Consider the following 56040-nt stretch of genomic DNA (forward strand, 5'->3'; position numbering starts at 1 on the left):
GGCCTTCTACGGCAACCCGCGCACGGTCTCGGCCACGCTCGAGTACCGCTTCTAAGCCTTCGCGCCACCAACCAGGACAGCGCGCCGCCTTCCGCAGGGGCGGCGGCGCGCCCCGCTTCCCTTCCATCGCGGAAGACCCGAACAGGATTTCCCCAGCGTGCTTAACTTCACTCCAATCAGTTTCCAGAGCAGCGACGGGCTGGCGTTGTATGCACGCGATTACGCCGCCCAGGCCGACGAAACGCGCCCGCTGGCCCCGCTGCCGGCGCATTTGCCCGTGATTTGCCTGCACGGCCTGACCCGCAACTCGGCCGACTTCGACGAGCTGGCGCCGGCCATCGCGCGCATGGGCCGGCGCGTGATCGCACCCGACGTGCGCGGCCGCGGCCACTCGGCGCGCGACGCCAATCCCGACAACTACAACCCGAACGTCTACGCCGCCGACGTCGCCAAGCTGCTGCACGACCTGGGCATCGCGCGCGCCGTGTTCGTGGGCACCTCGATGGGCGGCCTGATCACCATGACGCTGGCCATGCGCCATCTCGACCTCATCGCCGGCGCCGTCCTGAACGACGTCGGTCCCGTGCTCTCGACCCGCGGCCTGGCGCGCATCGCCGGCTACGCGGGCCGCTGCAATACGCTCTCCTCCTGGCAGGACGCGGCCGGCTACCTGAAGGACATCAACGCCTGCGCCTTTCCCGACAGTCCCGACGAGGAATGGGACAAGTGGGCGCGGCGCGCCTTCGAGCCCGACGCCGCCGGCAAGCTGGCCCTGCGCTACGATCCGAATATTGCGCTGGCATTGCAAGCAGGTAAACTGCGGCCGTCGTCGCTGGCATCGCGCATGGCCTTCCGGCGCCTGGCGCACCGCCGCCCCACCCTGCTGGTCAGGGGTGCGCTGTCGGACCTGGTGGAACCGGACCAGGTCGCGTGGATGCGGCGCGCCGCGCCCACCATGGAATACACCGAAGTGCCGAACGTCGGCCATGCGCCGATGCTCACCGAACCGGAAGCGCTGGGCGCGATCCGCCAGTTCCTGTCGCGGCTTCCTTAAAACAGAATCAGAATCACTGGAGACACCATGAATGACCTGATCAAACCCCTCATCAAGCCCATCGGCGCAGCCTTGCTGGCCGCCTTCGCCGCCAGCGCCGCGCCGCTCGCGCTGGCCGCCGGCCCCGACCTGAAGATCGCCCTCATCGCCGGCAAGACCGGCCCGCTCGAAGCCTATGCCAAGGAGACCGAGACCGGCTTCATGATGGGCCTGGAATACCTCACCGGCGGCAAGATGGAAATCAACGGGCGCAAGCTGAAGGTCATCGTCAAGGACGACCAGAGCAAGCCGGACCTGGGCCGCACCCTGCTGGCCGAAGCCTATGGCGACGACAAGGCCGACATCGCGGTGGGCACCACCTCCTCCGGTTCGGCGATCGCGATGCTGCCGGTGGCCAAGGAATACAAGAAGGTCCTGATCATCGAGCCGGCCGTGGCCGACGCCATCACCGGCGAGAAGTGGAACAAGTACATCTTCCGCACCGCGCGCAGTTCCATGCAGGATGCGCTCGCGGCAGCGAGCACATTGAAGGGCGGCAGCGTCGCCTTCCTGGCCCAGGACTACGCCTTCGGGCGCGACGCCATCAAGGCCGGCAAGGAAGCGCTCAGCGCCACCGGCAGCAAGGCCAGGGTCGTGCACGAGGAATACGCGCCGGCCACCACCACCGACTTCACCGCTTCGACCCAGCGCCTGTTCGACGCTCTGAAGGACAAGCCGCAGCCGCGCGTGCTGGGCATCGTCTGGGCCGGCCCGAACCCGATGAACAAGATCGCCGACATGAAGCCCGAGCGCTACGGCATCGCGCTGGCCCCGGGCGGCAACATCCTGCCGGTGATGAAGACCTGGAAGAACTACGCCGGCACCGAAGGCACGATCTATTACTACTACGCCTTCCCGAAGAACAAGATGAACGACTGGCTGGTCGCCGAGCACCAGAAGCGTTTCAAGGCCCCGCCCGACATGTTCACCGCCGGCGGTTTCGCCGCCGCCAGCGCCGTCTTCAACGCGCTGTCGAAGGTCCCGGATGGGAACAGTGAAAAACTGGTCGCGGCGATGGAAGGCATGCGCTTCGACACCCCGAAAGGCCAGATGAGCTTCCGCAAGGAAGACCACCAGGCGATCCAGTCGATGTACCACTTCCGCATCAAGAAGGACCAGGCGAACGAGTGGGACCTGCTGGAACTCGTGCGCGAGATCCCGGCCAGCGAGATGCCGCTGCCGGTCAAGAACAAGCGCTGACATGGCGGCCACCAACGCACAGCAGCCGTCGCTGTCGACCCGCGACCTGACGATCCGCTTCGGCGGCCACGTCGCGGTCGACGCGGTGACGGCGGACTTCTTCCCGGGGACCCTGACGGTGATCGTCGGCCCCAACGGGGCCGGCAAGACCACCTACTTCAACCTGGTCTCGGGCCAGCTCCCGGCCACTTCCGGCCAGGTGCTGTTGGGCGGCCAGGACATCACCCGCCATGGCGCCGCGCGCCGCACCCGCCTGGGGATCGGGCGCGCCTTCCAGCTCACCAACCTGTTCCCCAACCTGACGGTGATGGAGAACGTGCGCCTGGCGGTGCAGAGCCGCGCCGGCCTGGGCCTGAACATGTTCTCGGTCTGGTTCGGCCACAAGGAGCTGATCGAGCGCGCCGAGCATTACCTGGAGCGCGTGGCGATGTCGTCCAGGCGCGAGGCCCGCGTCGGCGCCCTGTCGCACGGCGACCAGCGCAAGCTGGAAGTGGCGATCCTGCTGGCGCTGGAGCCGTCGATCCTGATGTTCGACGAGCCGACCGCCGGCATGAGCGTGGACGAGGTGCCGGTCGTGCTCGACCTGATCCAGTCCGTCAAGCGCGACGCCAGCAAGACCGTGCTGCTGGTCGAGCACAAGATGGACGTGGTGCGCCAGCTGGCCGACCGCATCATCGTGCTGCACAACGGCACCCTGGTCGCGGACGGCATGCCCGCCGAAGTGATGCAATCGAAGATCGTACAGGAAGCCTATCTTGGAACACCCGAAACCGAACCCGCAGCCGCCATCGCCTGACCAGGCCGGCGCGCCGCTGCTCACGCTCTCCGGCGTGCACACCCACATCGGCCAGTACCACATCCTGCAGGGCGTCGACCTGGTCGTGCCGCGCGGCGGGCTGGCGGTGCTGCTCGGCCGTAACGGCGCCGGCAAGACCACCACCCTGCGCACCATCATGGGCCTGTGGAAGGCCAGCGCCGGCGCGATCGTCTTCGACGGCCGCGACATCACGAAGCTGGCCACGCCCGACATCGCGCGCCTGGGCATCGCCTACGTCCCCGAGAGCATGGCCGTGTTCTCGGACCTGACGGTGCGCGAAAACCTGCACCTGGCGGCGCGCAGCGGCCCGATGGACGGGGCCCGGCTCGACTGGATCTTCGGCTTCTTCCCGGCCCTGAAGAAATTCTGGAACTACCCGGCCGGGAACCTCTCGGGCGGCCAGAAGCAGATGGTGGCGATCGCCCGCGCCATCGTCGAGCCGAGGAAGCTGCTGCTGGTGGACGAGCCGACCAAGGGCCTGGCCCCGGCCATCGTGCAGAGTTTGATCGCGGCCTTCCGCGAGCTGAAGGACACCGACACCACCATCCTGCTGGTCGAGCAGAACTTCAATTTCGTGCGCTCGCTCGGCGACACCGTGAGCGTGATGGACGACGGCCGCGTGGCCCATGCCGGCGGCATGGCCGCGCTGGCCAACGACGACGAGCTGCAGCAGCGCCTCCTGGGCCTGTCGCTCGCCTCCCACCAATAGGAGCCACACGATGAGTGCTACCCTTCCCCGCGCCGCCGCCCTGCCCAAGGCGGACGCGCCGCTGCCCAAGGCGGACACGCCGCTGCCGGCGGCGCCGCGTGACATCGCGCCGCTGCTGCTGGTGCCCGCCATCGCCCTGCTGGTGCTGCCGCTGGTCGGCAGCTTCCCGACCTGGGTCACCCTGACCGTCGCCGGCCTCGCGATGGGCATGATGATCTTCATCATGGCCAGCGGCCTGACCCTGGTGTTCGGCCTGATGAACGTGCTGAACTTCGGCCACGGCGCCTTCGTGTCGGTGGGCGCGTTCGCCGCCACCATGGTGCTGCTGCCGATGCGCGGCTGGCTCGAGATGGATTCGCTGCTGGTCAACCTGGGCGTGCTGGGCCTGGCGGTCACGGTCGCGATGCTGGTCACGGCCCTGCTGGGCTGGGCCTTCGAGCGCGTGATCATCATGCCGGTCTATGGCCAGCACCTGAAGCAGATCCTGATCACCATGGGCGGCATGATCGTCGCCGAACAGCTGATCAACGTGATCTGGGGCGCCGAGACCATCGCCCTGCCCTTGCCGACCAGCCTGCGCGGCGCCATCTTCCTGGGCGACGCCGCCATCGAGAAATACCGCCTGGTGGCGGTGATCGTCGGCCTGGTGGTGTTCGTGGGCATGTTCCTGACCCTGAACCGGACCAAGATCGGCCTGCTGATCCGCGCCGGCGTCGAGAACGGCGAGATGGTCGAGAGCCTGGGCTACCGCATCCGCCGCCTGTTCGTCGGCGTGTTCGCGGCCGGTTCGGCGCTGGCCGGCCTGGGCGGCGTGATGTGGGGCCTGTACAAGGAGACCCTGTCGGCCGCGATGGGCGGCGAGATCATGATCATGATCTTCATCGTCATCATCATCGGCGGGCTGGGCTCGGTCGGCGGCTGCTTCATCGGCGCCCTGCTGATGGCCCTGGTGGCCAACTATGCCGGCTTCCTGGCCCCGAAGATCGCGCTGGTCTCGAACATCATCCTGATGATCGCGATCCTGCTGTGGCGCCCGGCCGGGCTGTATTCGAAGATGCGAGGCTGACATGGCGATGAATCCCATGACCCGGCTTCTTTCCGGCGACCTGCCGCGCAGCCGCATCCTGTCCGCGGTGCTGATCCTGATCCTGCTGGGACTGGCCTTCGCGCCCTTCCTGACCAGCGGCGCGCGGCCGCTCAACATGGCGGCGACCATCTGCGTCTACATCGTGCTGGTCGCCTCCTACGACCTGCTGCTGGGTTACACCGGCATCGTGTCGTTCGCCCACACCATGTTCTACGGGATCGGCGCCTACGGCATCGGCCTGGCGCTGGCCTCGGTGGATGAGCCGACCTGGGGCGTGGCGATGAAGGGCCTGGGCCTGGCGCTGCTGCTGGCGCTCGCCCTGGCCTTCATCGTCGGCCTGTTCGCCCTGCGCGTGCGCGCCATCTTCTACGCCATGATCACGCTGGCCGTCGCCTCGTCCTTCGCCGTGCTGGCCTCGCAGCTGTCGGACTTCACCGGCGGCGAGGACGGCAAGACCTTCAGCGTGCCGGAAGTGCTCACGCCCGGCTTCACGCTGGTCGAGAACGAGGTGTTCGGACGCGCCATCGACGGCAAGCTGCTGACCTACTACCTGGTGTTCTTCGGCTGCCTGCTGCTGTTCCTGTTCCTGCTGCGCCTGGTGAACTCGCCCTTCGGGCGGGTGCTGCAGGCGATCCGCGAGAACGAGTTCCGCGCCGAGGCGCTGGGCTACCGCACCGTGGTCTACCGCATCTGGGCCAACTGCCTGGCGGCCCTGGTGGCGGCCCTGGCGGGCGCGCTGATGGCCCTGTGGCTGCGCTACGTCGGCCCCAAGACCTCGCTCGGCTTCGAGGTCATGACCGACATCCTGCTGATCGTCGTGATCGGCGGCATGGGCACGATGTACGGCGCGGTGGTCGGCGCGGCGCTGTTCATCCTCGCGCAGAACTACCTGAAGGAACTGATGGCGCATGCGTCGGCCGCCCTGGAAAGCGTGCCGCTGCTGGCGGCCGCCCTGCATCCGGACCGCTGGATGCTGTGGCTGGGCGTGTTGTTCGTGCTGTCGATTTATTTCTTCCCGATCGGGATCGTGGGCAAGCTGCGCGTGCGTAGCTGGCTGGCGGCGCGCTGATCGTTTTCCTCCTGGCGCGGGCGTCCCTCGTCCGCGCCTGTCACTTCTCCCGTTGTTGCCTTCGTAGGGTGGACACCTGTGTCCACGCGGTCTCACCCTTCGCACATCACAACAGCTCCAACGTTGGTGGCGTCCGAATATTCCGGTGGTCCGCGTGAGCACCATCCCGCGTGGGCACAAGTGCCCACCCTACGCAAAGCCGACTTCCATCCAGCGGCTCACGAGCACGCCCCACCGTGCGCACCACGCCGCAGCCCAATAGCCGCTGAGTTCGTACGCACTTGAATAGAGATCAAAGTAGGCCATCGTTCAGCTCATATGATGAACTCAACCATGGCCTCGTGTCAGCCAGCGCGAGTGGAACAGCCATCTTTTCTGGCTCCGCATGAAAGCACAATCCCATGAAACTACTCAAGTCGTACACCGCGGCCGGCGCGCTTGCGCTGGCGGTGCTCGCGCCAGGGGCCGCCGGCGCCGCGGGCATCGCGGTGCTGGACGAAGGCTTCGACGACCTCGCCTCGCTGCCGGGCTGGACGCTCGTGAACAACAGCGTGCCGGCGGGCAGCACCTGGTTCCAGGGCAATGCCGACGTCTTCGGCGCCCAGTCCGGCGCCGCCAACGCCTACGCCGCCGCCAGCTTCATGGGCGCCACGAACGGCCAGGGCACGGTCGACAACTGGCTGATCACCCCGCTCCTGTCCCTCAGCGGCCTGACCAACTTGTCCTTCTACACCGCCCATGAGGCCATGCCGGGCTCCGCCGACTTGCTCGAAGTGCGCTGGGCGCCGGGCAGCGGCAGCGGCACCGGCGGCTTCACTACCCTGCTGACCAGCTTCGGCGGCGCCGGCTACCCGACCGACTGGACCCGATGGAGCGCCGGCCTGGACCTCCAGGGCGAGGGCCGTTTCGCCTTCCGTTACGTGGGCAATGCGGGCGCGCTGAACTACATCGGGCTCGACACGGTCCGCGTCGTCACGGCGGTGCCGGAACCGTCGCTCTACATGATGCTGGCCCTGGGCCTGGGCGCGCTGAGCTTCATGCGCCGCAAGACACTGAACTGACGCTTCCGGAGACCACCATGTCACCCAACAAACTCTTCGCGGCGCTCCCCTCGCCGCCATCTGCGCCCTCATGCCGCGTCACGGCGCCGCCCAGGAACAGCAACAGGGCATGGTCGTCGTGCGCGACGCGCAGACCGGCCAGCTGCGCGCTCCCACGCCCGCCGAAGCCCGCGCGCTCGCGCCGAAAGCGACGGGCGCGATGACGGCGCAGGGCAAGCCTTCCATGGTCACCCACGCCAGCGGCGCACGCCAGGTGCACCTGGGCGTGCGCGGCCTCGTGTATTCGGTCGTCACCCGCGACGCCGGCGGCAAGCTGGCCGACCAGTGCGTGCACGGCGCGGATGCCGCCGACCAGGCCGTCCACCGGCACGGCGAGCAAGTCCAACACGGACACGACAAGGAGGGTCGCCATGAAAACAAATAAATGCGCAGGCAAGCTCGCGCTGCGCGTCGCCGCGGCCCTCGCATTGTCCGGCGCCGCCTTCGCCGGCCAGGCCGCCACCATCACCATCGTCAACCAGAACGCGCCCGGCATCGGCTTCAACGACCCGGCCCCGGCCACGCCGGTGGGCGGCAATCCCGGCACCACGCTCGGCGCCCAACGTCTGTACGCCTTCCAGCACGCCGCCAACATCTGGGCGTCCACCCTCACCAGCAGCGTGCCGATCCGCATCGGCGCCTCCTTCGTGCCGCTGTCGTGCACCGCGAACAGCGCCGTGCTCGGCTCGGCGGGGGCGAACGAGATCTGGTCCGACTTCACCAACGCGCCGCGCCCGAACACCTGGTACCCCAGCGCGCTGGCCAGCAAGCTGGCCGGCGCCGACGTCGCCACGCCGGGCGAGCCGCACATCATTTCGCGCTTCAACTCGCGCCTCGGCCTGTTCCCCGACTGCATGCCGGGCTCGGGCTTCTACCTGGGCGTCGACAACAATGCGAACGGCCAGATCGACCTGGTCACCGTGCTGTTGCACGAAATGGCCCACGGCCTGGGCTTCCAGACCTTCACCGACGACGAGACCGGCGCCCAGATCAACGGCATCCCGTCGATCTGGGACCACTTCCTGGTCGACAACCGCACCGAGCGCCCCTGGGTCGGCATGAGCGAGACCGAACGCGTCGCCTCGGCGATCAGCGGCGACGGCCTGTCCTGGAACGGCCCGAACGTCACGGCCGCGGTGCCGCAGCTGCTCGATCCGCGCTCGCGCTTGACGGTCAGCGGCAGCGCCGCCGGCAACGCGGCCGGCGACTATGCCGTCGGCGACGCCTCCTTCGGCCCGCCGCTCGGCGCCAACGCGGTCAGCGGACAGCTCATGCCGGTGGTCGAGCAGGCCGACGGCACCGGACTGGCCTGCAACCCGCTCGACGAGCTGAACGCGCTCGCCGTGCGCGGCAATATCGCCCTGGTCTCGCGCGGCAGCTGCGACTTCGTTTCCAAGGCGCGCAACGTGCAGGCCGCGGGGGCGATCGGCATGATCGTTGCCGACAACGCACCGGGCGAGCCGAGCGGCATGAGCGGCGACGATCCCGCCATCACGATCCCATCGGTGCGCATCACCCAGGAAGCCGGCGTCACCCTGCGCGCCGCGCTGCAGACCAGGTCGCGCACCCGTTCCGGCGTGGTCGCATCGCTCGGCATCGATCCGAACCGCCTGTCCGGCACCGATCCGCAACGGCGCATCCTGATGTACACGCCGACCACCAACGCGCCGGGCTCCTCGGTCTCGCACTACACGACCGATGCCAAGCCGAACCGGCTGATGGAGCCGTCGATCAACGCCGACCTGTCGCACAGCGTCAGCCTGCCGAACGACCTCACCTACCCGCTGCTGCAGGATATCGGCTGGTAGGTGCAGGCCGGCGCGTGCGCCAGGAGCTTAAAAAAAGGCCGGCACCCCGAGGGCGCCGGCCTTTGTTCCTTCGTGCACGAGGAATTACTGCTGTTCCTGCGCAGCCTTGTAGGCGGCAACGCCGTTCACGATTTCTTCCTTCGCTTCTTCCGGACCGGCCCAACCCTCGACCTTGACCCACTTGCCCTTTTCCAGGTCCTTGTAGTGCTCGAAGAAGTGCTGGATCTGCTGCAGGCGCAGGTCCTGCAGGTCTTCCGGCTTTTGCCAGTGGCTGTAGATCGGCAGGATCTTGTCGACCGGGACCGCCAGCACCTTGGCATCGCCACCGCCCTCGTCGCTCATCTTCAGCACGCCGATCGCGCGGCAACGCACGACCACGCCCGGGATCAGCGGGAACGGGGTGATCACCAGCACGTCGCACGGATCGCCGTCGGCAGCCAGGGTCTGCGGCACATAGCCGTAGTTGCACGGATAGTGCATCGCGGTGCCCATGAAGCGGTCAACGAAGATCGCGCCGGTGTCCTTGTCCACTTCGTACTTGATCGGATCGGCGTTCATCGGGATTTCGATGATGACGTTGAAGTCGTTCGGCACATCGCGGCCGGCTGGAACGTTGTTCAGGCTCATGGGTTATTCCTTGGTTGCTGAAGATTCAATAAAGGGAAGCATTATATCGAATAGGCATCAGCTTGTGCGACGCAGCAGGGGCATGTGGTGCGGCAATTGTGCAGCCGGCAGGCCGTCCGGATGACTATGCGGGAACGCGTTCGAGTACCGCTCGTTCCACGCGGACATAACTGAGTCCGAGAATTGGCGCAAGGGAATACATCGACCGGCGCGTTGAGCGAACACAAGCGATGGCGATATCGCGGTGGCGCGGCGCCCCGGTGCTCCCTACCATGGATCAGGTCGGCGTCAATGTCGACGCCGGGCCCATGCGGGAAATCCCCATGGGCACGCTGGACTCCCTTCCCCCGCGCGGCGGTGAGCGGCAAGGAAGGCAGCATCCCGGCGCCACGACTACCGCCCCCCGCGCCGCTGCCCTGACCGCCAAGCGCTCCCGGCAATCACCTTTCATCGACAGGAGGCAGGACATGAAAACGTTTAACCGGTTTGCTACCCGGCTGACGCGGCCCTGGCTGGGCATTCTCGCCCTATTGCTGGGCGGCGGCGCGGCGGTCGCGGCGCCATCGCCACGCGGCGCGGATGCCCCGCCCGCGACCGGACAGCTCATCGCGCACGCCCAGGCGCAGGCGGAGTGGATCAATGGGCAGTCCGCAGGCCCCGCGACTTGCCCGCACAAGCACCGGCATGGCCTGCGCTACAGTGTCCAGCGGCTCGACGTTACCCGCTTCGAGGCCTTCCCCACCGCCATCAACAACCATGGCTGGGTTGTCGGCTACAGCGACACTGTCACCGGCGTCATGCCGACGCTGTGGATCGGGAGCCGGGCCTACGATCTCGGCAGCCTGGGCGGCACCGTCGGCTACGCCTACGACATCAACGACGCGGGCCAGATCGTCGGCTTTTCCAACAACGCCAATGGGGTCATGCGCGCCTTCAGCTGGTACCGGGGCCGGATCACGCCCCTGCGCAACCTGGGCGGCAGCCCGACCTCGTTCTCGGTAGCGTGGGGCATCAACCGCTCCGGTGTCATCGGCGGCACCAGCGCCGTCCCGGACGGCTCGCGTGCGCTGGCCGTCCTCTGGCGCAAGGGCACCCCACGCCCGCTGGAAAGCCTCGGCGGCGCGAATTCCTCCGTCCTCCGGATCAACGATGCCGGCTTCAGCGTTGGCGTAAGCAACGACATCAGCGCCACCCAGCATGCCGCGCTCTGGACGCCGACCGGCGAGGTCGTCGACCTGGGCGCGGAGGCGGTCGCAACCGACATCAACAACAGCCGGCGGATCGTCGGCTACACCTTCTCCGGCACGACCATGTCCAGGCCGGCGAAATGGTACGGCGGCGTCCGCACCATCCTGCCGACCCTGGGCGGCGAAAACGGGGCCATCTTCGGCATCAACGAAAAGGACGAGGCCGTCGGCTTTTCGCAAACGGCAATCGGACTGGAACGCGCGACGATCTGGTTCGGCGCCAAACCGGTCCAGCTCGACACCCTGCTCGACGAGGCCAGCCAGGGCATCACGATCGATGCCGCCTATGCCATCAACGACAAGGGGCAGATCGCGGCCATCGAGCGCCTGCCCAACAACAGGGTGCAACCCCTGGTGCTGACGCCACGCCGCTGCCACGGCAAGTGAGTGTGCGAGCCGCCGGGCGCCGCGCTTCGCACCCGGCTGCGCTGGCGCCGGAACCGCGAACGGCCGGCCGGATGGGCCGGCGGCGGCGCGGGTCGTTCCGGCCGCCGCCGTCCGGCTCAGAGGATGTTCGCCAGCGCGCTGTGGCGGTAATGACTCGCCGCGCGCTCGTCCTGCCCCAGCGCCTCGTGCAACTGGGCCAGCTTCAGGTGGATGTCGCGCACCATGCCGGCGTCGAGCGCGTCCGACAGCGCCTGCTCCAGGTAGCGCTGGGCCTTGCCCCAGAGCTTCTGGCGCAGGCAAAGCGAGCCGAGGGTGAGCGCCAGCTCGGGGTCGTTCGGGCGCTCGCGCAGCCAGGTTTCGCATTTCTCGATCTGCGCCAGCAGGGTGGCCGAGCCGGCCGGGCCGGCGGCGTCGCGGTAGGCGCGGAGCACGCGCTCGTCCCAGCCGGACTTCAAGGCCTCTTCCGCGATCACGCGCGCCTCGTCGTGCAGGCCGCTGGCGTTGAAGGCGGCGGCGGCGCGCGCCGCGACGGCCGGCTGGAGCCGGTCGGCGGCGGGCACGCCGGCCCAGAAGCGCCGGATCGCTTCCGGATCCTGTCCCTCTTCCGACAGCAGGGCCTCGTAGGCCATCTCGCGCAGGCGCGCCGCCAGCGCCGGATGCAGCGCATTGCGCTTGTCCAGGATGCGCACCAGGCGCAGCACCTCGGGCCAGTTGCGCGCCTGCTGGTGCGCCTTCATCGACCACTGCAGCGCGTAGATGTGGCGCTGGCCGCTGGCGTTCAGTTCTTCCACGGCGGCCAGCGCCGCCTCCGGCTGGTGGTCGTCGACCAGCAGCTCGATGACGGTCATCAGGCGCGCCGTCTTCATGCCGTTGTCGGCGGCGATGCCGGCCAGCCAGGCGTCGCGCCGCGCCGGCTCGCGCATGCGGTGCGCGGCGCGCGCGCCGATCAGGGCCGCCACGCCGGCGTTCTCGGGCAGCTCGGCGGCGCGCATCGCGGCCTTCTCGGCATGGCCGAAGCGCCCCTCGAGCAGCGCCTTGAGCGCGTCGCGCAGGCCCTTGTTGCCCTCGCGCTCGCGCTTGCGCTGGCGGTAGGCGGCCACGCGTTCGGGCATGCGCCGGGTTGCGTTGATCGCGCGCACCAGGCCGTAGAGCATCAGGAACAGCAGCGCCAGCAGCACCACGAACAGGTTCAGCGACATGTCGATCCGGTGCGGCGGATAGAACAGCACCACGTTGCCCGGATTGAAGCGGGCCGTCACGGCGATGCCGATGGCGGCGGCCATCAGGGCGACTAACCAGAGGAGTAAACGCATGGATTAAGGCTTCGTCTTGTAGTTGCGCACGGCGTTCAGGCTGTCGGCCAGGGTCGGCATCTCGATCGACAGGTTGTTCGCCTGGACCTGGCGCAGCACCGACTGCACCTGCTGGGTCGAGCGGGCGCGCGTGTCGAAGTAGCGCGCCAGGGTGTCCTGCGCGGCGGTCAGGTCGTCGGCGAAGGTGGTCTCGTCGCGCGAAAGCAGCGCCATGCGCGCGTTCAGCAGGCGCAGCTTCAGGCTTTCGCGCACGAAGTAGCGCTGCTCGGGCGAGAGCATCAGCGCGTCCGGCGTGTTCACGCTGCGCACGCGGATCAGCTGGCGCACGTCGTCCCACATCTCCTCGGTCCAGTTGCGCCAGGTCTGCACCATGCGCTCGCCGACCGACAGCGGCGCGGCCGGCGCCGCAGCCTTGTCGGCAACCTGCGTGCCCTGCGTGCCCTGCGTGCGCGCGCCGCGCGCCGGCGCGGCCGGCAGCAGCGGCTTCTCGTCCGACAGCAGCGGCAAGGTGTCGACCTGGCCGATGACGCTGTCCAGGCGCACGGCGACGCCGGCCAGGTCCACCGCCGGCAGCGCCTTGAGTTTTTCCATGTCGCTGGCGATCGCGCGGCGCACCGTGATGAACTGCGGCTTGTCCGAACGCGACAGCGAGCGGTCGGCGTTCTGCAGCGCGATCAGGGCGCCCTGCACGTTGCCGGCCAGCTGCAGCTGCTGGCTGGCGGTCGAGAGCACCTGCTCGACTTCCGACAGCGCCCATTCGTCGCGGCTCTTCGACAGGTCCTGGTAGAGCTGCTCCAGGGCCAGCTGCTGGCTCTGGCTTTCCAGCTGGCGGCTTTCGAGCACGCCGACCTTCACCTGCAGGGCTTTCGACTGGTCGGCAACGTCGCGCGCCAGCGCGGCCGTTTCGGCATTCATCTGGTTGCCCTTCTGCAGGCTGATCGCCATTTCCTTGCGCAAGGTGTTGATGCGGCTGTGGCTCGACCAGGTCTGGGCGGCCAGCAGCACGGCCAGCACGATCACGGCCAGCGGCAGCGGGCGCGTCAGCCTGTCGGCCAGGCTCGGCCCTCCCATGGGCGCTCGCGCGCCCGCAAACGATTCGGGGGCCGGCGCCTGCGGCGCGGCGGGAGGCTGCGTCGGCGGCAGCTCTGGATGATTCGGCAGTTCGTTCATGTTCGAGATTGTAACGCGGCAAGTAGTCGCTCGTCGCCCGAGCCGGTGAGCGTGATGCGCGCCAGGCCCAGCGCGCGGGCGGCGTCGGCGATGCGCGCATGGGGCACGATGACGTGCTGTTGTTGCATTTTCACAACCAACTCATGGTCGAGCTGCCGCAGCAGCCCGAACAGGCCGCGCAGCGCTTCCGAGCTGGTGATGATCCAGTCGTTCGGCGAGGCCAGCAGGGAACGCAGGGTCGCGCCCAGTTCCGGCGTGAGCGCCGGCACGCTGCGCCGGTAGGCGGGCACGATCGTGAGCGCGGCGCCGGCGGCGCGGAAGCCCTCGGCCATCAGCTCGCGCCCGGTCTCGCCGCGCACGATCAGCACGCGCTTGCCGCGCAGGGCGGCCAGGTCCAGCGTCTGCAGCAGGTTCTCGGAATCGCTGCGCGTCGGATCCTGGGGGCCGAGGATGGTGGCGTTGGCCTCGGTCAGGCCGTGCTTCGCCAGCGCGGCGCGGCTGCCCTCCCCCAGCACCGCCAGTGCCACCTGGCGCGGCCAGGCGGACACCAGCGCCATCGCGGCGTCGATCGCGTTCGGCGACACGAAGGCGACCAGGGCGTAGCTGTCGAGCTCGCGCATTGCCGCGCGCAGGGCCGACTGGTCGGCCAAAGGCGCGATCTCCAGCAGCGGCAGCAGCACCGGCGTGCGGCCGATGGCGGCCACGGCGCGCACCAGGGCGTCGGCCTGGGCGCGCGGCCGGGTGATGACGACGGACTCAGGCATCGGGACTGGCGTCCTGCCGGATCGTTTCCAGGATCGCGTGCGCGTCCTGTTGCCCCAGCAGTTCGGACACGCGCTCGCCCAGCAGTTCCGGCTGGCCGGCCGCGCCCGTCAGTTCGGCGTGCGCGCTGCGCTTGCCGTCGGGCGTGGCGACCATCGCGCGCAGGCGCATGGTGTCGCCCTCGACCGTGGCGTGCGCAGCCAGCGGGATCTGGCAGCTGCCGCCGAAGATCTTCGAGACCTTGCGCTCGGCCATCACGGCGCGCGCGGTGTCCAGGTGGTTCAGCGGCGCCAGCAGCGCGCGCAGGTCGGCGCCGTCCAGGCGCTCGCCGCTGGCGATCTCGATCGCCATCGCGCCCTGGCCGGCGGCCGGCAGGCTCAGCTCCGGCGCCAGCACGGCGCGGATGCGCTGGGGCAGGCCCAGGCGCTTGAGACCGGCGGCGGCGAGGATGATGGCCGCGTAGTCACCGCGGTCGAGTTTGGCCAGGCGGGTGTCGAGGTTGCCGCGCAGCGGCTGGATCACCAGGTGCGGATAGCGGGCCGCGACCAGGGCCTGGCGGCGCAGGCTGCTGGTGCCGACGACGGCGCCGTCAGGCAACGCGTCGAGGCTGGCGTAGTCGTTCGACACGAAGGCGTCGCGCGGGTCTTCGCGCTCGAGCACGGCGGCCAGCTCGAAGCCTTCCGGCAAGTCCATCGGCACGTCCTTCAGCGAATGGACGGCCAGGTCGGCGCGGCCCTCGGCCATCGCCACTTCCAGCTCCTTCACGAACAGGCCCTTGCCGCCGACCTTGGAGAGGGTACGGTCGAGGATCTGGTCGCCACGCGTCGTCATGCCGAGAATGCTAATTTGGCAATCTGGATATAATGCGGCCAGACGGTCGCGCACATGTTCCGCCTGCCACATGGCCAGGCGGCTCTCGCGCGATGCGATAATCAATTGCGACGGCACTTGCACCTGCTGCGTCATTTCGGATGCTTTCAAAACGAATTCTTTCACTGTCGTTGCGCTCACCGGCCGATGCCAGTAAAGGCCCTTGCATAGGATCACAAATTTTAGCATGGGGCCTGATTGCAGATCGTGGCCAACCGCCATGCACAACCCGGCGTTTCCAACATTAGAGAATCAGTGGTCGATATGGACAAACCCGTTGCACCCGACAACCTCGCCGGCGCCGACAAGGACGCCCCGCTGAAAGAAGACATCCGCCTGCTCGGCCGCCTGCTCGGCGACGTGCTGCGCGACCAGGAAGGCGACGCCGTCTTCGACGTCGTCGAGACCATCCGCCAGACCGCCGTGCGCTTCCGGCGCGACGCCGATCCGCAAGCCGGCCAGGAGCTCACCAGCCTGCTGCACAAGCTCACCCGCAACCAGACGATTTCCGTGGTGCGCGCCTTTTCCTACTTTTCGCACCTGGCCAACATCGCCGAGGACCAGCACCACAACCGGCGCCGCCGCGCCCACCTGCTGAACGGCTCGCCGCCGCGCGAAGGCAGCGTCGGCTACGCCCTGGGCAAGCTGCGCGCCGCCGGCGTGGACCAGAACACGGTCGAGAACTTCTTCAGGAACGCCCTGATCTCGCCGGTACTCACCGCCCACCCGACCGAGGTCCAGCGCAAGAGCATCCTCGACGCCGAGCACGACATCGCGCGCCTGCTGGCCGAGCGCGACTTGCCGCTGACGCCGAAGGAGCAGGTGCGCAACCTGCAGCTGATGCACGCGCGCATCGCCACCCTGTGGCAGACGCGCATGCTGCGCTACACCAAGCTGACGGTGGCCGACGAGATCGAGAACGCGCTGTCCTACTACCGCATCACCTTCCTGCGCGAGCTGCCGGCCCTGTACGACGACATCGAGGACGAGATCGGCGTCCAGTACCACGGCAAGCCGGCGCAACTGGGCGACAGCGCCTACGTGCAGATGGGCAGCTGGATCGGCGGCGACCGCGACGGCAACCCGAACGTGAACGCCGACACCATGCGCCACGCCGTGATGCGCCACGCCACCACCATCCTCGACTGGTACCTGGACGAGGTGCACGCGCTCGGCGCCGAACTGTCGACCTCGACCCTGATGGTCGACATCACCCCGGCCATGCAGTCGCTGGCCGAGCGTTCCACCGACCAGTCGCCGCACCGCGAGGACGAGCCCTACCGCCGCGCCCTGATCGGCATGTACGCGCGCCTGGCGGCCAGCGCGCGCGAACTCGGCGCGACCAACATCCTGCGCAAGGAAGTCGGCCACGCTGCGCCCTACCTCGATGCCAACGAATTCGCCGCCGACCTCGAGATCGTGGCCGAATCGCTGGCGGCGAACCACGGCGCCATGCTGATCGGGCCGCGCCTGGCCGGCCTGATGCGGGCGGCGCGCATCTTCGGCTTCCACCTGGCCTCGCTCGACATGCGCCAGACCTCGGACGTGCACGAGCGCGTGCTGGCCGAGCTGTTCGAAAAGGCCGGCGTCGAAGCCGACTACGCGGCGCTGTCCGAGGACGGCAAGGTGGCGCTGCTGCTGGCCGAACTGGCCCAGCCGCGCCTGCTGTACACCCCCTACGAATCGTATTCGGAAGAAACCGAATCCGAGCTGGCCATCGTGCGCGCCGCGCGCGAGATCCGCCAGCGCTACGGCGCGCGGGCGATCCGCAACTACATCATCTCGCATACCGAGGCGGTGTCTGACCTGCTCGAGGTGCTGCTGCTGCAGAAGGAAGGCGGCCTGCTGAAGATCTCGCAGGGCATGTCGGAGGTGATGGTGATCCCGCTGTTCGAAACCATCCCCGACCTGCAGCGCGCGGCGAACATCATGGAAACCTGGATGGCCCTGCCGCCGGTGGCGCGCCTCATCGAGCACCAGGGCCGGCTGCAGGAAGTCATGCTCGGCTACTCGGACTCGAACAAGGACGGCGGCTTCCTGACCTCGAACTGGGAGCTTTACCAGGCCGAGCTGAAGCTGGTCGAGGTGTTCGAACGCGCCGGCGTGAAGCTGCGCCTGTTCCACGGCCGCGGCGGCACCGTCGGCCGCGGCGGCGGCCCCAGCTACCAGGCGATCCTGGCGCAGCCGCCGGGCACCGTGAACGGCCAGATCCGCCTGACCGAACAGGGCGAGATCATCGCCTCGAAATTCTCGAATCCCGAGATCGGCCGCCGCAACCTCGAGCTGCTGGTGGCGGCCACGCTGGAAGCGAGCTTGAGCCCGCATGCGGCGGAGGGAGACAAGGCCGAGCGCCTGGCGCGCTTCGAAGCCGTGATGGCGGAACTGTCCGCGCGTGCGTACAAAGCCTACCGCAACCTGGTGTACGAGACCCCGGGCTTTACCGACTACTTCTTCGCCGCCACGCCGATCGCCGAGATCGCCGAACTGAACCTCGGTTCGCGCCCGGCCTCGCGCAAGTCGACGCGCCGCATCGAAGACCTGCGCGCTATCCCCTGGGGCTTCTCCTGGGGCCAGTGCCGCCTGCTGCTGCCGGGCTGGTACGGTTTCGGTTCCGCCGTCTCCGAATGGCTGGAGGAAGGTCCGCAGGAGGAACGCGATGCGCGCCTGGCGACGCTGCAGGAGATGTTCCGCGAGTGGCCCTTCTTCGCTACCCTGCTGTCGAACATGGACATGGTGCTGGCCAAGACCGATCTGGCGATCGCCTCGCGCTATGCCGGGCTGGTGCCGGACGCCGCGCTGCGCGAGCGCATCTTCAAGCGCATCGCGGCCGAGCACGGCGAGACCATCCGCCGCCTGGAAGCGATCACCGGCGCCAGCGAGCGCCTGGCCGGCAACCCGCTGCTGGCGCGCTCGATCCAGAACCGCTTCGCCTATCTCGACCCGCTGAACCACCTGCAGGTCGAGCTGATCCATCGCCACCGCGCGATGTCCCGTGAACCGGGCGAGATGGATCCGCGCGTGCACCGCGGCATCCACCTGTCGATCAACGGGGTCGCGGCCGGCCTGCGCAATACGGGTTGAACGTAAGTGGGCGGCTCGTCATCCGGTTCACTGGACCGGATGACGCCACGCGGTGATCCTGCTCTTCCCTATCACTCCAGCCTGATCGCCATGTCGAAGATCCACGTCCGGCGGATCTCGACCACGTCGTACTGGCGCGCCAGCGCAGGCGGGAATGGCCCGTACAGCGCCTGGCTCTCCACCACCTGGCGGATCGCGTCGTCGATGGCGGGGACGCCGCTGGACAACACGAAAGTCACCTTCTCGACCGATCCGTCGGCGCGCACCGCGATCGTCACGACCGGCTGCCTGTGCGGCTGCTTCACCGCCTCGCGCACCATGTCGAAGGTCATGTTCATCTCGATCTTGCGGCTCATGGCCTGGGCGTAGACGACCAGGTCCGGGTTCGGGTCGGCGCGCCCGAACATCCACCCTCGGCGCAGGCTGCTCGCCGCGGGCAGCGCCTCCTGCGCACGCTTCGCGGCGTCGCGCTCGGCCGCTTCCCGGTCGAGCTGGCGACCGATCGCGCGCAGCCGCTCCTCGCGCGCCGCTTCCTGCCCGGCCTTCTCGCGCTGCGCGGCTTCCTGACGGGCTGCTTCCTGGCGGGCCGCATCCTGACGGGCTGCTTCCTGACGCGTTGCTTCCTGACGGGCCGCTTCCTGGCGCGCCGCTTCCTGACGAGCCGCTTCCTGACGAGCCGCTTCCTGGCGGGCTGCTTCCTGACGAGCCGCTTCCTGGCGGGCTGCTTCCTGACGAGCCGCTTCCTGACGGGCTGCTTCGTGACGCGTCGCTTCCCGGCGTGCCGCTTCCTGACGGGCCGCTTCCTGACGGGCTGCCTCCTGAAGAGCCGCTTCCTGACGAGCCGCTTCCTGACGGGCCGCTTCCTGGCGCGCGAGCTCGTCCCGGGCCTGCGCATCGCGCCGCTCCTGCTCCTGGCGCAAGGCTTCGCGGCGCAGCGTTTCTTCCCGCTCGCGCGCTTCGCGTTCCGCTGTGCGGCGCGCGGCGTCGTTCCTGGCCGCTTCCTCGGCGCGGGCGGCCTCCTGCCGCGCCTGCTCGCGCTGCGCCTGCTGCTCCTGTTCGCGCCGTGCCGTTTCCATGCGTTCGGCCTCCAGGCGCGCCGCCTCCGCGCGCTCGCGGTCCTGACGCGCGGCGTCCTGGCGGGCCTGCTCCTGGCGCAAGGCTTCCTCCGCCTGCAGCGCTTGCCGGGTAAGAAGCTGGCGCTCCGTTTCTTGCCGGGCGGCCTCGCGCTGCGCCAGCGCGATCAGTTCCGCTTCCTGCCGTTGTGCAGCCTCCTGCGCGGCCGCACGAGCAGCCTCCTGTGCGGCTGCCCGGGCGGCCTTCTCTTCGGCCTGCGCCTGCTCGGCCCTGGCCAGGGCGAGCGCTTTTTCCTGTGCTTCCTGTTCACCCTGCTCAGGTGCCGGCGCGTCGTCGGGAACCGCTTGCGGCGCCGGCTCGGGCACGCTGACAAGCTTCGCACCCGACCGCTCCGCCGCCGCAGGCGCCGGCTCCGGCACCGGCCGGGGTTCCGGGCCTGGCGCAGGCGCGGGTGCCGGCGCGGCAGGGGCCGGCACGCTCTCAGCAGCGGCGACGGGCGGCGGCGGAACCGGCTTCGGTGGGGTGACAGGACGACGCTGGCCCGCCGCGGCAGGCTTCGTCTTGCCTGGCGGCGCAGCGATCGCCTGTGCGGGCGCGGGCGCCGTGGCAGGCGCCGCGGCCAGGGTAATACGCAAGTCGTTCGCGCCCAGGCGTCTCTCCTCCCAGGGGAACTGCAGCTGGGGCAGCCCGAAGGCCTCGCCGCCCAGCGAAATGCTCAGCAGCAGGCCATGCACCGCCAGCGAGACGATGAGCGCGCTACGCATCCGCCAGGGGCCGCCTTGCGCGTAGGCCCCGGCACCCGCGTCGGCAAACCCGTGCGCGGGCGCCGATGCGGGCCACGCGGAAGCGCTTTCATTGTTGACCGCTGCGAGGTGGGGTGACTTGACCATGGTGAGGACTGCAAGGATGCCAATGAGGCAAGGAACCCGGCGATGCTATCACAAAGGAAATATTTTCCGATTCCGGCTGGAATCTCCCGTGCGCGGCTTCAACGCAAGGCGGCGGCCGGACTTCCATGAAAAATGCCGCCGGGGCCAACGGCCCGGGCGGCATTCCATGCAGGGGCAAATGCCCGCTTGCCTCCTTACTGCGGCGTGCAGTTGCCCAGGCTATCGCCCTGGCGCAGCTTGGCCGGCACCGCGTTCGGCGACACGCAGATGTCGACGCTGCGGCCGCTGCCCGCGCTGTCCGGCTTGTGGCAGACCGCCACCTTGCCGTTGCCGCAGCGCGCATCGATCACCGAGACCGTCACCGACGCCGGCGCCGGGCAACCGTTCGCGCTGATGGCCTGGGCGGTGAGCGCGAAGGTTCCCGCCCCGGTCGGCGCGAAGGTGGCGGCGGCGCCGTCGGCGGCCAGGCCCGGCGCCGGGTTCCAGGCGAAGCCGGTGCCCGGGTCCGCATCGTAGGCACGCAGGCTGACGCTTTGCGCGCCATAGCCCAGCACGATGGTGCCGGCCGGCTGCCCGGTCGGCGTGGCGTCCAGGCGGCTGACCTCGACGATCGGCTGCGGTACGTGTCCGATGACGTTCACCGTGGCCGGCGCGGAAGCGCTCAGGCCCGCCTTGTCGATGGCCGTCAGTTCGACCTGCTGCGCGCCGATGTCGGTGCAGCTGAACACGGTGCGCGAAGCATTCAGCGTCTCGATGCCCCAGTTGTCCGTCGTGCCGCCGTCCAGGTCGGCCGGCTGCAGGCTGGCCGTGCCGTTCGCCAGCGTCAGCGCGAGTGCGCGCGTACGCACGCTGGGCGCCTCGAAGTCGTTGCTGACCGGGTTGGCCGGCGCGCTCTCGTGGCTCAGGCGGTTCAGGGCCGTCACGGTGTAGTAGTAATACCGGCCCGCCTCGGCCCGGGTGTCGACGTAGCCGCTCGCGTCCGATTCGACCACCGCCAGCAGGTTGTCGCCACGCTCGGTGTCGAGCGTCCGCTCGCCCGAGCGGTAGACGGCGAAGCGGCGTACCTTGTCCATCTCGTCGCGGGTGTCGATCGCCGGGCTCCACGCGAGCTGGACCGCGTTGTCCTGGCCCGGCGCGGCGCTCAGGGCGGACGGCGCGGAAGGCTGCAGCGTGTCCTTCCAGGGCATGGCGGGCACCAGCGCCGGACGGGCGTAGGTGTCCTGCATCAGGTCGGTGCGGTAGCCCAGCGGGTTGGCCGCCAGGAAGGCGTGGCGGAAGTGGATCTGCCCGGCGATATTGCCCTGGGTGCGGTTCAGGGCGATCTGGTTGGCCACCTGCTTCGGGTCCAGCCAGCCGGCGGTGTTCATCTTGTAGTCGGCGATGCCGACGTAGACGTGGCGGCCGAAGGCGTTCTCGTTCCACCACGGGACCAGGAGCTTGTAGTCCGAGCCGGCCTGGCCGATGTACCAGTAGACCTGGGGCGCCAGGTAGTCGACCCAGCCCTGCTGCAGCCAGGTGCGGCTGTCGGCGAAGTTGTTCACGTAATGCTGGTTGGCGCCGCTCGACGTCGGCGAGCCGATGGCGGGATCAAGGCTGCTGCGGTAGATGCCCGACGGCGAGACGCCGAACTTGACCCAGGGCTTCGCCGCGCGGATGCGCTCGCCCACCTGGGCGATCAGCAGGTTGACGTTGTCGCGCCGCCAGTCGGCGCGCCCCGCGGCCGTCGCGGGAAAGCCGCGCGGGTGGGCCGCATAAGTCGCGTCGTCGGCGATGGTGCCGCTCGGGTAGAAGTAATCGTCGAAGTGGATGCCGTCCACGTCGTAGCGCTCGACGATGTCCATGATGACGCTGGTGACGTAGTCGCGCACCTCGGGCAGGCCGGGGTTCAGGATCTTCACCGTGCCCACCGTCAGCAGCCATTCCGGATGGGTGCGCGAGATGTGGTTCGCCGCGTACTGGGCGGGATTGTTCTCGGAAGCGGTATTCGCCACCGCCCGGTAAGGATTGATCCAGGCGTGGAATTCCAGGCCGCGCTTCCTCGATTCGTCGATCGCGAACTGCAGCGGATCCCAGGCGGGCGCCGGCGCGCTGCCCTGGTTGTTGGTCAGGTAGTAGGACCAGGGCTCGAGCGTGCTCGGGTACATGGCGTCGGACTGGCTGCGCACCTGGAAAAAGGCGGCGTTCATGCCGGTCGCCTTGTTGTGGTCCAGAATGCCGGCCAGGGCCGCGCGCTGCTGCTCGGGCGTCTGGGTGCGGTTCGGCCAGTCCAGGCTCAGGTGGGTGCTGATCCAGACGCCGCGCAGCTCGCGCTTGGGCGTGACGGAAGCGGTGTCGGCATGCGCCAGGGACGCACCGAAGGACGCGACGAGCAGGCTCGCTGCCGCGGCAAGCAAAAGTTTTTTCATGTTGTCGTTTTTTGCGGGTTGAGGTGAACACGCCCGCACGGCTGGCTGTGCGGGCTGCGCCCGATGGCGCCCGGCGTCTCCCACGCCAAAGCATTGCCATCTTCTCAAGAGATTACGCGCGGGAAATTGGCGTCACCAATGAATTTGCGGCTGTGTCGCATAACCCGGACACATGAGGCGACGGCGCGCCCGCCGGAAGGGTCGCAGCCCGATCGTCAGCGCCGGATCGACAGGCCGACGGTGAAGCTGGCGTAGGGGGTGTTGTGGTTCAGGCCGCGCGAAAACATGGTGTCGATCTCGCAATCGTTCGTCAGGAGCCAGGCCAGGCCGATGCCGGCGCTGGCCTGGGTGCCGCCATGGCGGCTGGACGCGATCTGCGGCATCGCCAGTTCGGCAACCCCGCGCAAGCGCGCGTCGAAACGCTTTTCCAGGCCGACGCCGAACAAGCCGTAGGTGTAGCGTCCGCCTTCGTCCTCGTGCTCGACCGCCAGGCCAGGCATCACACTCAATTGCATGTCGCCCGGCAATTCCCAGCTGCCGACGACGCGCAGCGACGGCCGCACGCCCTCGCCACGCAGCAGCCGCGAGCCGGTCGGCAGGGTGGCGTCGAGCAGCACGCCAGTCGACGGCAGGCTGCCGCGCGCATCGGCGACGTGCCACAGCAGGCCGATCGTGCTGTCGGCATAGCCTGCCTGCGTGGTGCGCGCGCCGCTGGCCGGATCGCGGCGGTGCAGCACGCTGCGGCCATCGCTCTCGATCCGCAGTTCCAGCAGATCGCTCAAGCCGACGCGCAGCGTGGTCGGCGTGCTCAGCGTATGCTCGCGCCCCGCCTCGCCGCGCGCGCGTTCGCTCAGGAGGCCGGTTTCGAGCTGCACCCGGCCCTTGCCGATGCCCTCGCTGGATTCGACGAAGTCGGGCCGGCCGGAAGCGATCGGCTCGTCCTGCCCACCCTGCTCCTGGGCCGCCGCACCGGCGCAGCCGAGCGCCAGCAGCATGAGGAGCCGGCGGGCGAGCCGGCCTGGAGGGGGATGGCAAAGAAGGGATCGTGTCATGCGCGGCTCCATGATGTCGGCGCCGGCGTCCGTGCGCCGGCCACGACCGATCTTACAACCGCCGGGCCGGACGGGGCGGTCCGTTTGGGCGGCCGCGCCCGCCGGCCGCGTCAGGCCGCGAGCAGGGGCCGCCGCGCGGGCGCGGCGACCTGCGCGGCCGGGCCACTGCTTTCGGTCTCGTCGAGCTTGAAGGCGCCGACCACCTGCGCCAGCCGGGCGGCCTGCTCCTCGAGCGCGCCGGCCGCGGCGGCCGCCTCCTCGACCAGTGCGGCGTTCTGCTGGGTCACGTCGTCCATCGTGGCGATCGACCCGTTGACCTGGCCGATGCCCTGGCTCTGCTCGCTGCTGGCGGCATCGATCTCGTTCATCAGGTCGGCCACGCGGCGCACGGCCTGGACGATGCCGGTCATGGTGGCGCCGGCGCTATCGACCAGGCGCGCGCCGGCATCGACCTGCTCGACCGAGGCGTTGATGAGCAGCTTGATCTCCTTGGCCGCGGCGGCCGAGCGCTGGGCCAGGTTGCGCACTTCGCTCGCCACCACGGCGAAGCCGCGGCCCTGCTCGCCCGCGCGCGCCGCCTCGACGGCGGCGTTCAGCGCCAGGATGTTCGTCTGGAAGGCGATGCCGTCGATGACGCCGATGATGTCGGCGATCTTGCGCGAGCTCGCCGTGATCGCGCCCATGGTGGCGACCACCTCGCCTACCACCTGGCCGCCCTGCTGCGCCTGGCCGCTGGCCGACATCACCAGCTGGTTGGCCTGGCGCGCGTTGTCGGCGTTCTGGCGCACGGTCGAGGTCAGCTCTTCCATCGCGGCGGCGGTCTCTTCCAGGCTGGATGCCTGGGCCTCGGTGCGGCTCGACAGGTTCATGTTGCCGGCGGCGATCTCGGCCGAGGCGCCGGCGATCGCATGGGTGCTGGCGCGCACCTCGCCCATGGTGCGGTTCAGCGACGAGACGAAACGGTTGAAGGCGTCGGCCAGCAGGCCGACCTCGTCCTCGCTCTCGACCGGCATGCGGCGCGTCAGGTCGCCCTTGCCCTCGGCGATCTCGCCCAGCATCGCCGCGGCGCGCGCGACCGGCGCGGCGATCGCGCGGCTGATCAGGAAAATCACGACCAGGCCGATGCCGCCGCCGATCGCGCCGGCGACCAGGCTGACCAGGAGCGTCGAGCGCGCCAGCTCGCCCAGCACTTCGCTTTCCGGCACCTCGGCGATCACGTACATGTCCAGCTGCGGCAGGTAGGACGAAGCGACGATCTGCCGGCCGTGTTCGGCATCGTGGACGGCGCTGGCGAACTGCGCCTTCTTCATCAGCTGCGCCACCAGTTCCGGCGAATAGCCCGGCAGGCCGGCGACCTTGTGCTCGCCGTCGGACAGGGTGGCATCGCGGTGCAGCACGATCCTGCCGTCCGGGCGGGCCAGGAAGACGTAACCGGACTTGCCGACCGTATAGCCGCGCACGGTATCGGCCAACTGCTGCACCGACAAGCCCAGGCCGGCCACCGCCAGCTTGCCCTCGCCGGCGTCGACGCGGGCATTGATGAAGAGTTTCATTTCGCCGGTCTTCGGGTCCGGGTCCAGGTTCAGCTCATAGGGATGCCCGCTGGCGAGGAAGTTGCCCATCCAGGCGTCGCGCGGATTGCCCTTCTCCATCGTGTAGCTCAGGCCGCCCTGGTCCAGGAACTTCAGCTGCCCGGGCGAGGCCCAGAACACGGTGGCGGCCTTGTTCACTTCCAGCACCTTGGCGGCATAGGCGCGCCAGGCGTCCATGCCAGCGTCGTCCAGCCCGGCGCGCTCCCAGTCCGCCAGGTAGGTGTTGTTGGCCACCGCCAGCGAGGCGGCCAGCGGCGCGCCGATCTGGCGCAGCACGTCGTTGCCGATCTCGCCGACCACCGCCGGCAGCTCGTGGCCGACCACGCGATCGCGCATGGTCCTGCCCGTCAGGGTGACGCTGAGCGCGGCCGACACCAGGATGAAAAGCAGCAGGCAGGTGGCCATGCCGAGCATGAGCTTGGTCTTGATCGACCAGCGGCGGAGGAATCGGGCGAGCATGAGATAGATGTGAGAAATAGTGAATTTGTTGCCTCATGGCATGGTCTCGCGATCCTTCTGTTTGCGTCAACGAAATTCGGCGCAGTTGTTTCCAGCTTGATAAGGAACGTTGCGCCAGTGCCGCAATGAAGGTGCCGATCCGTCTCCGCATGTGTTTGCCTGCTTCGTAGGGTGGGCACGCCGTGCCCACGCGCTACGGGCGTTTCCTTTCGCCCGCGGCAGATATGCGTCGCCCACGGACGCCGAGCGAAGCCTCGGGCTGCGGTTGCCGTTCATCGCACGCTTTACGGGCGATATCTCTCTGCGCATGATTCCAGACGCTGCGCAACGCGTGGGCACGGGGTGCCCACCCTACGATGGCCAACCGTTGCGTACGGAATAAAAAAAGCCGCCCGGTCGTCGACGGGGCGGCTTTCTGGGCTAGACCGAATCGGCTTACTTGTCGTGCAAGAAAGTCTTCAGCTTGTCCGAACGCGAAGGCTGGCGCAGCTTGCTCATGGCCTTGGCTTCGATCTGGCGGATACGCTCGCGGGTCACGTCGAACTGCTTGCCCACTTCTTCCAGCGTGTGGTCGTTCGACATCTCGACGCCGTAGCGCATGCGCAGCACCTTCGCTTCGCGCGGGGTCAGCGAGTCCAGCACTTCCTTGATCACGTTGCGCATCGACGCATGCAGCGCGGCGTCGAGCGGCGCCAGGGTGGCGTTGTCCTCGATGAAGTCGCCCAGCTGCGAATCGCCGTCCTCGCCCATCGGGGTTTCCATCGAAATCGGTTCCTTGGCGATCTTCATGATCTCGCGGACCTTGTTCTCCGGCATTTCCATCTTCTGGGCCAGGGTCGCCAGGTCCGGCTCGCTGCCGGTTTCCTGCATGATCTGGCGCGAGATGCGGTTCATCTTGTTGATGGTCTCGATCATGTGCACCGGCACGCGGATGGTACGGGCCATGTCCGCGATCGAACGCGTGATGGCCTGGCGGATCCACCAGGTCGCGTAGGTCGAGAACTTGTAGCCGCGGCGGTATTCGAACTTGTCGACCGCCTTCAGCAGGCCGATGTTGCCTTCCTGGATCAGGTCGAGGAACTGCAGGCCGCGGTTGATGTATTTCTTGGCAATCGAGATCACCAGGCGCAGGTTGGCGACGGTCATTTCGCGCTTCGCGGTGCGCGCGCGCTTTTCGCCGGCAGCCATCTGCTTGTTGATCTTGCGCAGGTCGGCCAGCGGCAGCGCCACACGCGCCTGCAGGTCGATCATGCGCTGCTGCAGCTCCTTGATCGCCGGCAGGTTACGGCTCAGCACCGCGCTGTACGGGTAGGCGCAGTCGACTTCGCGGTCGCCCCATTCCAGGTCGGTCTCGTTGCCCGGGAAGACCTTGATGAAGTGGGCGCGCGGCATGCCGCAGCGGTTCACGCAGATGTCCAGCACGGCGCGCTCGATAGAGCGCACTTCGTCCATCTGGCCGCGCAGGGTGTCGCACAGCTTTTCGACCACTTTCGCGGTGAAGCGGATGCCCAGCAGCTCGTGCGAGATGATTTCCTGCGCCTTGTTGTAGGCGGCCGAACCGTAGCCGCTGCTCTTGAAGGCATGGCCCATGCGGTCGAACTGCTCTTCGATGATCGCGAACTTTTCCAGCGCGCTCTTGCGCAGCTGCGCCAGCTGCTCGGCCGAGTAGCCGGCAGCGCCGCCGCCGGCAGCACCCTCTTCTTCCTCGACCTCTTCCTCTTCTTCCTCTTCCTCGTCATCCGACGCAGCCGCGGCGGTGCTCGGGGCCGGGGTCGACGAGGACTCGTTCAGGTCGACGAAACCGTCGACCACTTCGTCGATCTTCAGCTCGTCGCTGGCGATCTTGTGCGACAGCGCGATGATCTCCGAGATCGTGATCGGGCAGGCCGAGATCGCCTGGACCATGTCCTTCAGGCCTTCCTCGATGCGCTTGGCGATCTCGATCTCGCCTTCGCGGGTCAGCAGCGACACGGCGCCCATTTCGCGCATGTACATGCGCACCGGGTCGGTGGTGCGGCCGAAGTCGGAGTCGACGGTCGACAGCGCGGTCGCGGCGGCCGCTTCCACTTCGTCTTCGCTGGTCGGGGTCACGGCGTTGTCCGACAGCAGCATCATTTCCGCTTCCGGCGCGCGCTCGTAGACGGCGATGCCCATGTCGTTGAAGGTCGCGATGATGCCTTCGATCGCTTCCGGATCGATGATGTTTTCCGGCAGGTGGTCGTTGACCTCGGCATGGGTCAGGTAGCCGCGCTCCTTGCCCATGTTGATCAGGTTGCGCAGCTGCTGGCGGCGCTTTTCCAGCTCCTCGCCCGAGAAGCCTTCCTCGCTCAGGCCGGCCAGGCCCTTGGCCTTGCGCTCGCGCGCCTTCGACACGGCCTTCAGTTCGGCGCGCTCGACAGCGTTCAGCGCGGCGACTTCGTCGTTTTCCGGCATGAATTCGCTCGGCTTGCGGCCGCGGCGGCCCGGGACCTTTACCTGCGGCAGCAGGTAGCCCGAGGTGTCGATCGCGGCCAGCGCGGCGGCGTCGGTGGTCTTGCTGACGGTGCTGCCGGTACCGGCCCTGGCGGCCGACACGGCGGCGGCTGCCGCTGCGGGTTCGAGACGGCGGGTGCGGGTGCGCACGACCTTCGGCGCCTCCTCGGCGGCGGGCGCAGGCGCGGCGGCGGGCGCGGCGGCCACCGGAGCCGGTGCCGGCGCCTCGGCCGCCTTCAGTGCGGCCAGCTTCGAGGTGCGCTTGCGCACGATGACCGGCGCCACCGCCGGCGTGGCCGGGGCGGCGAAATAAGGCTCGGCATCGGCATCGGCTGCCGCGCCCGGGGCGGCAGGCGCTTCCGCTGCCACCTCGGCCACCGGCGCGGCGGCGACAGGCTCCGGCGCCGTTTCGACGGCGGCAGGCGCCTGTGCGGCTTCGACGGCGGCAGGCGCCGCTGCGGTCTCGACGGCGGCAGGCGCCGCGTCGGCAGCCTCGGGCGCCGGAGCAGCCGCTTCGTTCGTTGCCGCCTCGGCCTGGGCCTTCAGCGATGCCAGGCGCGAACGGGTCTTCACCACCGTCACCTTGGCCGCCGCTTCCGTCTCGAGGAAGTAGGAGGTCGCGGTTTTCGGCACTGCCAGCTGTGCCGTGGTGGTCTTGGACGGCGCCTTCTTCGCTGTCAGGGTCAGGGTCTTGGCGGTGTTCTTCATAAAAAAACTCTCCTGTCGAGGCGGATGCGCGCCTGCGAGGTCAATAATTCACCATGGCCCGCTGGGGCCCGGGGGAAAAGGAAACGGGAATGGCCCTAACTAAGGGCGCACAGGCCACAAATCAAGCGCGCCTTCCCCTGCGGCGGCACGCGGCCTGGCCGGATGCGCGGGTGGCAGGGGTTCGATGAGCAGTGATCAAGATTGCGGTGTGCATGGCGGAACGAAAAAAAGCCCGTCGGCTGAAACGGGCTTGGTTCTAATCTCGGTTAGGAAGAATAGAGGGGACGGACAACATTATGCCTTAAAGCAAGAATTGGTGATAATTGAAATATCCCATAATGGATATAAACAAATCACATAGTGCTCCATGACCACCCACGGACGACTCTTCCGTCCCTCTGCGCCGGCGCAAGCCGTGCGCAAGGCAAGAGGCGGATCATACACGATTTCGCGAGCGATGGCGCCGGTTTGCCGCTTCGCCCCGGCAACCACCCTCCCCAACGACGACTTCACACGGATATCACGCCGAATTGACACCGACCTCACACCGACCTCACACGATTTGCAGCGCACTTGTACCAGCCAGCATGCTATCCTTCGCTTTCCCGCTATTACCATGAAGTCAATGAACACCATTAGTCCTGCCGCCGAAACCGCCGACGTCAACACCAGCACTCCCGCCGAGAACACCAGCACGGAATCGACCGCGTCGAACGCCGCGCCGGAAAATGCGGCGGCCGGCGCGCCGGCCGGCAACCCGGCGCCCGCCGCCGCGCCCGCGCCGTCGGCGCGCGCCCTGCTCAAGCAACTGCAGCAGCAATTCCCCGCTTTCCGCGACTGCCTGCCGCTGGCGATCGGCATCGACAAGCAGTTGCTGGCCCGCATGCCCGGCCTGGACCGCAAGACCATGCGCGCCGCGCTCGGCATCCACACCGGCTCGATGCGCTACCTGCGCGCCATGGAAAAGGCGACCGTGCGCTACGACCTCGACGGCGTGGCCGGCGCGGAAGTGACCGACACCCACCGCAGCCACGCCAAGGAACAGCTGCAGCAGCGTTTCAAGAAGGAAGCCGAGCGCAAGAAGGTCGAAAAAGCCGCGGCCGCCGAGGCGGAAGCGGCTCGCCTGCGCCAGGAAAAGCTGCAGCAGCTCGCGTCCAAGTTCTCGCGCAACTGATTGCGCGGGCATGAGCGCAACGCCTGAGGATACCCTGCCGCCCTACCAGGGCCTCGCGCTGTCCGAGGTGCTGGTGGTGAAGTCCGCATCCGATGCGGCCAGCGCCTTGCAGGCGCTTGCCGCAGCGGACGTCATCGGCTTCGACACCGAGTCCAAGCCGACCTTCGCCAAGGGCGAGGAATCGACCGGACCGCACCTGGTGCAACTGGCCACCGACGACGGCGCCTACCTGTTCCAGATCGGCGCCGCGCCGGCCTCGGCGCTTGTCGAGCTGCTGCGCGCCGTGCTCGAGTCCGACGTCATCCTGAAGGTCGGCTTCGGCCTGGGCGACGACCTGCGCCGGGTCCGCGCCAAGCTCGGCATCGAGCCGCGCAACGTGCTCGACCTGTCCACCGCCCTGCGCCGCCGCGGCGAACGCAACCCGCTCGGCGCCAAGACCGCCGTGGCGCGCTACTTCGGCCAGGAAATGCAGAAGTCCAAGCGCATCACCACCACCAACTGGGCGCTGCCGCGCTTAAGCGACAAGCAGATCCTGTACGCGGCCGACGATGCCCACGCCGCGCTGCGCGTCTACCGCCGCTGGCGCGCCACCCAGGACGCCGCCTAAGCGTCCCGCACACTCCCGATGGCGGCCTCTTGCCGCCTCGCCCTGTCGGCCTGCTGTCTCCGGCCTCGCCCCTTCCCCCGGCGCTTTTCCGGGCGCCCGGGGCTGCCCGTCATGTCCACCACGCCTACAAGAACCTAGCAGAAACCTATCACTATTGATTGCTTCTGTTTCATAATTCACGCGGTACACTTTCCATGGCGGCAACGCCAACACGACAAAGACAAGTGACACAGTCACCACGGGAGACCGCAATGAAACACCTGAAAACCGTTTTTTCCTACCTCCTCATCATTGCCGCGGGCATCGCCATCGGCACCCTGGCCCCGCGCGTGCCGCAATGGCTGAAGGGTGACTACACCGAAGGCAACTACGCCGCCTACTTCCCCAACCCGAGCACCAAGGTCGTCATGTACGGCACCGAGACCTGCCCGTATTGCGCCAAGGCGCGCGACTACCTGCGCGAACGCGGCATCGCTTTCGCCGACTACGACATCCAGAAGTCGCCCGCCGCGCGCGAAGCCTTCGGCAAGCTCGACGGCAAAGGCGTGCCGCTGATCCTGATCGGCAACCGCCGCATCGACGGCTTCATGGCGCCGGTCTACGACGACGCCCTGAAGAACGCCGGCATCGTCCCGCAGACGGTGGCGCAGGCGCGCTGATCCGTAACGCGCGGCCCACTCCGCGCGCTTTCCATTTCCCGCAACAGGATGCCGTGCGACCAGACGGCGCGGCATCCGCACGTCCCCACGTCTGCCTTACCGGAGAGATGAAATGAAGCGCAAATTTGCCCTGTTCCTGTTCGCCCTCGGTCTCGGCGTCTCGGCGGCCCAGGCCGCCGACCCACGCTATTGCAACAAGATCTACGAGCTGTGCGGCGACGATCCCGACATCTGCTACGCCCAGCTGATCGCCTGCCTGGAACGCTGATCGGCCGCGCCAGCGCGCCTGCTCTTCTTTTTTTCGCAACAATTATGCTGCGTGAACAGACGACGCGGTATCATTCTGTCATCACGTCTGCCCTGACCGGAGAGATGAAATGAAACGCAAGTTTGCCCTGTTCGTGTTCGCCTTTGGTGTCGGCATCTCGGCCGCCCACGCTGGCGATCCCGACCTCTGCTGGAAGTTCTACCGCGCCTGCAGCGATGGCCCTTCCGAGTGCCTGGACCAGTACTACTACTGCCTGGAAACCTGACAGCCGCCGCTGCCGGCAGGCAGCGATGTGACGCGCCATCCGGGCCGGCGCATGCCGGCCCCGCAACGACAGGAAAACCGATTTGACGACCAGCCGGCTTCGCTCCTCCGCTTTTCACGCATCCGCAGCGCGCGCCACGGCCGCCGCGCTGGCCCTGTTCTCCTGTGCCTTGCCCATGCATGCCCAACCCGCCCAGCCCGCCCAGCCCGTCCGCCAGAGCGTGCCCGACACCCTGGAGCAGCGCCTGGCCGCCTGCATCGCCTGCCACGCCCCGAAGGACACGCAAGGCACGAGCGCCGGCGGCGTCTACTTCCCGCGCATCGCCGGCAAGCCCGCCGGCTACCTCTACAACCAGCTGGTCAACTTCCGCGAGGGCCGGCGCCAGTATCCCCTGATGACCTGGATGGTCAGCCACCTGCCCGATCCCTACCTGCACGAGATCGCCGACTACTTCGCCGGCCAGCATCCGCCCGTGCCGGCGCCGCCGCCGGCGCGCGAGAGCGCCGCCGTGCTGGCGCGCGGCGAGCAACTCGTGCGCCGCGGCGACACGGCGCTGAAGGTGCCGGCCTGCGTCGCCTGCCACGGCGAGCGCCTGCTGGGCGTGGCCCCGGCCATCCCGGGCCTGCTGAACCTGCCGCGCGACTACGTGAACGCCCAGTTCGGCGCCTGGCGCAATGGCGTGCGCCAGGCCCACCTGCCCGACTGCATGGCGACCATCGCCGCGCGCCTGGCGCCGTCCGACGTGTCGGCGATCTCCGCCTGGCTGGCCAGCCAGCCGACGCCGGCCGACGCCCGCCCCGCCGCGCGCGCCGCCAAGCCCCTGCCCCTGGCCTGCGGGAGCGCGCCATGATGCGGCGCCTGGCCTTCCTGCTGGCCGCCGTCCTGGCCGCGCTGGCGATCGCGGCGGCGATCGCCTGGCCGCGCGAGCAGTTCGTACCGAGCGCCTCGCCCGAGGCGTTTGCCGCCACCTCGGCCAACATCGCGCGCGGCGCCTACCTGGCGCGCGCCGGCGACTGCATGGCCTGCCATACCGCGCGCGGCGGCGCACCCTATGCCGGCGGACGGGCGCTGGAGACACCCTTCGGCACCCTGTTCGCGCCGAACATCACGCCCGACCGCGACACCGGCATCGGCAACTGGAGCGCCGACGACTTCTGGCGCGCCCTGCACGACGGCAAATCGAAAGGCGGCCGCCTACTCTACCCGGCCTTCCCCTACACCAGCTACACCAAGGTGTCGCGCGCCGACGCCGACGCCCTGTACGCCTACCTGCGCAGCCTGCCGCCGCGCCAGGTCCAGAACCGCCCGCATGCGCTGCGTTTTCCCTACGACAGCCAGCTCGCCCTGGCCGGCTGGCGCCTGCTCTACTTCAAGCCCGGCGTGTTCGAGCCCGAGCCGCGGCGCGATGCGCGCTGGAACCGCGGCGCCTACCTGGTCGAGGGCCTGGGCCACTGCGCCGCCTGCCACAGCACGCGCAACCGCTTCGGCGCATCGAGCGAGGGACTGGAAGGCGGCCTGATTCCGACTATCGGCTGGTACGCGCCCTCGCTGACCTCGGACGCCGAGGCGGGACTGGGCAAGTGGAAGGAAGAACACATCGTGCAGCTGCTGGGCACCGGCGTGGCGCCCGGCGCCAGCGTGACCGGGCCGATGGCAGAGGTGGTCGCGCAAAGCCTGCAGCATTTGACGCCCGCCGACCTGGGGGCGATGGCGGCCTACCTGAAGTCCCTCCCCGGCCCGGCGCCGCGCGAGCGCGAACCCGCGCCGCGGCTGGATGACCAGGTGCTGCAGGAAGGATCGCGCCTGTACGGCCAGCACTGCGCGGCCTGCCACGGCGAGCGCGGCGAGGGCCTCGGCCCCTATCCCGCGCTGGCCGGCAACCGGGCCTTGACGCTCGATGAACCGGTGAACGCGATCCGCGTCGTGCTCAACGGCGGCTTCCCGCCCGGCACCGCCGGCAACCCGCGTCCCTACGGCATGCCGCCCTTCAGCCACGTGCTGGACGACACCCAGGCCGCGATCCTCATCACCTGGCTGCGGGCGAGCTGGGGCAACGCGGCGGGGCCGGTGTCGAGTGCGCAGGTGAATCGGTATCGGGCGGTGCCGCTGGATTAGGGGCAATCAAAACGTGGAGAACCCATGCAGATCACAGCAATTGTCACAAACTCAGCCGCCGGACACGATGTGACTGTTCGGACCGGCGACTCGGCCCAGCTCTTGCGTGTGCCGCCCAAGAGCGCGGGCAAAGGCTCTGCGATCAATGGCGGCGAGTTTCTCATGCTCGCGTTGGCCACCTGCTACTGCAACGACCTGTATCGCGAGGCCGAGCGTCTCGGCATACCGATCGACGGCGTCGAAGTGGAAGCAAGCGCCGAGTTTCCGGGGGTCGGTCTCGCCGCCACGAACATTACCTACCGGGCAAGCGTGTCCTCCCCTGCCGCGCCTTCCGTGCTGGCGCAGTTGCTGTGCGAAACCGACGCAGTGGCCGAAGTACATAACACTGTGCGGGCTGGCGTGCCGGTCGAGTTGGTGAGGCGCCAAGCCTAGGCCTGGGTGTTCAGTCGCCGCCGGAGCTGCCGGGCCGTTCGCCCTGCGCCGCCCTCAAACCAGCTCGGCAAACCCGACGCGGTCCGTGGTCGCGTTGCGCGCATCCTCGACGCTGACCTTGTGGCCGGCCAGCAGGCGCTCGAGCGAGGCGTTCATGGTGTGGCTGCCCGGATCGCGGCCGCTGTTCATGTGCTCGCGCAGCGCGCCCAGGTCGCCGGCTTCGATCAGGCGCGCCACGGCCGGATTGACGCTCAGGCATTCGGTGGCCAGGTGGTAGCGGTTGGCGTCGAGCGAAGGCAGCAGGGCCTGGCACAGCACGCCGCGCAGGGCGTGGGCCAGCGCCTGGGCCTGGGATTCGCTGTTGCCCAGCAGGCGCTGCATCTTCTGCAGGCCCATCTCGGTCGAGCGCGCGTGCAGCGAGGCCAGCACCAGCGGGCCGGATTCGGCCAGGGCCAGCGCTTCCTGGGCGGTCTGGGCGTCGCGGATCTCGCCGATCACGATCACGTCCGGGCGCTCGCGCAGCGCGTCCAGCGCGCCGAGGTAATAGCTCTCGACGTCGCCGTCCTTGCCGACTTCGCGCTGGGTGATGATGCACTTGCGCTGCGGGATCAGGGTCTCGACCGGGTCTTCGATGGTGATGATGTGGCCCGAACGGCGCTTGTTGATCTCGTCGATCATCGAGGCGATGGTGGTCGACTTGCCCTGGCAGGTGTCGCCGATGATCAGCACCAGGCCGCTGGAGAGTTGCGCGAATTCCTGGGCATCGCTTGACAGGCCGAGCTCGGCCAGCGGCAGCGGCTCCTTGGGGAAACGGCGGATCACGCAACCCAGGCGCTTCTTGCCCTGGAAGCTGAAGCAGTTGGCGCGGATGCGCGCCGTGTGCAGGTCGATCGAGCGGTCGAAGGCGCGCTCGGCGATGCGCTCGGCCCAGTTCGGCTCGATGACGTCGAAGAACTCTTCCAGCTCTTCCTTCGTGATCGGCGAATCCGTCACCGCCACCAGCCCCTTCGGCTGGCGCAGCATCAGGGGGCTGTTCTGGTGGATGATGATGTCCGAGAACACCAGGCGCGAATTGAGCAGGTGCAGGATCTGCTCGACCAGCGTGCCGAAGACCGGATGGTCTTCGTTCTCGATATACGACAGCGTGGGGATTTGCGAGGACTGGTGGTATTCCATCTGGCGTGGCTCTTTGATCAATCGAAGTGTCGTTCAGACAATACCGATCATTATAAAACCATGCCCGCCAGAAATTGCATCTGCCGGATAGAAATTATTCAGCGTCCCAACGCGGCAACGATCTTGTCGCCGAAGATGGTCAACGCCACCCCGGCCACGACCACGAGTGCACCGGCCATGCGGATGCCCGAGACCTTGCGCACCGCCATGTTCACCAGGCCGAAGTTATCGATCGCCATCGACATCATGAGCTGGCCGGCGATCACCAGCACCACGAGGTTGAGCAAGCCGATGCGCGGCGCCAGGAATACCGTACCGAAGACGAAGGCCGCGCCGAGCACGCCGCCGGTCAGCTTCCACAGCGGCTGCTGGGCCAGCGCGCCGAAGGCTTCGCCGACGCCGCCGCGGGCAAAGGCGGCAATGCCGAGCACGACCGTGCCGACGCTGAACGAAATGAAAGCCGCCACCACCGAGTTGGCCTGCAGGGCATTCGCCAGCTGGCTGTTGACGGCAGCCTGCACCGAAATAAAGAGTCCTACGCAAAAGGCCAGTATGAACAGGGCCGCATTCATGATCCACATCCTTTCCGGCCGGGCCGGAGACAAAAAGGGCAAGATTGTAGTGGATGTGGCAGCAGCGTGCACCGCAGTGCACCAATTCGGGGCGCCAGACGCCGCTTTCGCCGTCCCGGCGTTGCCGCCGCACACCATTTTGGACCGTGGTCCGGCATGACCGGGCAGGTTGGGGCAACCGTCATGTCGTCCGCGCCCAGCCGCATTCTGGTCGCGTTTCCCTGCAGTTCGTCGCAAAACGGATGCGCCCGCCGCCGCTGCGCCTTACAGTTTCACCATCGACAACCGTGAGGACAAGAACATGAACAAGCCCACTCTCTCTTCCATCGCCCGCCGCACCCTGCTGGCCGCCTGCATCGCCGCCAGCCTGGGCGTCGCGGTCCAGGCCGGCGCGGCGCCCTGGTCCTGGGGCAGCGAGCAGGTGCAAGGCAGCGGCCGCATCGTCAAGCAGGCGCGCCAGGTGTCCGGCTTCACCGGCCTGTCGCTGGCGGTGCCGGGCCGGGTCGAACTGCGCATCGGCGACAGCGAAGGCGTGACCATCGAAGCCGACGACAACCTGCTGCCGCTGCTGGAAACCGTGGTCGACGGCGGCACGCTGCGCATCCGCCCGAGCAAGCGCAACCTGAACCTGCAGTCGAAATCGATCCGCATCGTGGTGCAGGCGCGCTCGATCGAGCGCCTGTCGCTGGGCGGCTCGGGCAGCATCGAGGCCGACCCGCTGCGCGCGCGACGCATCGATCTCGACCTGGGCGGCTCGGGCCGGATCAACCTGAAAGGCGTCGACGCCGAGACGGTCTCGGTCTCGCTCGGCGGCAGCGGCGACGTGCAGGTCGGCGGCGGCACGGCGGGCAAGGTGTCGGTCTCGATCGGCGGCTCGGGCGACGTCGACATGGGCCGGGTCCAGGCCACCACCGCCAGCGTGTCGCTGGCCGGCTCGGGCGACGCCACGGTCTGGCCGCGCGAGCGCCTGAGCGTGTCGATGGCCGGTTCGGGCGACGTGCATTACTACGGCGACCCGCAGGTCAGCAAGTCGACGGTGGGCTCGGGCGAGGTCAAGCGCATCGGCGCGTCGCCGCGCTAATGACGCAGGGGCACGCCGTGCCCACGCACTAGATGTTCATCCGCAGTTCGCGCCCGAGAGGATTGGCTCCGCGGCGCAAACAGGAGAGGCGCCGCCGGCGGGACGCTTTGGGACACGCCGCCTTGAAGCGGCTTTCGCTTCAACGCGTTCGGCTATCGCTGCTCATCCATACGCGTGGGCACAAGGTGCCCACCCTACGGACTTCAATGCCCTTGATGCTGCCCGTGCCCATGCCCCTGCATCGCCGGCGCCACGTAGGTCAGCGGCTTGACCTGGGCCTCGACCGTCACGCTGCTGCGCTTCTTCGCCGCGTCCTGCACGACGAGGGTGACCGGCACGGTCTCGCCTTCCTTCAGCTGGCGCTTCAGGTCGAAGAACATCAGGTGGTAGCCGCCCGAGGCCAGGTTCACCGGCGTGCCGGCCGGCAGGTCGATGCCGTCGACGGCGCGCATGCGCATGGTGTTGTTTTCCATCGCCATCTCGTGGATCTCGGCGCGCCCCGCGACCGGGGTGCTCACGCCAACCAGGCGCACGGCCGTGGCCGACTTCAGCTGCATGAAGGCGCCGGCGCTTTTCGCCGCTGGCACCGTGGCGCGTACCCAGGGGTCGGTGACGCTCACTTGCGCCAGCGCGCTGGTGGAAAACAGGCCGGCGGCCAGCAAGGCAAACAGGGTAGGCTTCATGGTCGGCAAAGCGAAGTGGGTGACAGGGGATTATAACGAAACTGCGGCCTCAGGCCGCGGCCTTGAGCGTCTCGCGCTCGACCAGCACGGTATCGACGCTGTCGGTCAGCCACAGCTGGCCGTCCTGGATCGTGCACTGCAGCTGCATCGAGCGTTTCGCCAGCTTTTCGAGCTGGGCGCTGGCATCGAAGGGGATGTTGATCACGGTGAGGTTGCGCGCGCGCTCGAGCTTGTTGGCGATGCCCTTCCACCAGATGTGGCTGGTGGCGCTGTAGCTGTAGACATAGACGTGCTCGGCGCGGCCGCAGGCCTTCAGGAGGCGCTTCTCGTCCGGCTGGCCGACCTCGATCCAGGTGTGGATGGCGCCGGTCAGGTCCTTCTGCCACAGGTCGGGCTCGTCGGTGTCGAACAGGCCCTTGGTGAAGGCGAGCGACTCGGACGCATGCAAGGCAAAGGCGAGCACGCGGATCATCACGCGCTCGTCGGTCTCGGAAGGATGGCGGGCGATGGTGAGCCCGTGCTCCGCGTAGTAGTTGCGGTCCATGTCCGCGATCTGCAGTTCTGCCTTGTAGATGGTTGCTTTGAGGGCCATTGATGCTTGATTACTTTCTTATTTAAAAACGACTGTCCGGTCGCCGTTCTGCAAAATCCGGTGTTCCACGAACCACTTCACCGCCCGCGCCAGCACCACGCATTCGACGTCGCGCCCGATGGCGGTCAGTTCCTCGACCGTCATCGCGTGGTCCACCCGCTCGACGTCCTGCTCGATGATCGGGCCTTCGTCGAGGTCGCCCGTGACGAAGTGGGCGGTGGCCCCGATCAGCTTGACGCCGCGCCGGTGCGCCTGGGCATACGGGCGCGCGCCCTTGAAGCTGGGCAGGAAGGAATGGTGGATGTTGATCGCCCTGCCCTGCAAGGCTTCGCACAGCCCCGGCGACAGGATCTGCATGTAGCGCGCCAGCACCACCAGGTCCACCTTGTGCATGTCGAGCAGCTCGACGATGCGCGCTTCCTGCGCCAGCTTGGCTTGCTCGCTCGCCCCGGTGGCCAGCGGCAGGTGGTGAAACGGGATATTGTAACTTGCCGCGAGCTGGTAGAAGTCCATGTGGTTCGAGACGATCGCCGGGATCTCGACCGGCAGCAGCCCGCTCTTGTAGCGGAACAGCAGGTCGTTCAGGCAGTGGCCGATCTTCGAGACCATGATCAGCACGCGCGGCTTGGCATGGGCGTCGTGCAGCTGGCCGCGCATGGCGCCCTGCTCGCAGAAGGCGGCGAACGCGCCGCGCAGGTCGGCGTCGCCCACGCCCGGGTCCTCGGCCGCGAAGTGCACGCGCATGAAGAACAGCTGCGACTCCGGATCGCCGAACTGGGCCGAATCGATGATGTTGCAGCCGTGCTCGGCCAGGAAACCGGCGACGCGCAGCACGATGCCGCGCTGGTCATGGCAGGACAGGGTCAGGATGTATTCCGGGTGCGTCATGGCGGCCAACTCGTCGTAGTCTCGGGGCGGATCATTGTCGCATGAGCTTGCAGAAACAGCCACGCGAGAAAACGCACGACCGTGTTTTTTCTGTATAGTATCCAGGCCTGACTCAACCCCACAACCTGAACGGAGACACCACGATGACCCAAGCCACGAACGACCAGTTCCTGCTCGCCGCCCGCCCCGTCGGCCTGCCGAAGGACAGCGACTGGCAGCGCGCCGCGCCGGCCCTGCCCGACCTGAACGAAGGCGACGTACGCGTCAAGCTGCTCTACCTCTCGCTCGACCCGGCCATGCGCGGCTGGATGAACGAAGGCAAATCCTACGTGCGCCCGGTCGCCATCGGCGAAGTCATGCGCGCCGGCGGCATCGGCATCGTGGAGGAATCGAAGTCGCCGAAGTTCGCCGCCGGCGACACCGTGATGGGCGTGATGGGCGTGCAGCGCTACTGGAGCGGCCCGGCCGACGACCGCGGCGCCATGCTGGCGAAAGTCGACCCGGCGCTGGCCCCGCTGCCGACCTGGCTCAACGCGCTCGGCATGCCGGGCATGACCGCCTACTTCGGCCTGCTCGACGTCGGCCAGCCGAAACCGGGCGAGACGGTGGTGGTGTCGGGCGCGGCCGGCGCGGTCGGCATGACGGTCGGCCAGGTCGCGCGCAACATGGGCTGCCGCGTGGTCGGCATCGCCGGCGGCGCCGACAAATGCCGCTTCGTGGTCGAGGAACTCGGCTTCGACGCCTGCATCGACTACAAGGCCGGCCCCGTGAACGCGGCGCTGAAGGAACACTGCCCGCAGGGCGTGGACGTCTACTTCGACAACGTCGGCGGCGACATCCTCGACGCCGTCCTCACCCGCATCAACATGAAGGCGCGCATCGTGATCTGCGGCGCCATCTCGCAGTACAACGCGACGGGCGCGGTCAAGGGCCCGTCCAACTACATGTCGCTGCTGGTCAACCGCGCGCGCATGGAAGGCATGCTGGTCACCGACTATGCCGCGCGCTACCCGGAAGGCGTGGCGAGCATCGCGCGCTGGATGAAGGAAGGCAGCTTCAAGGCCAAGGAACACGTGGTCGAAGGCTTCGAGAACTTCCCGTCCGCCCTGAACATGCTGTTCGAGGGCAAGAACCTCGGCAAGCTGGTGCTGAAGGTCGCCGACGCCTAAGTCCCATCCGCACCTGCCTTGATTCGTTTCGAGGCGGGTGCATTTTCCTTGAACTTGCGCGGTTTGCGGGCGTCTACTTGCGATGCTCCTTCGCCCCCTCCCGGCAAGCTGCCGGGAGGGGTGGAAGGGATTTTTCACCTTCTACCATCCACCGCTCACGTCGAGGACACCATGCAAGCCTTTTCCAACACCGATCCCGCCATGCACGCCCAGCTCGAAGCCCAGGTCGACCTCATCACCCAGATGTCGCGCCACGCCACCGAGGCCCTGGGCCAGCTCGGCGAACTGAACCTGCGCATGATGCGCCAGCTGATGGACGACAGCGTCAAGCTCGGCCGCGCCCTGGCCGCCTGCCAGGCTCCCTTCCAGATGGGCGCGGTGGCGATGCGCGAATCGCAGCCGGCCGCCGAACACTGGCGCGCCTGGCAGAGTGCTCTGATGCAGGTGCTCAGCTCGGGCGGCGCGGCCCTGGCGCGCGACGCCAACAACGGCAGCTGGCAGGCCGCCCGCGGCGCCGGCGACTTCATGCGCGGCGCTGCCGGCGCCGCCGCCGCTGGCACTGGCGGCCAGGCCGTGCACGCTCCCGCCTAGCCGGCCGCTCACCGAACGGAGGTTCCGATGGCATCCCCAGGCAAACGCCAGGACGGGCCGGCAGACGCGCTCGCGCTGCTGCGCCGCGAACACGACAGGGTCCGCCAGCTGTTCCAGGAATTCGAGCGCGTGCGCGGCATCGAGGAAGAAGAGGAACACCTGGCCAACCTGGTCGACGACATCTGCTACGAACTGACGCTGCACGCGATCGTCGAGGAAGAGCTGTTCTACCCGCTGCTGCGCGCGGCGGGCAAGGACGACGACGAGATGATCGACGAGGCCGAGGTCGAGCATGCGGGCGTACGCGAGCTGGTCGGCCAGCTCGAGACCATGTACCCCGGCGACGAGCACTTCGACGCCACCGTCGCCGTGCTGGCCGAGGAAGTGGAGCACCATATGGCGCGCGAGGAAGGCGAGATCTTCGAGGCCGCGCGCGCCTGCGGCATCGACCTGGCGGCGCTGGCGCGCCGGATCGAGGCCAGGCGCCGCGAGCTCGACCAGGACATCGACGAAGGACTCGACGAGGGCGTGCCCGGCGCTATCGACGCGATGGAGCCGCACGCGGGCATGCGCCTGCCGCCGCGCGCGCCCGACTGAGAGCGCCGTTCGATCCCGCGCGCGATGCGATGCGCCATCGCGCGCATCCCGTGCGCACCGCGCGCAGCAAGCTGAAGGAACTAACATACCGGCCGTGTCTCTAACCGCACGAGCGCGGCAATGCTGCGCTTGGAGCCTGCCGGACGGGGCTCCTCCTTCATTTACGTGCAGGGCAACCAGGAGAGCGACATGGCGACGAGTAAGGAGAGCGGCAAGAGCGCGGGCAGCTCCGGCGGCAGCGCGCAGAAGAGCGGCAGCGGCAGCGGCAGCGGTCCCGCCAAGCGCGGCTTCGCGGCGATGGACCAGAACCAGCAGCGCGAAATCGCCAGCAAGGGCGGCCAGGCCGCCCACCAGAAGGGCACGGCGCACGAATTCGATTCCGAAGAAGCGCGCCGCGCCGGCCAGAAAGGCGGTGAGGCGGTGAGCCGCAACCGTGCACACATGGCCGACATCGGCCGCAAGGGCGGCGAAAGCCGGCAGTCGGCAAACCGCGCGGCCGCGGCCGCCAAGACGGCGGCCGGCAACCGCCAGGGAGGCAAGGAGCAATAAGCACGGGCCGTGCGGCCTGCGCCGCCGACCCGGCCTGGCGCCCAGGGCGCATCCGGCCGGGTCGCAGCCCCCTTCCCTTCTTTTCCTTTTCTTCCTTCCTGCGCGGCCAGGGGGCCGCGCAGCGACCGCAAGCCTTATGCGCTTGCCATCCGTTCACACTCCTCCGCACAGCGGCGGCAGGCGGCCGCGCATTGCTGGCAATGATCCATCTGGTGCTTCCCGCATTCCTCTGCGCAGGCGCGGCAGATCTCGGCGCACAGGCGGCACACCGCGGCCGCGTTCTCGCTGGCGCGCGCCATCACGCCGGCCGCCAGCCGGCACACCTGGCTGCAATCCATGTCGAGGGCGATGCAGCGCGCCATCATCTTCACGTCCTCCTCACGCAGGCAGGACGCCGCGCAGTTGTCGCAGGCCATGGCGCAGGCATTGCAAGCGTCGATGCAGCTTTGGAAGTGATCGAGTTTCATCCTTGTTCTCCTCATGTCGGCTGGTCGAAGAAAACAGGATAGGGCCGGCCCGCGCCGCGCGGCGCACGCATGGCCGGTACCGACGCCCTGGGAGCCGCAGGAGGCGGCCGGCGAGGCGGGCGCGCCTGTGGTACATTCCCGGCCCTATGCCACACGAGCTCAAGTACCTGACCGCCTATCCCGAGCAACTGCGCCGCCAGGCCGCCGACCTGCTCGCCGAAAACCGCCTGGGCGCCCTGCTGCGCTCGCGCTATCCGCGCGCCCACGGCCTGCGCACCGACCGCGCGCTCTACGACTACGTGCAGGACCTGAAGGATGACTACCTGCGCAACGCCGAGCCGGTCTCGAAGGTCGCCTACGACAGCAAGATCCACGTGGTCCAGCACGCGCTCGGCCTGCACACGGCGATCTCGCGCGTCCAGGGCAGCAAGCTCAAGGCCAAGCACGAGATCCGCATCGCCAGGGTGTTCCGCGACGCGCCCCTCGAGTTCCTGCGCATGATCGCCGTGCACGAACTGGCCCACCTGAAGGAAAAGCAGCACGACAAGGCCTTCTACAAGCTGTGCTGCTGGATGGAGCCGCAGTACCACCAGTTCGAGCTCGACCTGCGGCTCTACCTGACGCACATGGAACACACCGGCGAGCGGCTGTGGGCGGCCGAGGCCTGACCCGTGGCCAGGTCCGGGCTCACTCCTAGCTCGGGAACAGCAGCTGTATGTCGTCGTCGGACTTGAAGGTGTTCAGCACCCATCCATCGTTTCCGCGATAGAAATAAAACGTCCAGCGCATGGCATGTTTTTCGAATCGTTGGATGTGCACGATGCGCAGCAGGTTCTCGCCGACCTTGTCTTCGCGGATGAACTCGTGTCCGATGCTCCTGCCGAAGCGTTGCGCCATCGCGGGTTGCTGCAGCTTGATCTGCTCGATCATCACATCGAATTCCGCTCGCGGCACGATCAGGAAAGACCGGACCACTTCCACGCCGCCCGCCAAGTCGCCGTTGCCGACCTTCGCCATGACCTGGTTGGTCAGCGCCCTGGCCGCAGCCGTGTCCTTCAGGGTCTCGGCCACTGCGCTCGCACACAGCAAGTAAAGCAGGGCAAACAACAGCTTGATTCGATGTGTCAACTGCACAGAATTTTTCTCCAGGATGCGTGATCAGGACGCTTGCGCGCCGGCCGACGGCAGCGTGCAGCGTAACGATGCGAGCTGCCGCCCAAGGCAGGTCCCTGGCGGGTCCAGGGATCAGACAAGGTCGAGTGTACAACGAATGTTGCTTATGAATCAACTCAGCTGGAGTAAACGCAACATTCATATACCCTACCCCCCTATGCTATGATCCACGCACAGGAGAACACATGAGCCACACCGCACGCGAAAAAACGAAATTGCTGAACCGGGTGCGCCGCATCCGCGGCCAGCTCGAAGCCGTCGAGCGCGCTCTCGAGGGCGAGCACGACTGCGCCGAGATCCTGCACCTGCTGGCAGCCGCCCGCGGCGGCATGAATGGCCTCATGGCCGGCGTCATCGAGGACCACATCCGCGAGCACGTGGCCAGCCCGGCGCTGGCCGACGACGAACGTACGCGCGGCGCCGACGAGCTGGTCGAGGTCGTGCGCAGCTACCTGAAATAGAGAAATGGCAGTCAAGTCCCCCTGCATCGAACTATGCAGCTTCGACGGCCGTACCGGCTTCTGCACGGGCTGCCTGCGCACCCGGCTGGAAGCGCGCGAATGGAAGAAGATGACCGACCACCGGCGCCACCAGGTCATCAACGAACGCACGCGCCGCGAGAAGAAGCTGGCCGGCAAATAAACGCCCCACCCCAGGAAAGACCATGAACACGATCCGCGAACACGACGACCTCTCGCGCTGGACCCACGAACACGTATTCGACAAAGGCGGCGCGGGCCCGCACGCGGCCGAGCGCGGCACGCGCCTGGTGATGTGGATCACGGCAGCCATGATGGTGGTCGAGATCGCCGCCGGCTGGTGGTTCAACTCGATGGCCCTGCTGGCCGACGGCTGGCACATGAGTTCGCACGCCCTGGCGATCGGCCTGAGCGCCTTCGCCTACGCCGCCGCGCGCAAATATGCGAAGGACCCGCGCTTCGCCTTCGGCACCTGGAAGATCGAGATCCTGGCCGGCTACACCAGCGCGGTGTCCCTGCTCGGCATCGCCGCCCTGATGGCGACCAGTTCGATCGAGCGCTTCTTCGCACCCTCGCCCATCCACTACCAGGAGGCCATCGCCATCGCCGTGCTCGGGCTGGTGGTCAACGTCGTCTGCGCGGTCATCCTCGGCGGCGCCCACCACCACGGCCATGATCACGGCCATCATCATGGTCACGCACACGGCCACGACCATCACCACGGCCACGACCACGGCCACCATCATCACGACCTGAACCTGAAGTCGGCCTACGTGCACGTGATCGCCGACGCCGCCACCTCGGTGCTGGCGATCGCCGCGCTGTTCGGCGGCCTGTTCTTCGGCTGGGGCTGGCTCGACCCGCTGATGGGCATCGTCGGCGCCGTGCTGGTGGCGGTGTGGGCCAGGAACCTGATCGTCGACACCGGCAAGGTCCTGCTCGACCGCGAGATGGATGCCCCGGTCGTGGCCGAGATCCGCGAAGTCGTGAAGGCCGACGCGGGCAGCGGCGACACCCGCATCGTCGACCTGCACGTCTGGCGCGTCGGCCGCGCGTCCTATGCCTGCGCCCTGAGCGTGGTCACGAACGACCCCGCCCTCGGCGCGGACCGGATCCGCGAACGCCTGGCGGTGCACGAAGAAATCGTGCACACGACCATCGAGGTCCATCAGCGCGGGTAAAGCCGCCTTCCCGCGCCGTGCGCCCAGGTGTACAGCGCCGGCAGGATCAACAGCGTCAGCGCCGTCGACGACAGGATGCCGCCGATGACCACCGTCGCCAGCGGCCGCTGCACCTCGGCCCCGGTGCTGGTCGCCAGCGCCATCGGCAGGAAGCCGAGCGAGGCCACCAGCGCGGTCATCAACACGGCGCGCAGGCGCGCCTCGGCGCCTTCGCGCATGGCCTGCTCGGCGCCCAGGCCCTGTTCGCGCAGCGCGCGCACGAACGACATCATCACCAGCCCGTTGAGCACGGCCACGCCGGAGAGCGCGATGAAGCCGACCGCCGCCGAGATCGACAGCGGCAGGCCGCGCAGCCACAGGGCGAGCACGCCCCCGGTCATGGCGAAGGGGATGCCGCTGAACACCAGCAGCCCGTCCTTCAGGCTGTTGAACATCAGGTAGAGCAGCGCGAACACCAGGGCCAGCGCGGCCGGGACCACCAGCGCCAGGCGCTTGCTGGCCGCCTGCAGGTTCTCGAACTGGCCGCCCAGGCTCAGCCAGGTGCCGGCCGGCAGCTTGACCGCCGCCAGCTCGCGCTCCAGATCGGCGACAAAAGAGCCGAGGTCGCGTCCGCGCACGTTGGCGGTGACCACCACGCGCCGCTTGCCGTTCTCGCGGCTGATCTGGTTGGCCTCGGGCACGAAGGACAGGGTCGCGATCTCCGACAGCGGGATGCTGGCGGCGCGCCCGTCCTCGGCCGGCAGGGCGATCGGCAGCTGGCGCAGGCTGTCGACGTCGTTGCGCAGGCCCTCGGGCAGGCGCACCGTGATCGCGAAGCGGCGGTCGCCCTCGAACACCATCCCGACGTCGCGCCCCCCGACCAGGGTGCCGAAGGCTTCCTGGACGTCGGCCACGTTCAGGCCATAGCGCGCGGCCTTGATGCGGTCCACGTTCAGCGTCAGCGCCGGCAGCCCCTCCAGCTGCTCGACCTTCACCTCCGCCGCGCCCGCGACCTTGCCGAACACGCGCGCGACCTGCTGGGCGGTGGCCAGCATGGCCTCGGTGTCGTCGCCGAACACCTTGACCGCGACGTCGCTGCGCACGCCCGAGATCAATTCGTTGAAGCGCAGCTGGATCGGCTGCGAGAACTCGTAGCTGTTGCCCGGTACGCGCTGCGCCGCCTCGGTGATGGCCTGCACCAGTTCGGCATGCGTCTTGCGCGGTGTCGGCCACTGGCTGCGCGGGCGCAGCATGATGTAGCTGTCGGCCGCGTTCGGCGGCATAGGGTCGGTCGCCACCTCCGAGGTGCCGACGCGGGCGAACATGCGCTCGATCTCGGGAAACTCCTTCAATAGCGCGGCTTCCAGGCGCTGCTGCATCGCCACCGACTGCGACAGGCTGGTGCCCGGAATGCGCACCGTCAGCACCGCGATGTCGCCCTCGTCCAGATTGGGTGCGAACTCCGTCCCCAGCCGGGTCGCCAGCACGAGACTCAGCAGGACGCTGAGCACGGCGAAGCCCAGCGCCACAGGACGGTTGCGCAGCACCCGGTCGAGCAGGCGCCGATAGATGGCGCGCGCGCGGTCCATCAGCCGGTTCTCGTGCTCGGGCACGGCTTTCGTGACGAACAGCGCCACCGCCGCCGGCACGAAGGTGACCGACAGGATCATCGCCGCCGCCAGCGCCAGCACCACCGTGATCGCCATCGGATGGAACATGCGGCCCTCGATGCCCGACAGCGCGAAGATCGGCAGGTAGACCGTCATGATGATCAGCTGGCCGAACAGCAGCGGCCGGCGCGCCTCGGCCGCCGCCAGCGCCACCTCGGCGAAACGCTCCTCGCGCGTGAGGGTGCGGCCGGCCGCGGCCTGGGCCAGTCCGAGGCGGCGGATGCAGTTCTCGACGATGACGACGGCGCCGTCGACGATGATGCCGAAGTCGAGCGCGCCCAGGCTCATCAGGTTGGCGCTGACCCCGGCCTCGACCATGCCGGTGAAGACCATCAGCATCGTGAGCGGAATCACCAGCGCCGTGATCAGGGCCGCGCGCAGGTTACCCAGGAACAGGAACAGGATGGCCACCACCAGCAGCGCGCCCTCGACCAGGTTGGTGCGCACGGTGGTGATCGCCTTGTTGACCAGCACCGAACGGTCGTAGACCGGCAGCGCGTGCACGCCGGGCGGCAGCGAGCGGTTCACCTGCGCCAGCTTGTTGCGCGCGCTCTCCGCCACCGCGCGGCTGTTCTCGCCGATCAGCATGAAGACCGCGCCGAGCACGACTTCGCGGCCGTTCTCGGTGGCCGCGCCGGTGCGCAGCTCGCGCCCGAGCTCGACCTCGGCGACGTCGCGCACGCGAACCGGGGCGCCCCCGGCCACGTCGAGCACGATGTTGCGGATCTCTTCCAGCGACTTCACCTGGCCGGGAGTGCGCACCACGAACTGCTCGCCGCCGCGCTCGATGTAGCCGGCGCCGGCATTGGCGTTGTTGCGGTCGATCGCCTTGACCAGCACGTCCAGCGACAGACCATGCGCCGCCAGCCGGTCCATGTCGGGCGCCACCAGGTATTCCTTCAGGTAGCCGCCGATGGTGTTCACCTCGGTCACGCCGGGCACGCCGCGCAGCTGGGGCGCCACGATCCAGTCCTGGATCTCGCGCAGGTCCATCGGCGTGTAGGGCGTGCCGTCGGGCTTGCGCGCGCCCTCCTTCGCTTCCACGGTCCAGTAGAAGATCTCGCCCAGGCCGGTGGCGGTCGGCCCCATGGCCGGCTCCACGTTTTCGGGCAGCGCGGCGCGGGCGCCCTGCAGGCGCTCGCTTACCAGCTGGCGCGCGAACCAGATGTCGGTGCCGTCCTTGAACACCACGGTGACCTGGGACAGCCCGTACTTCGACAGCGAGCGGGTCTGCTCCAGGCCCGGCAGGCCGTTCATCACGGTCTCGATCGGGAAGGTGATGCGCTGCTCGACTTCGAGCGGCGAATAGCCCGGCGCGGCGGTGTTGACCTGCACCTGGACGTTGGTGATGTCGGGCACGGCGTCGATCGGCAGGCGCCCGTAGCTGTGGACGCCCAGGCCGCCCAGGCAGAGGAAGGCGAAGATCACCAGCCAGCGGCGGGCGATGACGAAGGCAATGAGTCGGTCGAACATGGCGGCTCCTTCAGTGCGCGTGCTCGGCTTCGCCCTTGCCGAGCTCCGCCTTCAGGAGGAAACCGCCGCTGCTCGCGTACGCCGTTCCGGCGTCGAGGCCCTTGACGATCTCGGTGCGCTTGCCGTCCGTGCGCCCGGGCGTGACCTGCTGGGCACGAAAACCGCCCGCGGTGCGCACGAACACCACGTTGCGCTCGTGGATCGTCTGGATCGCGTCGCTGGCGACCGTCACCGGCACCTGGGCCTCCTCGCCCAGGATGTCGACCGTGGCCAGCATGCCGGGGCGCAGGCGCAGGCCGGGATTGGGCAGCGTCACCCGGGCCGTGGCCATGCGCGTGGCTTCACCCAGCACCGGCCCGACAAAGGAGACGCTGCCGGCCAGCTCGCCGGACCCGGCCGCGATGGTGATCACGGCGGGCATGCCCGGCGTGACCTGGGCCAGGCTGGGGCCCGGCACCGCGGCCTCGATCCAGACCTGGGACAGGTCCGCCACCGTCAGCAGCGCCGCGGTCTCGGCGACCGACTGGCCGGCGACGGCCGGCTTGTCCACCACCACGCCGTCGAAAGGCGCGCGCACGGCGACGCTGCTCGATACCCCGTCGTGCGGCGCGATGCCGAGCGCCGCCAGGCGCTGCCCCGCCGCGGCGGCGGCGATCTCGGCGTCCTTCAGCGCGGCCTGGGCGGCCTCCATGTCCTGGCGCGCGGAAATCCCCTGCTCCCACAGGCTGCGCTCGCGCTCGTAGACGCTACGCGCCAGCGCCAGCCGCGAACGCGCGCCGGCATGGTCGGCGCGCCAGCCGGCGACCGCCGGGCTGCGCACCACGGCCAGGGCCTGGCCCTTTTTCACCGTGCTGCCGACCGACACCGGCACCGACTCGACGATGCCCGGCGCCGGTGCGGCCAGCGCCACGCTGCGCTCGGCATTCACCTTGACCTGGGCCGGCAAGTGCAGGTGTTCGCGGATGCGCGCGGGCCCCGCCCGGTCGAGCGCGATGCCGTTGGCGCGCAGCTGGGCCGCGCTCATCGCGATGTCCTCGTCCTGGCCGGCGCCGGCCTGCGGTTGTTCGGGATGGCGGTCGTCGTGGCCGTGCGAGTCCGCGTGGGCGGCATGACCGTCCCCCTCCACGCGCGCGGGCGCGGCCGGCTGGCGCCACAGCAGCAGCGCGGCAAGGATGGCGGCGATCGCGCACATCAGCGCGATCCAGATAAGCTGTTTCCTGTTCATGGTCTTCTCAATCGTCTGTCTGGTTCGTTTGCGCGTTGTCGGTGGCGGCGCCGGCCAGGCGCTCGATGTCGGCATAGGCCTGCCAGGCGGCCAGCAGCGCGTTCCACTGGCGCGCCTGGACCTGGGCCAGCGTGCGCTGGGCGTCGAGCACGTCCAGCAAGGCGAACTTGCCGTGCTCGAAGCCCTTCAGGGTCAGCGCATGGCTGGCCCTGGCGTCGGGAATCGCTTCCTCGCGCAGCAGCGCGGCTTCCCGGCTGGCGGCCTGGAAGCGGACGTGGGCGGCCGTCAGTGCCGCCACGGTGGCGGTTTCGGCCGCGGCCAGCTCCTCGCGCGCCTTGTCGGTGCGGCGCAGGGCGGCGCCCAGCCGGCCGCTGTTGCGGTCGAACAGCGGCAGCGGCACCGACAGCCCGAGCACGGCCTGGCGGCGCCCGATCTCATCCGCGCGCTGGCTGCCGACCGACAGCGTCACATCGGGAATCCGCGCCGCGCGCTCGACCTGGACCTGGCCATCCTGCGCGGCCAGGGCGGCGCGTGCGCGCCGCACCGGCGCCGCCTCGGCGGCCCTGGCCAGCAGCACCGGCAAGGGCGCCAGCCGGGGCAGCGGCGCGTCCGGCTGCGCGGCGAGTTCCAGCGAATCGCCCGGCCTGCCGAGCAGGGCGCCGAGCCGGGTGCGGGCCAGCGCCAGTTCGGCGCCGGCCGCGTTCAGTTCGGTCCTGGCTTCCAGCGCCGCCAGGCGCGCGCGGGTGGCGTCGATCGGCGGCACCTTGCCGGCCGCGACCTGGCGCGCGGCGACGTCGACGCTGCGCTCGGCCAGCGCGGCCAACTGGGTGGCCAGTTCCTGGCGCTCGCGCGCCACCAGCGCGCCGTGGAAGGCGGCGACGACCTCGGCGCGCACCTCCTGGCGCAGGGCGGCCAGGTCGCTGCGGGCGAGCGCGGCCTCGCCCTCGGCCAGCGCCATCCTGGCGCGGCGCTTGCCGCCCAGTTCGATCGGCTGGTTGATCTGGATGGTGGTGGTCCTGGCGCCGGCCTGTTCGCCTTCGCGCAGGTATTCCAGGGTCGGGTTCGGATAGCGTCCCGCCTGGTCGACGGCGGCATCGAATGCAGCCGCCTCGTGGCCGGCCGCGCGCAGGCGCGGCTGCTCCAGCGCGAGCCGGATCGCCGCCGGGAGGTCGATGGGTGTGGCTGCGCCGGCCGGCGCGCCGTGCAGGGGCGCAGCGGCCGAACCGCCGCCGCACGCCAATGCCGACACGACCAGCAGGACGGACAGCCGCCTGTGGTGAATGCTCATGTTTTGCTCCTGAATTGAAGATCGTTCAGGCGCGCAGGTGGGAAGCGGGCCGCGCGGGCCCGCGAACGGAAGGACTGCGCGCGCTAGCTAAGCGCGGCAGGCCACTTTGGGCGTTCGGGACGCGCCGGCGGAGGCGGCGCCAGGATGGCGGATGCGGCGGCGGCGGCGCCGGACTGGGGCTCGCTGCCGGGAAAGGCCGGTGCTTCGGAAGGAAGGCCGACGCTGTGCCCGAGGGTGCAGGCCGCGCAGTGCGGATCGGCCAGCAGGGAGGCGCCCTCGTCGACCACGAAGGCCGGCTGGGCGGTGAGCCCGTCCTTGCCGGCGACGACGTGGTGGGTAACCCCGGCCGGGGTCGTCACGCAGCAACGGTCGGCCACCGCCAGGGCAACCTGGAAGGGATAGACCAGCAACAGCATGATGAGGATCCAGCGGCGCATCGGTTCGTGATCGGAATCGGCAAAAAGCTTGTCGGGATGACAGCCAACCTCGCCATCATACCTGCTAATGCGCAACCTGGCGATGCGCGCCGGGTAGCGGGGGCGCATCTTGAACACGCGGCCGGGCCCGGCGGCGCCAGGATGCATCAAATATAACACTCGTTGCCAACACGCAACGCTAGAGGAAGCCCTCTTGGTTTCCTCACGTAAATTCATCGACTTTCAATGGACCGTTCGCTAAAGTCGCTTCCGGCCTGGCGCACGACTTCTGTCGGCCGGCGACACCGCATCGCCTCCTCCACCGCCGGCGTGGCCGCGAGGACTTTCCTGACGATTTTGACACCATGTATCCGTACCTTATTCCCGGCAAGGCCTTGCGCGCTTGCCTGCGCGCGGCCCTGCCCGTCCTTCTGCTGGTCCTGGGAACGAGCGGCACCGTCGCCGCCGGCGACACCGCGCCCGGCTGGCAGCTGTCCGGCTTCGGGACCTTCGGCGCCGCCCATTCCAGCGAGCGCCATGCCGACTACAGCTCGTCGGCGATGAAGGCCAGCGGAGCCGGCCGTTCGCACGACTGGAGCCCGCAGGTCGACAGCAAGCTCGGGCTCCAGGCCGACCTGCGGCTCGGGCCGCGCTGGTCGGGGGTGCTGCAGGTGGTGAGCGAGCAGCACCTCGACTACAGCTACCGGCCGCGGGTCGAATGGGCCAACCTGAAATACCAGGCCACGCCCGAGCTGGCGCTGCGCTTCGGCCGCATCGCGCTGCCGGTGTTCGTCGCCGCCGACTACCGCAAGGTGGGCTACGCCTATCCCTGGGTGCGCACACCGGTCGAGCTCTACGGCGCGATTCCGCTGTCGAACAGCGACGGCGCCGACCTAACCTGGCGCTGGGACGGCGACGCCGTGCGCGGCACCACCCAGGTCTTCGCCGGCCGCACCACCGTGCCGCTCTTCGCCGGCGCGCACCTGCGCGGCAGCGGCATCGCCGGCCTGTCGCAGACGATCGAGCGCGGCGACCTGAGCGTGCGCGCTTCCTTCATCACCACGCGCCTGACGATCACCCTGTTCCCCGAGCTGTTCGCCGGCCTGCGCGCCTTCGGGCCGCCAGGCCAGGCGCTCGCCGACAGCCTGGCCGTGGAGCACAAGCGCGCCACCGGCACCAGCATCGGCCTGAACTACGATCCGGGGCAGTGGTTCGTATTGGGCGAAGCCGGCCACTACGCGGTCGACGCCTACCTCGGCGCCTCCGATTCGGCCTACGCGAGCGCCGGCTACCGTCACGGCGCGTTCACGCCCTACCTCGGCTATGCCCGAACCTGGGGCAAGCCGCCGGCCGGCCCGCATGCGCTGGCACTGGACCGCCTGTCGCCGTCCATGGCCCAGGCCGGCGCGCTCCTGAACGCCAGCGTCGGCGCCATGCTGCGCGCGATTCCCTCGCAATCGACCTCGACCCTCGGCCTGCGCTGGGACGCCGGGCAGAACGTCGCCCTCAAGCTGCAGTTCGACCGCGTGACCCCGCGCGCCGGCTCGCGCGGCACGATGATGAACCTGGGACCGGGATTCCGCTCCGGCCGCACGGCGCAGGTCACCAGCGCCACGCTCGACTTCGTGTTCTGAGGCGGCCATGCGCATCTCCCGCATTTCCCTTCCAGGCCTGCTCGCCGCCGCGCTGCTCGCGCTGGCCTGCACGACATGCCAGGCCGCCGACCTGGTGGTGATCGTCTCCGCCCGCAGCGCCGTCGAGGCGCTCGCGCCGGCGCAGGTGGCCGCGATCTTCCTCGGCCAGAGCGCACGCTTTCCCGGCGGCGCGATCGCCACCGCCGTCGACCAGGCGCTGGGTTCCGACGAGCGCAGGCAGTTCTACCTGCGCGTCGCCGGCAAGACCCCGGCCCTGCTCAAGGCGCACTGGTCGAAGATGGTGTTCACCGGCCGCGGCCAGCCGCCACGCGAACTGCAGGGCAGCGCCGCCGTGCGCCGCGCCGTCGCCGAGGACCCCGAACTGATCGGCTACATCGAACGCGAGGCGCTCGACCCCAGCGTGCGCCCGGTGCTGCTGCTGCAATGAAGAACGCCATGAAGACACCGGCACCGCCGCGCCGCAACCGCCTGCTGCGCTGGCTCGGGCGCGGACTCGAGACCTACATCGCCCTGCCCCTGTTCGCGCTGCTGCTGGTCGCCCTGCTGTGGCCGCTGACGCTGCAGTCGATCGACTCGGAACGGCGGGCCGCGGGCGTCGCCGCCGAAGCCGCCACGCGCGAACGCCTCGACACCTACGAGGCGCAGATGGCGCGCAGCCTGAACGGCATCGACCAGTCCCTGAAGGTGCTCAAGTACGCCGTCGAGCTGAACGGCGCGCAGGGCGCCCTGCCCGCCCTGCGCGAACAGGGCCTGTTGCCGCCCGGCCTGGTGTTCGTGGTCGCGATCGCCGACAGCCGCGGGCGCGTGGTCGCCAGGAATCCCGACGCAGGCGCGTACGAGGGTGGGAAAGAAAGCACGGACGTCGGCGCGCTCGACGTCTCGAACGCCGCCTATTTTCTCTACCACCGCGCCAACGACGACGGCCAGCCCTTCGTCGGCGCCACCGTCGGCGACGCCGCCAAGGCCGAGCCGCACCTGCACTTCACGCGCCGCATCAACGACGCCGACGGCCGCTTCGCCGGCATCGCCATCGTCGAGGTCGATCCGAGCTATTTCACCAGCGCCTACGAACATGCGCGCGACGGCGCGCACGGACTGCTGGGCCTGGCCGGTACCGACGGCGTGATGCGCGCGCTGCGCATCGGCGACCAGGTCAGCTGGGGCCAGCGCATCGAGCTGGGCCGCGCGGCGCAGGAAGCGGTCACGCTGCGCCGCAGCGCGCCCGACGGCCTGGCGCGCTACACCAGCGTGCGCCGCCTGCACGGCTTTCCGCTGGCGGTGGTGGTCGGCCTGGCGCGCGGCGAGCAGTTCGCGTCCTTCGAGCGCCAGCGCCGCACCCGCCTGCTGGGGGCCGCCGCCGCCAGCGCCCTGCTGCTGGCGGTGGCCGCGGTGGTCTCGGTGTGGTCCTGGCAGCTGGCCAAGGCGCGCCGCCGCGCGCGCCGCGCCCAGGAGACCTACGCCGCCGCCTCCGAGGGCAGCCTCGACGCCTTCGTCGTGATGCGCAGCGTGCGCGACCTGCGCGGCGCGGTGCTCGACTTCGAGATCGAAGCCGCCAACTCGGCCGCCGAAGCCATCTTCGGCATGGGCAACGAGGCGCTGCGCGGCCAGCGCCTGTGCGAGTTGCTGCCCCACTTCCGCGCCAACGGCATCTTCGAGGACCTGACGCTGGTGGCGACCGACGGCCAGCCGCGCGAAGGCGAATGGCGGGCGCACGCGCCGACCGCCCAGGGACGCTGGCTGCACCGCCAGGTGGTGGCGGTCGAGGACGGCGTGGTGGCGATCGTGCGCGACATCACCGAGCGCAAGCTGGCCGAGGAGCGCATCTTCCACATGGCGCACCACGACGAGCTGACCGGCCTGCCGAACCGCAACCTGATGCACGACCGGATCGACCAGGCGATCAGGAACGCCGCGCGCAACGGCGAGGGCGTGGCCCTGGCCTTCGTCGACCTCGACGGCTTCAAGCTGGTCAACGACGGCCTCGGCCACAAGGCCGGCGACGAGCTGCTGAAGGTGGTCAGCCGCCGCATGGTCGCCTGCCTGCGCCGCAACGACACCCTGGCGCGCTTCGGCGGCGACGAATTCGTCATCCTGCTGCCCGACCAGGGCACCGACCCGGCGGCGCTGGCGCCGCTGCTGGAAAAAATCCGGGTCGCCGTCACCGAGCCGGTGCAGGTGGCCGGCCAGGCGGTCCAGGTCAGCTGCAGCATGGGCGTGGTGATGTACCCGCGCGACGGGATGGACGCCAGCGCCCTGCTGATGAACGCCGACGCCGCGATGTACCGCGCCAAGGACCTGGGCAGCAACAACTTCCAGTTCTACGCGCGCGAGATGAACGCCAGCGTCGAGGAAAAGCTGGTGCTGCTCGACGGCCTGCGGCAGGCGGTGCAGGCCACCGTCGACGGCGCGGGCGAGAACAGCTTCCACCTGCTCTACCAGCCGAAGCTCGACTTGAAAAGCGGCCGCATCTTCGGCGTCGAGGCGCTGATCCGCTGGCGCCACCCGGAACATGGCGTGGTGCCGCCGCAGCGCTTCATCGGCCTGGCCGAGGAAAGCGGCCTGATCGTCCCGATCGGCGAATGGGTGGTGCGCAGCGCCTGCCGCCAGGCCCAGGCCTGGCGCGA

The 56040-nt window shown here is 68.8% G+C and carries 52 protein-coding genes (1 of these 52 only partly in view); 31 read left to right on the forward strand and 21 right to left on the reverse strand.

The window, feature by feature from the left end; all coding sequences use genetic code 11:
* Positions 1-157: 157 nt before the first annotated feature.
* From RT688_RS09685 to RT688_RS09725, 9 genes are all read left to right on the forward strand, one after another.
* On the forward strand, positions 158-1054 hold the full coding sequence (locus tag RT688_RS09685; RefSeq protein WP_313704664.1) for an alpha/beta hydrolase: 897 nt from the start codon (positions 158-160) through the stop codon (positions 1052-1054).
* A 27-nt stretch (positions 1055-1081) separates the two neighbouring features.
* The gene (locus RT688_RS09690; protein WP_313704665.1) at positions 1082-2293 is read left to right on the forward strand and encodes a substrate-binding domain-containing protein; all 1212 of its coding nucleotides are present in this window, start codon (positions 1082-1084) and stop codon (positions 2291-2293) included.
* Position 2294: 1 nt separating this feature from the next.
* Complete coding sequence (locus tag RT688_RS09695; RefSeq protein ID WP_313704666.1) at positions 2295-3089, forward strand: ABC transporter ATP-binding protein; 795 nt, start codon at positions 2295-2297, stop codon at positions 3087-3089.
* Entirely contained in the window at positions 3049-3819 is a 771-nt protein-coding gene (locus RT688_RS09700) for an ABC transporter ATP-binding protein (protein ID WP_313704667.1), read from the forward strand. Before RT688_RS09695 ends, RT688_RS09700 begins: the two co-directional genes overlap by 41 nt.
* A gap of 10 nt (positions 3820-3829) precedes the next feature.
* A complete protein-coding gene (locus RT688_RS09705; RefSeq protein WP_313704668.1) occupies positions 3830-4885 on the forward strand; it encodes a branched-chain amino acid ABC transporter permease in 1056 nt (351 codons plus the stop codon).
* A gap of 16 nt (positions 4886-4901) precedes the next feature.
* The gene (locus RT688_RS09710) at positions 4902-5975 is read left to right on the forward strand and encodes a branched-chain amino acid ABC transporter permease (protein ID WP_313704774.1); all 1074 of its coding nucleotides are present in this window, start codon (positions 4902-4904) and stop codon (positions 5973-5975) included.
* 401 nt (positions 5976-6376) lie between these two features.
* Complete coding sequence (locus tag RT688_RS09715; protein WP_313704669.1) at positions 6377-7036, forward strand: choice-of-anchor J family PEP-CTERM protein; 660 nt, start codon at positions 6377-6379, stop codon at positions 7034-7036.
* A 70-nt stretch (positions 7037-7106) separates the two neighbouring features.
* The gene (locus RT688_RS09720; protein ID WP_313704670.1) at positions 7107-7460 is read left to right on the forward strand and encodes a post-PEP-CTERM-1 domain-containing protein; all 354 of its coding nucleotides are present in this window, start codon (positions 7107-7109) and stop codon (positions 7458-7460) included.
* The gene (locus RT688_RS09725) at positions 7447-8883 is read left to right on the forward strand and encodes a PA domain-containing protein (protein WP_313704672.1); all 1437 of its coding nucleotides are present in this window, start codon (positions 7447-7449) and stop codon (positions 8881-8883) included. The genes RT688_RS09720 and RT688_RS09725 overlap by 14 nt, the downstream gene beginning before the upstream one ends.
* Before the next feature lie 84 nt (positions 8884-8967).
* Here the strand turns inward: RT688_RS09725 and ppa are convergent, their stop codons facing one another.
* The gene (gene ppa, locus RT688_RS09730; protein ID WP_313704673.1) at positions 8968-9510 is read right to left on the reverse strand and encodes an inorganic diphosphatase; all 543 of its coding nucleotides are present in this window, start codon (positions 9508-9510) and stop codon (positions 8968-8970) included.
* A gap of 272 nt (positions 9511-9782) precedes the next feature.
* Here ppa and RT688_RS09735 point away from each other — a divergent pair, with 272 nt between their 5' ends.
* On the forward strand, positions 9783-11144 hold the full coding sequence (locus RT688_RS09735) for a hypothetical protein (RefSeq protein ID WP_313704674.1): 1362 nt from the start codon (positions 9783-9785) through the stop codon (positions 11142-11144).
* A 116-nt stretch (positions 11145-11260) separates the two neighbouring features.
* On the opposite strand, the gene RT688_RS09740 is transcribed toward RT688_RS09735, so the two are convergent.
* From RT688_RS09740 to hemC, 4 genes are read right to left on the reverse strand one after another with little or no spacing between them, the layout of a single operon-like run.
* Positions 11261-12457 (reverse strand): heme biosynthesis HemY N-terminal domain-containing protein, encoded by a 1197-nt coding sequence (locus RT688_RS09740; protein WP_313704675.1) that lies wholly within the window; start codon positions 12455-12457, stop codon positions 11261-11263.
* Between the two features lie 3 nt (positions 12458-12460).
* Positions 12461-13627, reverse strand: a complete 1167-nt coding sequence (locus RT688_RS09745; RefSeq protein ID WP_313704676.1) for a uroporphyrinogen-III C-methyltransferase — start codon at positions 13625-13627, stop codon at positions 12461-12463.
* On the reverse strand, positions 13624-14391 hold the full coding sequence (locus RT688_RS09750) for a uroporphyrinogen-III synthase (protein WP_313704677.1): 768 nt from the start codon (positions 14389-14391) through the stop codon (positions 13624-13626). The genes RT688_RS09745 and RT688_RS09750 overlap by 4 nt, the downstream gene beginning before the upstream one ends.
* The gene (hemC, locus tag RT688_RS09755) at positions 14384-15355 is read right to left on the reverse strand and encodes a hydroxymethylbilane synthase (protein WP_313704775.1); all 972 of its coding nucleotides are present in this window, start codon (positions 15353-15355) and stop codon (positions 14384-14386) included. The genes RT688_RS09750 and hemC overlap by 8 nt, the downstream gene beginning before the upstream one ends.
* A 168-nt stretch (positions 15356-15523) precedes the next feature.
* On the opposite strand from hemC, the gene ppc reads away from it, so the two are divergent.
* Positions 15524-18340: a phosphoenolpyruvate carboxylase gene (ppc, locus tag RT688_RS09760; RefSeq protein ID WP_313704678.1), complete on the forward strand. Its 2817-nt coding sequence runs from the start codon at positions 15524-15526 to the stop codon at positions 18338-18340.
* 71 nt (positions 18341-18411) lie between these two features.
* On the opposite strand, the gene RT688_RS09765 is transcribed toward ppc, so the two are convergent.
* The 5 genes from RT688_RS09765 to rpoD form a co-directional block, all read right to left on the reverse strand.
* Positions 18412-20304 (reverse strand): TonB C-terminal domain-containing protein, encoded by a 1893-nt coding sequence (locus RT688_RS09765; RefSeq protein ID WP_313704679.1) that lies wholly within the window; start codon positions 20302-20304, stop codon positions 18412-18414.
* A 194-nt stretch (positions 20305-20498) separates the two neighbouring features.
* The gene (locus RT688_RS09770) at positions 20499-22709 is read right to left on the reverse strand and encodes a family 10 glycosylhydrolase (protein WP_313704680.1); all 2211 of its coding nucleotides are present in this window, start codon (positions 22707-22709) and stop codon (positions 20499-20501) included.
* A gap of 215 nt (positions 22710-22924) precedes the next feature.
* Positions 22925-23761 (reverse strand): transporter, encoded by an 837-nt coding sequence (locus tag RT688_RS09775; protein ID WP_313704681.1) that lies wholly within the window; start codon positions 23759-23761, stop codon positions 22925-22927.
* Between the two features lie 110 nt (positions 23762-23871).
* Complete coding sequence (locus RT688_RS09780) at positions 23872-25812, reverse strand: methyl-accepting chemotaxis protein (RefSeq protein WP_313704682.1); 1941 nt, start codon at positions 25810-25812, stop codon at positions 23872-23874.
* Positions 25813-26247: 435 nt separating this feature from the next.
* Complete coding sequence (gene rpoD / locus RT688_RS09785; RefSeq protein ID WP_313704683.1) at positions 26248-28992, reverse strand: RNA polymerase sigma factor RpoD; 2745 nt, start codon at positions 28990-28992, stop codon at positions 26248-26250.
* Positions 28993-29617: 625 nt separating this feature from the next.
* Here rpoD and RT688_RS09790 point away from each other — a divergent pair.
* The 8 genes from RT688_RS09790 to RT688_RS09825 all read left to right on the forward strand — a co-directional run bounded on the left by RT688_RS09790 (position 29618) and on the right by RT688_RS09825 (position 34512).
* Positions 29618-30166: a ProQ/FinO family protein gene (locus RT688_RS09790; protein ID WP_313704684.1), complete on the forward strand. Its 549-nt coding sequence runs from the start codon at positions 29618-29620 to the stop codon at positions 30164-30166.
* A 10-nt stretch (positions 30167-30176) separates the two neighbouring features.
* On the forward strand, positions 30177-30773 hold the full coding sequence (locus tag RT688_RS09795) for a 3'-5' exonuclease (protein ID WP_313704685.1): 597 nt from the start codon (positions 30177-30179) through the stop codon (positions 30771-30773).
* A 251-nt stretch (positions 30774-31024) separates the two neighbouring features.
* Complete coding sequence (locus RT688_RS09800) at positions 31025-31432, forward strand: glutaredoxin family protein (protein WP_313704686.1); 408 nt, start codon at positions 31025-31027, stop codon at positions 31430-31432.
* A gap of 112 nt (positions 31433-31544) precedes the next feature.
* Positions 31545-31700: a hypothetical protein gene (locus RT688_RS09805; protein WP_313704687.1), complete on the forward strand. Its 156-nt coding sequence runs from the start codon at positions 31545-31547 to the stop codon at positions 31698-31700.
* A 109-nt stretch (positions 31701-31809) separates the two neighbouring features.
* Complete coding sequence (locus RT688_RS09810; RefSeq protein ID WP_313704688.1) at positions 31810-31965, forward strand: hypothetical protein; 156 nt, start codon at positions 31810-31812, stop codon at positions 31963-31965.
* A 175-nt stretch (positions 31966-32140) separates the two neighbouring features.
* Complete coding sequence (locus RT688_RS09815; protein WP_313704689.1) at positions 32141-32815, forward strand: cytochrome c4; 675 nt, start codon at positions 32141-32143, stop codon at positions 32813-32815.
* The gene (locus tag RT688_RS09820) at positions 32815-34080 is read left to right on the forward strand and encodes a c-type cytochrome (RefSeq protein ID WP_409521903.1); all 1266 of its coding nucleotides are present in this window, start codon (positions 32815-32817) and stop codon (positions 34078-34080) included. Before RT688_RS09815 ends, RT688_RS09820 begins: the two co-directional genes overlap by 1 nt.
* A 24-nt stretch (positions 34081-34104) precedes the next feature.
* Complete coding sequence (locus tag RT688_RS09825) at positions 34105-34512, forward strand: OsmC family protein (protein ID WP_313704691.1); 408 nt, start codon at positions 34105-34107, stop codon at positions 34510-34512.
* Positions 34513-34566: 54 nt separating this feature from the next.
* Here the strand turns inward: RT688_RS09825 and RT688_RS09830 are convergent, their stop codons facing one another.
* Together RT688_RS09830 and RT688_RS09835 are read right to left on the reverse strand one after the other, a co-directional pair.
* Positions 34567-35688 (reverse strand): ATPase, T2SS/T4P/T4SS family, encoded by a 1122-nt coding sequence (locus tag RT688_RS09830; protein WP_313704776.1) that lies wholly within the window; start codon positions 35686-35688, stop codon positions 34567-34569.
* Between the two features lie 98 nt (positions 35689-35786).
* Complete coding sequence (locus RT688_RS09835; protein ID WP_313704692.1) at positions 35787-36260, reverse strand: DMT family transporter; 474 nt, start codon at positions 36258-36260, stop codon at positions 35787-35789.
* 301 nt (positions 36261-36561) lie between these two features.
* Here RT688_RS09835 and RT688_RS09840 point away from each other — a divergent pair, with 301 nt between their 5' ends.
* On the forward strand, positions 36562-37341 hold the full coding sequence (locus tag RT688_RS09840) for a head GIN domain-containing protein (RefSeq protein WP_313704693.1): 780 nt from the start codon (positions 36562-36564) through the stop codon (positions 37339-37341).
* Positions 37342-37544: 203 nt separating this feature from the next.
* Here the strand turns inward: RT688_RS09840 and RT688_RS09845 are convergent, their stop codons facing one another.
* From RT688_RS09845 to purU, 3 genes are read right to left on the reverse strand one after another with little or no spacing between them, the layout of a single operon-like run.
* Positions 37545-38024, reverse strand: coding sequence for a copper chaperone PCu(A)C (locus tag RT688_RS09845; protein ID WP_313704694.1), 480 nt, complete (start codon positions 38022-38024; stop codon positions 37545-37547).
* A gap of 49 nt (positions 38025-38073) precedes the next feature.
* Entirely contained in the window at positions 38074-38616 is a 543-nt protein-coding gene (locus RT688_RS09850) for a YaeQ family protein (RefSeq protein ID WP_313704695.1), read from the reverse strand.
* An 18-nt stretch (positions 38617-38634) separates the two neighbouring features.
* Positions 38635-39504, reverse strand: coding sequence for a formyltetrahydrofolate deformylase (gene purU / locus RT688_RS09855; RefSeq protein WP_313704696.1), 870 nt, complete (start codon positions 39502-39504; stop codon positions 38635-38637).
* Positions 39505-39647: 143 nt separating this feature from the next.
* Between purU and RT688_RS09860 the strand changes: the two genes are divergently transcribed.
* The 4 genes from RT688_RS09860 (at position 39648) to RT688_RS09875 (ending at position 42410) form a co-directional block, all read left to right on the forward strand.
* Positions 39648-40673 (forward strand): NADP-dependent oxidoreductase, encoded by a 1026-nt coding sequence (locus tag RT688_RS09860; protein ID WP_313704697.1) that lies wholly within the window; start codon positions 39648-39650, stop codon positions 40671-40673.
* Between the two features lie 171 nt (positions 40674-40844).
* Positions 40845-41264 carry a phasin family protein gene (locus RT688_RS09865; RefSeq protein WP_313704698.1) on the forward strand — a complete coding sequence of 140 codons (420 nt, stop codon included), beginning with the start codon at positions 40845-40847 and terminating at the stop codon, positions 41262-41264.
* A 27-nt stretch (positions 41265-41291) separates the two neighbouring features.
* Complete coding sequence (locus RT688_RS09870) at positions 41292-41861, forward strand: hemerythrin domain-containing protein (protein ID WP_313704699.1); 570 nt, start codon at positions 41292-41294, stop codon at positions 41859-41861.
* A 189-nt stretch (positions 41862-42050) separates the two neighbouring features.
* Positions 42051-42410 (forward strand): KGG domain-containing protein, encoded by a 360-nt coding sequence (locus RT688_RS09875; RefSeq protein ID WP_312552835.1) that lies wholly within the window; start codon positions 42051-42053, stop codon positions 42408-42410.
* A 134-nt stretch (positions 42411-42544) separates the two neighbouring features.
* On the opposite strand, the gene RT688_RS09880 is transcribed toward RT688_RS09875, so the two are convergent.
* Complete coding sequence (locus RT688_RS09880; RefSeq protein ID WP_313704700.1) at positions 42545-42877, reverse strand: four-helix bundle copper-binding protein; 333 nt, start codon at positions 42875-42877, stop codon at positions 42545-42547.
* A 146-nt stretch (positions 42878-43023) separates the two neighbouring features.
* Here RT688_RS09880 and RT688_RS09885 point away from each other — a divergent pair, with 146 nt between their 5' ends.
* The gene (locus tag RT688_RS09885; protein ID WP_313704701.1) at positions 43024-43545 is read left to right on the forward strand and encodes a YgjP-like metallopeptidase domain-containing protein; all 522 of its coding nucleotides are present in this window, start codon (positions 43024-43026) and stop codon (positions 43543-43545) included.
* A 25-nt stretch (positions 43546-43570) separates the two neighbouring features.
* On the opposite strand, the gene RT688_RS09890 is transcribed toward RT688_RS09885, so the two are convergent.
* Positions 43571-44011: a hypothetical protein gene (locus tag RT688_RS09890; protein WP_313704702.1), complete on the reverse strand. Its 441-nt coding sequence runs from the start codon at positions 44009-44011 to the stop codon at positions 43571-43573.
* A gap of 224 nt (positions 44012-44235) precedes the next feature.
* Between RT688_RS09890 and RT688_RS09895 the strand changes: the two genes are divergently transcribed.
* The 3 genes from RT688_RS09895 to dmeF are packed head-to-tail and all read left to right on the forward strand — an operon-like array spanning position 44236 to position 45710.
* Positions 44236-44511, forward strand: a complete 276-nt coding sequence (locus RT688_RS09895) for a metal/formaldehyde-sensitive transcriptional repressor (RefSeq protein WP_313704703.1) — start codon at positions 44236-44238, stop codon at positions 44509-44511.
* A 4-nt stretch (positions 44512-44515) separates the two neighbouring features.
* Positions 44516-44692, forward strand: a complete 177-nt coding sequence (locus tag RT688_RS09900) for a DUF1289 domain-containing protein (protein WP_313704704.1) — start codon at positions 44516-44518, stop codon at positions 44690-44692.
* Between the two features lie 22 nt (positions 44693-44714).
* Positions 44715-45710 (forward strand): CDF family Co(II)/Ni(II) efflux transporter DmeF, encoded by a 996-nt coding sequence (gene dmeF / locus RT688_RS09905; RefSeq protein ID WP_409521902.1) that lies wholly within the window; start codon positions 44715-44717, stop codon positions 45708-45710.
* Here the strand turns inward: dmeF and RT688_RS09910 are convergent.
* From RT688_RS09910 to RT688_RS09925, 4 genes are all read right to left on the reverse strand, one after another.
* The gene (locus RT688_RS09910) at positions 45698-48832 is read right to left on the reverse strand and encodes a CusA/CzcA family heavy metal efflux RND transporter (RefSeq protein WP_313704705.1); all 3135 of its coding nucleotides are present in this window, start codon (positions 48830-48832) and stop codon (positions 45698-45700) included. The two genes, dmeF and RT688_RS09910, sit on opposite strands and share 13 nt — an antisense overlap.
* A gap of 10 nt (positions 48833-48842) precedes the next feature.
* On the reverse strand, positions 48843-50057 hold the full coding sequence (locus RT688_RS09915) for an efflux RND transporter periplasmic adaptor subunit (RefSeq protein ID WP_313704706.1): 1215 nt from the start codon (positions 50055-50057) through the stop codon (positions 48843-48845).
* A gap of 7 nt (positions 50058-50064) precedes the next feature.
* Positions 50065-51345, reverse strand: coding sequence for a TolC family protein (locus RT688_RS09920; protein ID WP_313704707.1), 1281 nt, complete (start codon positions 51343-51345; stop codon positions 50065-50067).
* An 83-nt stretch (positions 51346-51428) separates the two neighbouring features.
* The gene (locus tag RT688_RS09925) at positions 51429-51782 is read right to left on the reverse strand and encodes a hypothetical protein (RefSeq protein ID WP_313704708.1); all 354 of its coding nucleotides are present in this window, start codon (positions 51780-51782) and stop codon (positions 51429-51431) included.
* Between the two features lie 344 nt (positions 51783-52126).
* On the opposite strand from RT688_RS09925, the gene RT688_RS09930 reads away from it, so the two are divergent.
* The 3 genes in view from RT688_RS09930 to RT688_RS09940 are tightly spaced (at most 8 nt apart) and all read left to right on the forward strand, a layout consistent with a single transcriptional unit that may run on beyond the window.
* A complete protein-coding gene (locus tag RT688_RS09930) occupies positions 52127-53395 on the forward strand; it encodes a hypothetical protein (protein WP_313704709.1) in 1269 nt (422 codons plus the stop codon).
* 7 nt (positions 53396-53402) lie between these two features.
* Entirely contained in the window at positions 53403-53843 is a 441-nt protein-coding gene (locus tag RT688_RS09935; protein WP_313704710.1) for a phosphate ABC transporter substrate-binding protein, read from the forward strand.
* Positions 53844-53851: 8 nt separating this feature from the next.
* Positions 53852-56040, forward strand: the 5' portion of a protein-coding gene (locus RT688_RS09940) for an EAL domain-containing protein (protein ID WP_313704711.1). 583 nt of this gene lie beyond the right edge of the window; 2189 of the gene's 2772 nt are visible here — the first part of the coding sequence; its start codon is at positions 53852-53854; its stop codon lies beyond the right edge, outside the window.

The sequence above is a fragment of the Massilia sp. genome, from assembly GCF_032106685.1.
GTDB lineage: Bacteria > Pseudomonadota > Gammaproteobacteria > Burkholderiales > Burkholderiaceae_D > Telluria.

Excerpts from the sequence above, each read along its gene's own strand:
- hemC (WP_313704775.1), bottom strand. The coding sequence starts at position 15,355 with ATGACGCAGCAGGTGCAAGTGCCGTCGCAATTGATTATCGCATCGCGC.
- RT688_RS09765 (WP_313704679.1), bottom strand. The coding sequence starts at position 20,304 with ATGGTCAAGTCACCCCACCTCGCAGCGGTCAACAATGAAAGCGCTTCC.
- RT688_RS09795 (WP_313704685.1), top strand. The coding sequence starts at position 30,177 with ATGAGCGCAACGCCTGAGGATACCCTGCCGCCCTACCAGGGCCTCGCG.
- rpoD (WP_313704683.1), bottom strand. The coding sequence starts at position 28,992 with ATGAAGAACACCGCCAAGACCCTGACCCTGACAGCGAAGAAGGCGCCG.
- RT688_RS09870 (WP_313704699.1), top strand. The coding sequence starts at position 41,292 with ATGGCATCCCCAGGCAAACGCCAGGACGGGCCGGCAGACGCGCTCGCG.
- RT688_RS09800 (WP_313704686.1), top strand. The coding sequence starts at position 31,025 with ATGAAACACCTGAAAACCGTTTTTTCCTACCTCCTCATCATTGCCGCG.
- RT688_RS09850 (WP_313704695.1), bottom strand. The coding sequence starts at position 38,616 with ATGGCCCTCAAAGCAACCATCTACAAGGCAGAACTGCAGATCGCGGAC.
- RT688_RS09830 (WP_313704776.1), bottom strand. The coding sequence starts at position 35,688 with ATGGAATACCACCAGTCCTCGCAAATCCCCACGCTGTCGTATATCGAG.
- RT688_RS09780 (WP_313704682.1), bottom strand. The coding sequence starts at position 25,812 with ATGCTCGCCCGATTCCTCCGCCGCTGGTCGATCAAGACCAAGCTCATG.
- RT688_RS09925 (WP_313704708.1), bottom strand. The coding sequence starts at position 51,782 with ATGCGCCGCTGGATCCTCATCATGCTGTTGCTGGTCTATCCCTTCCAG.
- RT688_RS09695 (WP_313704666.1), top strand. The coding sequence starts at position 2,295 with ATGGCGGCCACCAACGCACAGCAGCCGTCGCTGTCGACCCGCGACCTG.
- RT688_RS09690 (WP_313704665.1), top strand. The coding sequence starts at position 1,082 with ATGAATGACCTGATCAAACCCCTCATCAAGCCCATCGGCGCAGCCTTG.
- RT688_RS09930 (WP_313704709.1), top strand. The coding sequence starts at position 52,127 with ATGTATCCGTACCTTATTCCCGGCAAGGCCTTGCGCGCTTGCCTGCGC.
- RT688_RS09875 (WP_312552835.1), top strand. The coding sequence starts at position 42,051 with ATGGCGACGAGTAAGGAGAGCGGCAAGAGCGCGGGCAGCTCCGGCGGC.
- RT688_RS09835 (WP_313704692.1), bottom strand. The coding sequence starts at position 36,260 with ATGAATGCGGCCCTGTTCATACTGGCCTTTTGCGTAGGACTCTTTATT.
- RT688_RS09895 (WP_313704703.1), top strand. The coding sequence starts at position 44,236 with ATGAGCCACACCGCACGCGAAAAAACGAAATTGCTGAACCGGGTGCGC.
- RT688_RS09935 (WP_313704710.1), top strand. The coding sequence starts at position 53,403 with ATGCGCATCTCCCGCATTTCCCTTCCAGGCCTGCTCGCCGCCGCGCTG.
- RT688_RS09885 (WP_313704701.1), top strand. The coding sequence starts at position 43,024 with ATGCCACACGAGCTCAAGTACCTGACCGCCTATCCCGAGCAACTGCGC.
- ppa (WP_313704673.1), bottom strand. The coding sequence starts at position 9,510 with ATGAGCCTGAACAACGTTCCAGCCGGCCGCGATGTGCCGAACGACTTC.
- RT688_RS09735 (WP_313704674.1), top strand. The coding sequence starts at position 9,783 with ATGGATCAGGTCGGCGTCAATGTCGACGCCGGGCCCATGCGGGAAATC.
- RT688_RS09845 (WP_313704694.1), bottom strand. The coding sequence starts at position 38,024 with ATGAAGCCTACCCTGTTTGCCTTGCTGGCCGCCGGCCTGTTTTCCACC.
- RT688_RS09720 (WP_313704670.1), top strand. The coding sequence starts at position 7,107 with ATGCCGCGTCACGGCGCCGCCCAGGAACAGCAACAGGGCATGGTCGTC.
- RT688_RS09910 (WP_313704705.1), bottom strand. The coding sequence starts at position 48,832 with ATGTTCGACCGACTCATTGCCTTCGTCATCGCCCGCCGCTGGCTGGTG.
- RT688_RS09750 (WP_313704677.1), bottom strand. The coding sequence starts at position 14,391 with ATGCCTGAGTCCGTCGTCATCACCCGGCCGCGCGCCCAGGCCGACGCC.
- RT688_RS09745 (WP_313704676.1), bottom strand. The coding sequence starts at position 13,627 with ATGAACGAACTGCCGAATCATCCAGAGCTGCCGCCGACGCAGCCTCCC.
- RT688_RS09920 (WP_313704707.1), bottom strand. The coding sequence starts at position 51,345 with ATGAGCATTCACCACAGGCGGCTGTCCGTCCTGCTGGTCGTGTCGGCA.
- RT688_RS09900 (WP_313704704.1), top strand. The coding sequence starts at position 44,516 with ATGGCAGTCAAGTCCCCCTGCATCGAACTATGCAGCTTCGACGGCCGT.
- RT688_RS09820 (WP_409521903.1), top strand. The coding sequence starts at position 32,815 with ATGCGGCGCCTGGCCTTCCTGCTGGCCGCCGTCCTGGCCGCGCTGGCG.
- RT688_RS09865 (WP_313704698.1), top strand. The coding sequence starts at position 40,845 with ATGCAAGCCTTTTCCAACACCGATCCCGCCATGCACGCCCAGCTCGAA.
- RT688_RS09770 (WP_313704680.1), bottom strand. The coding sequence starts at position 22,709 with ATGAAAAAACTTTTGCTTGCCGCGGCAGCGAGCCTGCTCGTCGCGTCC.
- RT688_RS09710 (WP_313704774.1), top strand. The coding sequence starts at position 4,902 with ATGACCCGGCTTCTTTCCGGCGACCTGCCGCGCAGCCGCATCCTGTCC.
- RT688_RS09790 (WP_313704684.1), top strand. The coding sequence starts at position 29,618 with ATGAACACCATTAGTCCTGCCGCCGAAACCGCCGACGTCAACACCAGC.
- RT688_RS09775 (WP_313704681.1), bottom strand. The coding sequence starts at position 23,761 with ATGACACGATCCCTTCTTTGCCATCCCCCTCCAGGCCGGCTCGCCCGC.
- RT688_RS09740 (WP_313704675.1), bottom strand. The coding sequence starts at position 12,457 with ATGCGTTTACTCCTCTGGTTAGTCGCCCTGATGGCCGCCGCCATCGGC.
- purU (WP_313704696.1), bottom strand. The coding sequence starts at position 39,504 with ATGACGCACCCGGAATACATCCTGACCCTGTCCTGCCATGACCAGCGC.
- RT688_RS09725 (WP_313704672.1), top strand. The coding sequence starts at position 7,447 with ATGAAAACAAATAAATGCGCAGGCAAGCTCGCGCTGCGCGTCGCCGCG.
- RT688_RS09825 (WP_313704691.1), top strand. The coding sequence starts at position 34,105 with ATGCAGATCACAGCAATTGTCACAAACTCAGCCGCCGGACACGATGTG.
- RT688_RS09860 (WP_313704697.1), top strand. The coding sequence starts at position 39,648 with ATGACCCAAGCCACGAACGACCAGTTCCTGCTCGCCGCCCGCCCCGTC.
- RT688_RS09715 (WP_313704669.1), top strand. The coding sequence starts at position 6,377 with ATGAAACTACTCAAGTCGTACACCGCGGCCGGCGCGCTTGCGCTGGCG.
- RT688_RS09815 (WP_313704689.1), top strand. The coding sequence starts at position 32,141 with ATGCATGCCCAACCCGCCCAGCCCGCCCAGCCCGTCCGCCAGAGCGTG.
- RT688_RS09840 (WP_313704693.1), top strand. The coding sequence starts at position 36,562 with ATGAACAAGCCCACTCTCTCTTCCATCGCCCGCCGCACCCTGCTGGCC.
- RT688_RS09705 (WP_313704668.1), top strand. The coding sequence starts at position 3,830 with ATGAGTGCTACCCTTCCCCGCGCCGCCGCCCTGCCCAAGGCGGACGCG.
- RT688_RS09880 (WP_313704700.1), bottom strand. The coding sequence starts at position 42,877 with ATGAAACTCGATCACTTCCAAAGCTGCATCGACGCTTGCAATGCCTGC.
- RT688_RS09810 (WP_313704688.1), top strand. The coding sequence starts at position 31,810 with ATGAAACGCAAGTTTGCCCTGTTCGTGTTCGCCTTTGGTGTCGGCATC.
- RT688_RS09915 (WP_313704706.1), bottom strand. The coding sequence starts at position 50,057 with ATGAACAGGAAACAGCTTATCTGGATCGCGCTGATGTGCGCGATCGCC.
- dmeF (WP_409521902.1), top strand. The coding sequence starts at position 44,715 with ATGAACACGATCCGCGAACACGACGACCTCTCGCGCTGGACCCACGAA.
- RT688_RS09805 (WP_313704687.1), top strand. The coding sequence starts at position 31,545 with ATGAAGCGCAAATTTGCCCTGTTCCTGTTCGCCCTCGGTCTCGGCGTC.
- ppc (WP_313704678.1), top strand. The coding sequence starts at position 15,524 with ATGGACAAACCCGTTGCACCCGACAACCTCGCCGGCGCCGACAAGGAC.